Annotated in this window: 51 protein-coding genes, 2 pseudogenes and 1 riboswitch (1 of these 54 cut by a window edge); of the genes and pseudogenes, 30 read left to right on the top strand and 23 right to left on the bottom strand. The window is 58.9% G+C overall.

The window, feature by feature from the left end; all coding sequences use genetic code 11:
- Together NKH50_RS26540 and NKH50_RS26535 are read right to left on the bottom strand one after the other, a co-directional pair.
- Positions 1–4, bottom strand: the beginning of a protein-coding gene (locus NKH50_RS26540; RefSeq protein WP_352882013.1) for a M24 family metallopeptidase. The gene continues 1244 nt to the left of window position 1, outside the view; only the first 4 of its 1248 coding nucleotides appear in the window; it begins with the start codon at positions 2–4; its stop codon lies beyond the left edge, outside the window.
- 108 nt (positions 5–112) lie between these two features.
- Positions 113–334 (bottom strand): tautomerase family protein, encoded by a 222-nt coding sequence (locus NKH50_RS26535; RefSeq protein ID WP_352882011.1) that lies wholly within the window; start codon positions 332–334, stop codon positions 113–115.
- A gap of 320 nt (positions 335–654) precedes the next feature.
- Here NKH50_RS26535 and NKH50_RS26530 point away from each other — a divergent pair, with 320 nt between their 5' ends.
- From NKH50_RS26530 to NKH50_RS26520, 3 genes are all read left to right on the top strand, one after another.
- Entirely contained in the window at positions 655–1416 is a 762-nt protein-coding gene (locus NKH50_RS26530; RefSeq protein WP_352882009.1) for an SDR family NAD(P)-dependent oxidoreductase, read from the top strand.
- Positions 1417–1425: 9 nt separating this feature from the next.
- Positions 1426–2238: an SDR family NAD(P)-dependent oxidoreductase gene (locus NKH50_RS26525; RefSeq protein WP_352882007.1), complete on the top strand. Its 813-nt coding sequence runs from the start codon at positions 1426–1428 to the stop codon at positions 2236–2238.
- 160 nt (positions 2239–2398) lie between these two features.
- Positions 2399–4441 (top strand): hydantoinase/oxoprolinase N-terminal domain-containing protein, encoded by a 2043-nt coding sequence (locus NKH50_RS26520; RefSeq protein ID WP_352882005.1) that lies wholly within the window; start codon positions 2399–2401, stop codon positions 4439–4441.
- A gap of 211 nt (positions 4442–4652) precedes the next feature.
- Here the strand turns inward: NKH50_RS26520 and NKH50_RS26515 are convergent, their stop codons facing one another.
- The 5 genes from NKH50_RS26515 to NKH50_RS26495 form a co-directional block, all read right to left on the bottom strand.
- Positions 4653–5747 (bottom strand): GlxA family transcriptional regulator, encoded by a 1095-nt coding sequence (locus tag NKH50_RS26515; RefSeq protein WP_352882003.1) that lies wholly within the window; start codon positions 5745–5747, stop codon positions 4653–4655.
- A gap of 163 nt (positions 5748–5910) precedes the next feature.
- Positions 5911–7431 carry a trimethylamine methyltransferase family protein gene (locus NKH50_RS26510; protein ID WP_352882001.1) on the bottom strand — a complete coding sequence of 507 codons (1521 nt, stop codon included), beginning with the start codon at positions 7429–7431 and terminating at the stop codon, positions 5911–5913.
- 111 nt (positions 7432–7542) lie between these two features.
- Positions 7543–8595 (bottom strand): quaternary amine ABC transporter ATP-binding protein, encoded by a 1053-nt coding sequence (locus NKH50_RS26505; RefSeq protein WP_352881999.1) that lies wholly within the window; start codon positions 8593–8595, stop codon positions 7543–7545.
- Between the two features lie 76 nt (positions 8596–8671).
- Positions 8672–9706, bottom strand: coding sequence for a glycine betaine/L-proline ABC transporter substrate-binding protein ProX (proX, locus tag NKH50_RS26500; protein ID WP_352881997.1), 1035 nt, complete (start codon positions 9704–9706; stop codon positions 8672–8674).
- Between the two features lie 18 nt (positions 9707–9724).
- Positions 9725–10717, bottom strand: coding sequence for an ABC transporter permease (locus NKH50_RS26495; RefSeq protein WP_352881995.1), 993 nt, complete (start codon positions 10715–10717; stop codon positions 9725–9727).
- 545 nt (positions 10718–11262) lie between these two features.
- On the opposite strand from NKH50_RS26495, the gene NKH50_RS26490 reads away from it, so the two are divergent.
- On the top strand, positions 11263–11988 hold the full coding sequence (locus tag NKH50_RS26490; protein WP_031250143.1) for an SDR family NAD(P)-dependent oxidoreductase: 726 nt from the start codon (positions 11263–11265) through the stop codon (positions 11986–11988).
- A gap of 171 nt (positions 11989–12159) precedes the next feature.
- Here the strand turns inward: NKH50_RS26490 and NKH50_RS26485 are convergent, their stop codons facing one another.
- The 4 genes from NKH50_RS26485 to NKH50_RS26470 form a co-directional block, all read right to left on the bottom strand.
- Entirely contained in the window at positions 12160–13155 is a 996-nt protein-coding gene (locus NKH50_RS26485; RefSeq protein WP_352881992.1) for a LysR substrate-binding domain-containing protein, read from the bottom strand.
- Between the two features lie 36 nt (positions 13156–13191).
- The gene (locus NKH50_RS26480) at positions 13192–13872 is read right to left on the bottom strand and encodes an SDR family NAD(P)-dependent oxidoreductase (protein WP_352881990.1); all 681 of its coding nucleotides are present in this window, start codon (positions 13870–13872) and stop codon (positions 13192–13194) included.
- Positions 13869–15539: a flavin-containing monooxygenase gene (locus NKH50_RS26475; protein WP_352881987.1), complete on the bottom strand. Its 1671-nt coding sequence runs from the start codon at positions 15537–15539 to the stop codon at positions 13869–13871. Before NKH50_RS26475 ends, NKH50_RS26480 begins: the two co-directional genes overlap by 4 nt.
- Positions 15540–15630: 91 nt before the next feature.
- Complete coding sequence (locus tag NKH50_RS26470; RefSeq protein ID WP_352881984.1) at positions 15631–16662, bottom strand: GlxA family transcriptional regulator; 1032 nt, start codon at positions 16660–16662, stop codon at positions 15631–15633.
- Between the two features lie 109 nt (positions 16663–16771).
- Between NKH50_RS26470 and NKH50_RS26465 the strand changes: the two genes are divergently transcribed.
- The 12 genes and pseudogenes from NKH50_RS26465 to NKH50_RS26410 all read left to right on the top strand — a co-directional run bounded on the left by NKH50_RS26465 (position 16772) and on the right by NKH50_RS26410 (position 28975).
- Positions 16772–17473, top strand: a complete 702-nt coding sequence (locus tag NKH50_RS26465) for a GntR family transcriptional regulator (RefSeq protein WP_352881982.1) — start codon at positions 16772–16774, stop codon at positions 17471–17473.
- 38 nt (positions 17474–17511) lie between these two features.
- Entirely contained in the window at positions 17512–18999 is a 1488-nt protein-coding gene (locus NKH50_RS26460) for an aldehyde dehydrogenase (RefSeq protein ID WP_352881980.1), read from the top strand.
- A 1-nt stretch (position 19000) separates the two neighbouring features.
- Positions 19001–19888, top strand: coding sequence for a dihydrodipicolinate synthase family protein (locus NKH50_RS26455; RefSeq protein WP_352882065.1), 888 nt, complete (start codon positions 19001–19003; stop codon positions 19886–19888).
- On the top strand, positions 19888–21225 hold the full coding sequence (locus NKH50_RS26450; protein ID WP_502906923.1) for an NAD(P)/FAD-dependent oxidoreductase: 1338 nt from the start codon (positions 19888–19890) through the stop codon (positions 21223–21225). Before NKH50_RS26455 ends, NKH50_RS26450 begins: the two co-directional genes overlap by 1 nt.
- Positions 21226–21319: 94 nt before the next feature.
- Positions 21320–22248, top strand: a pseudogene (locus tag NKH50_RS26445) (electron transfer flavoprotein subunit alpha/FixB family protein).
- Positions 22249–22259: 11 nt separating this feature from the next.
- A pseudogene (gene purU, locus NKH50_RS26440) lies at positions 22260–23113 on the top strand (formyltetrahydrofolate deformylase).
- 210 nt (positions 23114–23323) lie between these two features.
- The gene (locus tag NKH50_RS26435; RefSeq protein WP_352881977.1) at positions 23324–25093 is read left to right on the top strand and encodes a ThiF family adenylyltransferase; all 1770 of its coding nucleotides are present in this window, start codon (positions 23324–23326) and stop codon (positions 25091–25093) included.
- Between the two features lie 20 nt (positions 25094–25113).
- Positions 25114–25611, top strand: a complete 498-nt coding sequence (locus tag NKH50_RS26430; protein WP_352881976.1) for a Mov34/MPN/PAD-1 family protein — start codon at positions 25114–25116, stop codon at positions 25609–25611.
- 1075 nt (positions 25612–26686) lie between these two features.
- Positions 26687–27424, top strand: coding sequence for a helix-turn-helix transcriptional regulator (locus tag NKH50_RS26425; protein WP_352699935.1), 738 nt, complete (start codon positions 26687–26689; stop codon positions 27422–27424).
- Positions 27425–27506: 82 nt separating this feature from the next.
- Positions 27507–28139 (top strand): acyl-homoserine-lactone synthase, encoded by a 633-nt coding sequence (locus NKH50_RS26420; RefSeq protein ID WP_352881974.1) that lies wholly within the window; start codon positions 27507–27509, stop codon positions 28137–28139.
- A gap of 28 nt (positions 28140–28167) precedes the next feature.
- Complete coding sequence (locus tag NKH50_RS26415; protein WP_352876321.1) at positions 28168–28407, top strand: transcriptional regulator domain-containing protein; 240 nt, start codon at positions 28168–28170, stop codon at positions 28405–28407.
- 52 nt (positions 28408–28459) lie between these two features.
- A complete protein-coding gene (locus NKH50_RS26410; RefSeq protein WP_352881971.1) occupies positions 28460–28975 on the top strand; it encodes a DUF2285 domain-containing protein in 516 nt (171 codons plus the stop codon).
- Positions 28976–28999: 24 nt separating this feature from the next.
- Here the strand turns inward: NKH50_RS26410 and NKH50_RS26405 are convergent, their stop codons facing one another.
- The gene (locus tag NKH50_RS26405) at positions 29000–29266 is read right to left on the bottom strand and encodes a DNA -binding domain-containing protein (protein ID WP_352881968.1); all 267 of its coding nucleotides are present in this window, start codon (positions 29264–29266) and stop codon (positions 29000–29002) included.
- A gap of 122 nt (positions 29267–29388) precedes the next feature.
- Here NKH50_RS26405 and NKH50_RS26400 point away from each other — a divergent pair, with 122 nt between their 5' ends.
- A complete protein-coding gene (locus tag NKH50_RS26400; RefSeq protein WP_023755980.1) occupies positions 29389–29607 on the top strand; it encodes a helix-turn-helix transcriptional regulator in 219 nt (72 codons plus the stop codon).
- A gap of 424 nt (positions 29608–30031) precedes the next feature.
- Here the strand turns inward: NKH50_RS26400 and NKH50_RS26395 are convergent, their stop codons facing one another.
- Positions 30032–30712: an OmpW/AlkL family protein gene (locus NKH50_RS26395; protein ID WP_031198690.1), complete on the bottom strand. Its 681-nt coding sequence runs from the start codon at positions 30710–30712 to the stop codon at positions 30032–30034.
- A 64-nt stretch (positions 30713–30776) separates the two neighbouring features.
- On the opposite strand from NKH50_RS26395, the gene NKH50_RS26390 reads away from it, so the two are divergent.
- The 5 genes from NKH50_RS26390 (at position 30777) to NKH50_RS26370 (ending at position 37198) form a co-directional block, all read left to right on the top strand.
- Complete coding sequence (locus NKH50_RS26390) at positions 30777–31028, top strand: hypothetical protein (protein ID WP_352881965.1); 252 nt, start codon at positions 30777–30779, stop codon at positions 31026–31028.
- 847 nt (positions 31029–31875) lie between these two features.
- A complete protein-coding gene (locus tag NKH50_RS26385; RefSeq protein ID WP_352881962.1) occupies positions 31876–32019 on the top strand; it encodes an iron-sulfur cluster assembly accessory protein in 144 nt (47 codons plus the stop codon).
- 189 nt (positions 32020–32208) lie between these two features.
- Entirely contained in the window at positions 32209–33573 is a 1365-nt protein-coding gene (locus NKH50_RS26380) for a lysine N(6)-hydroxylase/L-ornithine N(5)-oxygenase family protein (protein WP_352881959.1), read from the top strand.
- Positions 33574–34079: 506 nt separating this feature from the next.
- On the top strand, positions 34080–34859 hold the full coding sequence (locus tag NKH50_RS26375; protein WP_352881957.1) for a phytanoyl-CoA dioxygenase family protein: 780 nt from the start codon (positions 34080–34082) through the stop codon (positions 34857–34859).
- A 287-nt stretch (positions 34860–35146) separates the two neighbouring features.
- Positions 35147–37198: a class I tRNA ligase family protein gene (locus tag NKH50_RS26370; protein WP_352881954.1), complete on the top strand. Its 2052-nt coding sequence runs from the start codon at positions 35147–35149 to the stop codon at positions 37196–37198.
- Positions 37199–37840: 642 nt separating this feature from the next.
- On the opposite strand, the gene NKH50_RS26365 is transcribed toward NKH50_RS26370, so the two are convergent.
- The 3 genes from NKH50_RS26365 to NKH50_RS26355 form a co-directional block, all read right to left on the bottom strand.
- Positions 37841–39298 carry an NAD-dependent succinate-semialdehyde dehydrogenase gene (locus NKH50_RS26365; protein WP_352882063.1) on the bottom strand — a complete coding sequence of 486 codons (1458 nt, stop codon included), beginning with the start codon at positions 39296–39298 and terminating at the stop codon, positions 37841–37843.
- Positions 39299–39808: 510 nt separating this feature from the next.
- Positions 39809–41230 carry a M16 family metallopeptidase gene (locus NKH50_RS26360; RefSeq protein WP_352881952.1) on the bottom strand — a complete coding sequence of 474 codons (1422 nt, stop codon included), beginning with the start codon at positions 41228–41230 and terminating at the stop codon, positions 39809–39811.
- Positions 41231–42192: 962 nt separating this feature from the next.
- Positions 42193–42447: a hypothetical protein gene (locus tag NKH50_RS26355; RefSeq protein ID WP_352881950.1), complete on the bottom strand. Its 255-nt coding sequence runs from the start codon at positions 42445–42447 to the stop codon at positions 42193–42195.
- Positions 42448–42793: 346 nt separating this feature from the next.
- Between NKH50_RS26355 and NKH50_RS26350 the strand changes: the two genes are divergently transcribed.
- A complete protein-coding gene (locus NKH50_RS26350) occupies positions 42794–43006 on the top strand; it encodes a cold-shock protein (RefSeq protein ID WP_023679670.1) in 213 nt (70 codons plus the stop codon).
- A 227-nt stretch (positions 43007–43233) separates the two neighbouring features.
- Here the strand turns inward: NKH50_RS26350 and NKH50_RS26345 are convergent, their stop codons facing one another.
- On the bottom strand, positions 43234–43704 hold the full coding sequence (locus NKH50_RS26345) for a Ros/MucR family transcriptional regulator (protein ID WP_352452644.1): 471 nt from the start codon (positions 43702–43704) through the stop codon (positions 43234–43236).
- A gap of 402 nt (positions 43705–44106) precedes the next feature.
- Here NKH50_RS26345 and NKH50_RS26340 point away from each other — a divergent pair, with 402 nt between their 5' ends.
- Both NKH50_RS26340 and NKH50_RS26335 read left to right on the top strand, forming a co-directional pair.
- Complete coding sequence (locus tag NKH50_RS26340; protein ID WP_352881948.1) at positions 44107–44361, top strand: DUF982 domain-containing protein; 255 nt, start codon at positions 44107–44109, stop codon at positions 44359–44361.
- 798 nt (positions 44362–45159) lie between these two features.
- A complete protein-coding gene (locus NKH50_RS26335; protein WP_352882061.1) occupies positions 45160–46215 on the top strand; it encodes a cytochrome-c peroxidase in 1056 nt (351 codons plus the stop codon).
- Positions 46216–46492: 277 nt separating this feature from the next.
- Here NKH50_RS26335 and NKH50_RS26330 read toward each other — a convergent pair whose 3' ends face one another.
- A complete protein-coding gene (locus NKH50_RS26330; RefSeq protein ID WP_352881946.1) occupies positions 46493–46822 on the bottom strand; it encodes a helix-turn-helix domain-containing protein in 330 nt (109 codons plus the stop codon).
- Between the two features lie 437 nt (positions 46823–47259).
- Positions 47260–47856: a B3/B4 domain-containing protein gene (locus NKH50_RS26325; protein ID WP_352881944.1), complete on the bottom strand. Its 597-nt coding sequence runs from the start codon at positions 47854–47856 to the stop codon at positions 47260–47262.
- 227 nt (positions 47857–48083) lie between these two features.
- On the opposite strand from NKH50_RS26325, the gene NKH50_RS26320 reads away from it, so the two are divergent.
- Positions 48084–48428 carry a hypothetical protein gene (locus tag NKH50_RS26320; RefSeq protein WP_352882067.1) on the top strand — a complete coding sequence of 115 codons (345 nt, stop codon included), beginning with the start codon at positions 48084–48086 and terminating at the stop codon, positions 48426–48428.
- Here the strand turns inward: NKH50_RS26320 and pdxR are convergent.
- On the bottom strand, positions 48425–49921 hold the full coding sequence (gene pdxR / locus NKH50_RS26315) for a MocR-like pyridoxine biosynthesis transcription factor PdxR (protein WP_502906921.1): 1497 nt from the start codon (positions 49919–49921) through the stop codon (positions 48425–48427). The two genes, NKH50_RS26320 and pdxR, sit on opposite strands and share 4 nt — an antisense overlap.
- 82 nt (positions 49922–50003) lie before the next feature.
- Here pdxR and NKH50_RS26310 point away from each other — a divergent pair, with 82 nt between their 5' ends.
- Genes NKH50_RS26310 through NKH50_RS26300 form a run of 3 tightly spaced genes read left to right on the top strand, consistent with a single transcriptional unit; the run spans position 50004 to position 52444 of the window.
- Positions 50004–51236: a trans-sulfuration enzyme family protein gene (locus NKH50_RS26310; RefSeq protein WP_352458256.1), complete on the top strand. Its 1233-nt coding sequence runs from the start codon at positions 50004–50006 to the stop codon at positions 51234–51236.
- 52 nt (positions 51237–51288) lie between these two features.
- Positions 51289–52191, top strand: coding sequence for a dihydrodipicolinate synthase family protein (locus NKH50_RS26305; RefSeq protein WP_352881940.1), 903 nt, complete (start codon positions 51289–51291; stop codon positions 52189–52191).
- Between the two features lie 34 nt (positions 52192–52225).
- The gene (locus NKH50_RS26300; protein ID WP_352452617.1) at positions 52226–52444 is read left to right on the top strand and encodes an FMN-binding negative transcriptional regulator; all 219 of its coding nucleotides are present in this window, start codon (positions 52226–52228) and stop codon (positions 52442–52444) included.
- Between the two features lie 98 nt (positions 52445–52542).
- On the opposite strand, the gene metE is transcribed toward NKH50_RS26300, so the two are convergent.
- Complete coding sequence (metE, locus tag NKH50_RS26295) at positions 52543–54888, bottom strand: 5-methyltetrahydropteroyltriglutamate--homocysteine S-methyltransferase (RefSeq protein WP_352458258.1); 2346 nt, start codon at positions 54886–54888, stop codon at positions 52543–52545.
- A gap of 95 nt (positions 54889–54983) precedes the next feature.
- Positions 54984–55184, bottom strand: a riboswitch (cobalamin riboswitch).
- A 555-nt stretch (positions 55185–55739) separates the two neighbouring features.
- Here metE and NKH50_RS26290 point away from each other — a divergent pair.
- Positions 55740–55994, top strand: coding sequence for a hypothetical protein (locus tag NKH50_RS26290; RefSeq protein ID WP_352468275.1), 255 nt, complete (start codon positions 55740–55742; stop codon positions 55992–55994).
- 317 nt (positions 55995–56311) lie between these two features.
- Here NKH50_RS26290 and NKH50_RS26285 read toward each other — a convergent pair whose 3' ends face one another.
- Together NKH50_RS26285 and NKH50_RS26280 are read right to left on the bottom strand one after the other, a co-directional pair.
- Positions 56312–57145, bottom strand: coding sequence for a helix-turn-helix transcriptional regulator (locus NKH50_RS26285; protein ID WP_352706643.1), 834 nt, complete (start codon positions 57143–57145; stop codon positions 56312–56314).
- Positions 57146–57229: 84 nt separating this feature from the next.
- Positions 57230–57460, bottom strand: a complete 231-nt coding sequence (locus tag NKH50_RS26280) for an MFS transporter (protein ID WP_352706641.1) — start codon at positions 57458–57460, stop codon at positions 57230–57232.
- Positions 57461–57671: the final 211 nt, after the last annotated feature.

The following is a 57671-nucleotide window of genomic DNA, read 5'->3' as shown; positions in this document are numbered from 1 at the left end:
TCATGGATCTCTCTTCGACGTTCCAACCCAGCGTGGCAAATCCCGATATGCAACCATACTCGGATTGCCAACGTTGCGGGCTTTTCATTGGGAGTTGCAGGCGCTGAACAAACTACATCCGCGACCAGAGCTTGCCGCCGGTAGCCCAGTTATTCGGCGCATACTCATCAAAAACCACATGAACCTGTTCTGGTTTCAGGTCGGACCTCTCGCAGAACAACTTGGTGATCTCGGCCGCAATTTCTGCCTTCTTGTCGTCGTCAGCTTTGAACGTTTCGATGTGGATAACCGGCATAGCCCGCTCCTTCATTGGTCTGCGGATAAGCTTGATCATAGCTTGTCAGGGCCACTTTCGCGGATCGCAGCACGAGCCAGGCAGCATGCGCGGCCACGCAGAACGCCGCGATATTGAGCTATAGGCAGCGGCTGACCTTCATTCAAATGAGTATTACTGCGGGGCTGGATAACCAGGGGTCATGACTTCGCCCCAGGTCTGGGATTAGGTCTAGTTGCCGCTGGGAGGCGTCATGACTTCAGCTTGTCCAGCGCATGACTTTTTGGTCGCTTGCGGAGGACCGGTGCGGGGCCCTAGATCACGAAGTCTGCCCGGCGGCGCTGCCCGCCAGGCCTAATCGTTTTACGGGCAATCGGCATATGACGCATTCCAAGAAGATAGTGATTGTCACGGGCGCAACGTCAGGAATAGGCGAAGCGGTCTCAGAGTCCTTCGGCACAGCGGGGGCGTCGCTGGTACTGGTTGGTCGTGATCGGGACCGGGGTCGACGAGCCTTGGAGGCGGTTGAAAATCTGGGTTGCACGGCATTGTTGATGCTGGGTGATGTGGCGGACTCTTCATTTGCCGACCAGGTGATCAGGTCCACTGTCGAGAGGTTCGGAAGGGTAGACGTTTTGGTCAATAGCGCCGGGATTATCCGGCGGGGAAGTGCCGTCGATACCACGGACGACGACTGGCGGCAGACGTTCGACGCGAATGTAACCGGCGTGTTTTATTTCAGCCGCGCCGCCGTGAAATCCATGCGCACGACCGGCGGCGGAAGCATCGTCAACATAGCTTCGAATGTTGGGTTGGTTGGCTGCCCTGGGCTGGTGGCATATTGTGCTTCAAAAGGCGCGGTCGTTCTTATGACACGGGCCATGGCTCTTGATCACGCCAAGGAGCAAATCACCGTTAACGCGGTCTGCCCCGGCGCCGTCGATACACCAATGCTCGTCTCGGCCCATAGCAAGCCTGTTACAGCAGCAGAAATCCTGCAGAGAAACGTCGATTCAATACCCCAGGGCCGGGTGGCGACGCCCAAGGAAATTGCCAGTTTGACGCTTTTCCTCGCGAGCGAGGACGCCAGGCACATCACCGGGGTAGCAATTCCCATAGATGGCGGCTTCACGGCAGGATAGGAGGATATTTTGGTTAATCGGGTATCAGGCAAGGTTGCCATCGTCACGGGCGGCAACCAAGGCATAGGGCGTGCGATAGCGGAGAAGCTTGCCGAGGAAGGCGCCATCGTTGTCGTCGGTGACCTGCGCGACGACCGTTCTTCGGATTCCCATGGCGGCGAGGAGATTACCTCTCTCTACCTCGATGTCACCAAGGAAGTTTCGATCCGCACATTCGTCGATGAGGTCCTTCAGAAGTTCGGCAGGATCGATATTCTGGTCAATAATGCGGGTCTGGTCATGCACAAGTCCATTGATGACCAGACAGCCGAAGAGTGGGACCGGCTCATGGCGGTCAATCTTCGCGGCCCTTTCCTGATGGCAAAATATGTGGTCCCGGAAATGAGGCGTCAGGGCGCCGGTGCCATCGTCAACATTGGGTCGGTCGAAGGGTACATGGTCAACCCATGGCATACCGCCTACGCGGCCTCGAAGGCCGGCGTGCACGGCCTTACGCTCGGGCTGGCCGTTGACCTTGGGCCCGACGGCATCCGTGTCAACACGGTTTGTCCGGGCTGGATCGACACTGATCTTAATCGTGCATACGTAGAGATGCACCCTGATCGAAGCTTGATTGAGCGGGAATTGGGACAGCTTCACCCGGTGGGAAGGATTGGCGCTCCGAAGGAGATAGCTAATGCGGTCCTCTGGCTGGCCAGTGACGATTCCAGTTTTGTGAGCGGTGAAATGATATCCGTCGACGGCGCGCGCACCAAAAAGATTTCCTTGCCAGCGATTTTGGATGAAGAGTATCGGGCCAAGCTGACGAAAGCCCAGGCATAACGGTGCGCCGGCGGCTTGGAACGCGTAGCGGTGGGTTGTTTGGCTCGCTGGAAAAAGCGGGGATGCCCATCGGCCCAATGTGCGCTTTTCAAGGGAGCAAGATTGCCGCGCTGCGGCTGCAGCACGGGCCCATCGAACTCCCGCCGAACGGCTGTCGGCGATGAGGAGAAAGATCAATCCCAAGCCGGTGTTCCTCGGGATTGACACCGGCGGCACCTACACCGAAGCCGTGCTGTGGTCCGAAACGGAAGGCCCGCAGCACGGGCCCAATAAGGGCAAGGTGCTGGCCAAAGCCAAGGCGCTGACCACCAGGCACGACCTCGCTGTCGGTATTTCCGGCGCCGTGGACGCGGTGCTGCAGAAGGCCGGCACCGATCCGGCCGCGATCAAGCTGGTTTCGATGTCGACGACGCTTGCCACCAACGCGCTGGTCGAGGGCCAGGGCGGCCGGGTGGCGCTGGTCATGATCGGCTTCTCAGAGGCCGACCTTGCGCGTGACGGGCTGAAGGCCGCACTAGGCACCGATCCGGTGGTTTTCTGCCCCGGCGGTCATGACGTGCACGGCAACACCGCCGGGCTCGACCTGTCCGGACTGCTAGCCGCATTGCCTGAGCTAAGCGCCTCGGTCTCCGGCTTTGCCGTGTGTTCCTATTTCGCCACCCGCAACCCGGCGCATGAGATTGCCGCCCGCGAGCTGATCCGCGAAAAGACCGGTCTGCCGGTCACATCAAGTCACGAACTGTCGGCCAAGCTCGGCGGCCCGCGCCGGGCGCTGACGACATTGCTCAACGCCCGACTGGTCTCGATGATCGACCGACTGGTGGCGGCCACCGAAGGCTTTCTTAAGCAGCGCCACATCGCGGCACCCCTGATGGTGGTGCGCGGCAATGGCGCGCTGGTGTCGGCGGCGTTTGCCCGCCAGCGGCCGATCGAGACCATCCTGTCCGGCCCGGCCGCCAGCCTGGTCGGCGCCCGCCACATGACCGGGCTCGACAACGCGGTGGTCTCCGACATCGGCGGCACCACCACCGACGTCGCCGTGCTGGACCAGGGCCGGCCCCGGCTCGATCCGGAAGGCGCCACTGTCGGTGGTTTCCGCACCATGGTCGAGGCTGTCGCCATGCGCACCTACGGCCTCGGCGGCGATTCCGAAGTGACGCTGGAGGATGGCGCGCTCAACCCGAAAATCCTGCTGGGGCCGCGCCGCCTGGTGCCGCTGGCGCTGGCCGGCATGGAGCATGGCGCCGCGGTCAGGTCGGAGCTCGAACGGCAGCTGCGCGCGCCCAACCCCGGCCGCATGGACGGCCGCTTCGCGGTGCGCACCGGCGTGCCAGACAGGCTCGCGGCCGGCCTCACCGCTCCGGAGGAGCGGCTATACGAGGCGATCGGGGCCGTGCCGCTCGCCATCGACAAGCTTTTGACCTCCAACGCCCAGAACGCGACGCTCAACCGCCTGGTCTCGCGCGGGCTGGTGCACATTTGCGGCTTCACCCCGTCGGACGCGGCGCATCTGCTGGGTAAGCAGACGAACTGGGATCCGGTGGCTGCCCGGATCGGCGCCGAAGTTTTTGCCAGCAAGCGTGACGGCCGTGGCCATCCCATCGCCGTGTCGCCGGAAGTTATTTCGGAGCGTGTGCTGGTGACACTGACGCGCTGGTCGGCCGAGGTCATCCTTGAGACCGCGTTCACCGAAGACGGACTCGATGGGGCCGCAGCGGTAGCGCACGCACTGGTGCAGCGTGCCGTCGACGCGCATCCTGGCATCGCTCGGCTGAGCGTCGCGCTCGACCGCCCGGTCATCGGCCTAGGCGCCTCGGCGCCGCTGCACTACGCCGGGCTGCGGGCCCTCGTCGGCAATGATTGCCTGGTGCCGGAGGACACTGACGTCGCCAATGCGCTCGGCGCCGTCGTCGGCCAGGTGCGCGTGTCAGCCGAGGCACAAGTCAGCCAACCCAAGGAAGGGCTGTTTCGTCTCGCCTCGGGTGAAACCGTGCGCGATTTCCTCGACGAGGCGGCGGCGATCGCGGCTGCCCAAGCCGATGTCCGCGCTATTGTTGCACACACGGCAATGGATGCAGGCACCGACAGTGCTGAGATCGACGTCACCACCGAATATCGGGTTTCGACCGTGGAAGGCCAGCGCCTCTTCATTGAGGCACAGGTGGTTGCGGTTGCCTCGGGGCGCCCCAGGATTGCGGTGTAGCCTGTTTGTTGCGTACAGCTGCAGGTCCTTTAAGGCTCGAGCGCGCTCTTACAGACCGGCAGCACGCCGACTGCGGTAGTGCAAACGGTAGAGGGACGCCCCGCCGCGCGTTCGTACGCTTTCCCCTGAGTGAAGCTGGGCTGTCACCTATACGCAGTCGACGCCGATTGGACCGACGCGGGCTGCGAGAAACAGGGGCGCCCGTTTTCAATCAGCCGAGGCCCGGCCCGACCCAAGCTGGTAGCGCGATACGGCATTGCTGGGGCGACACACCGTGGAAGGTCCTGAAACACTTTGCAAAGTGCGAAGCAGAAATGAACCCACAGGCCATTGCGATATCAATTATAGGCAAGCTTGTACCTTCGATCAGGCGCTTGGCGTGCTCGACACGGATGCGAAGGTAATGACGCACAGGGGGCATATGCACGTGGTTTGCAAACAAACGCTCCAGCTGACGTCGCGATATTCCGACCCTACGCGCAACCTCGCTCATGCTCAGGGGATATTCCACGTACTCTTCCATGAGCCGCATGGCCATCAGAAGCTTATCGCTTGCACCGGCAAAGGCCAAACCTGAGGGGCCGGTCTGACGGTTCGTACCTGAACGTTGACCTTCAACCGTTGCGTACCGGCAAACCTCCTGGGCGGCCAACCCACCGACATGACCCGCAATCAGATCAACGGCCAAGTCGAAGGCTGCCAGTTCACCAGCACATGTCGAAAATTGACCGTCTTTCACAAATAGTGCATCACGGATCTGAGTTTGGCTGAACATCTCCGAAAATGCGGCTAGTCGCGACCAATGAATCGTGCAGCGCGTGCCTGCAAGCAAGCCTGTCTGCGCCAGAAGCCAGGTGGCCGTTCCAACCGCGGATATTGCAATTCCGCGCCGTGCAAATGTCCGCACGACGTTATTGATCTGGGCCGGTAGCCTCCGCACCACCGGCTCGCCGGCGACGATTGCAAGATGATGGGGTCCCCGGCCGCCGATACATGTGTCCAATTCATCGATCGTGATATCAACGGCCACCGAGATGCCGCTGGCACCCTCGACCGGGCGCGAGTCAAGTCCAGCTATTCGCCAGCGGAACAGCTTTGCCTTCGCAAGCATATTGGCGATGCGAAACGGCTCAAGGAACGCGTGTAGTGCCAGCTGCGAAAACCCTGGCACCACCAGGACAACCAGTTCGACTGGGTGGCCACCGTGCAACTGATCGTCAAGCGTTAACAACGGCTTCATGGCATTCATGTCGGGAGGTGCGTTCATCAGCTTCTTCCATACCTTTGGGAAGGACTCGCCGAGCATTCCCCTGCAAGCCTGGTGCGATTTCGGCTAAGTCTAGAGGAGGCGGTTCATCGGCCGGCGGAGGCAGCCAATCGCCACCTGCGGCGTATGATCGTTCTCGGTGCCTGGAACGCGCCCCTAGGTGTATCTCCGAGCTGCCCCGTCTAAAGGCGAGCTGCCCCGTCTAAAGGACAGCGTCGCCGATCTGAAGTTCCTTGCGTTTCATGAAGTCGAGAAGCTCTTCATCGATGGCTTCGTCAAGCGGCGGGGCCTCGTATTCCCTCAGTGCCTTTTCAGCGGCGTTACGCCCGCGCGTGTCTGCGTCCCTTGAACCTGCAAAGGTCCACTGCTCATAACTGTCGTGGTTCATAAGGTCAGGCACAAAAAACGCCTGCTCGAAATTCTTCAGCGTATGCGCGGTTCCGAGATAATGGCTTCCCGGCTCACTCTGTCGGATCGCATCGAGCGTCTCATCCAGTTCGCTCATCACCAAGCCCTGCCCAAGCTTGTAGAACATCACCATCTGCTCTGCATCAAGCATGAATTTGCTGTAGCTTTGGGTGAGGGCGCCCTCAAGGTAACCGGTGGTGGAAAGAACGAAGTTCGCCCCGGCGATCAGTACGCCGTACATATTGCGGGCTGCCTCATATCCGGCCTGTGCGTCGACCAACTTCGAGCTCGTGCACATCCCGCTGCAACGCCAGGGGAGCTTGTAGTGTCTCGCGAGCTGGCCAACCAACATGTTCATGTGGTCGATTTCCGGCGTTCCTGCCATCGGTGCTCCGCTCTTCATTGAAACGGTCGCCAACCACTGGCCATAGATGGCAGGGGCTCCAGCCCGGACGAGCTGCGCGAAGGCTACGCCGGCCAAGGCCTCGGCATTGAGCTGCGCGACGGCCGCCAGAGTGCTGGCCGGTGTGCTGGCGCCTGCCAACACGAAGGGCGTAAACAGGATCGCCTGATTACTCGCGGCATAGACCTTGACCGCATCGAGCATCGTGGAGTCCCACACCAACGGCGAATTGCAGTTCGCAATCGACACGGTGACAGTGTTGTTGTGGATAAACTCGTCACCGAAGACGATTTTGGCCATCGATACGGTATCTTCCGCGCGCTCGCGCGACGTCACGGCGCCCATGAATGCTTTGTCAGAGTATTTGATTAGGCTGTAGTTCATATGCAGATGGCGCTTGGGGACTGCAATGTCCATCGGCTCGCATAGGACACCGCCCGTCATATGCATTGCAGGCGCTTGATAAGCGAGCTTTGCAAAATTCACGAAATCGGCGATAGTCGAGTTGCGCCGCTTGCCTTCGAGGTCTAGCACGTTCGGAGATCCGTATGCTGGCGTAAAGATGGTTCTCCGACCGCCGAGAGAGACCGTCTTGGCAGGGTTTCGCGCGTGGACTGTGATGGTTTCTGGAGCCTTTGCGACCAGTTCCAGTAGAAGATTTCGATCGATCCTAACGCGCTGGCCTGTCACGTCGGCCCCAGCCGCTTGCCAGAGCGCAATGGCCTCGTCATCGCGGAATTCGATCCCAATCTCTTCAAGTATCTGCATCGAATAATCATGCAGCCGCTGCAATTCATCCGCGCTGAGCAAATCCATATACGGAATACCCCGGTCCATTGGGGGCATATATGTTATAGCTCTCTCTGAACGCATCTTCTGACGAGCGTCTCGGCCACCTGATCGTGCAGACATACTTTTGATTCCCTATTTAACGTAGAATGTAGTGCACAAACTAGCTGATCACTAACAATAAAAAATCATCTTGGTTATGAACTGAGGTTATGCGCATAGGCGCCTGACAGCCTAAAGTCTTTCCTGGATTCCACGCAATAGGGAGGATGCGGTCACAATTCCAACGTCAACTCCGGCCTCATCGACAACAACAAGCGGCATGTTTTGATTTCGGTTTGACAACTCGACCAGTTCCTTGATGGGAACGTTCAGCTCGATCCTTGGAGCGTCTGCCAGCGCGATGCCATCGCCGGAATTCTCATAGTCGCTAATGGGGAGAATGACCGACTCGGCTTTCAGGAGCTTCAAGCGGCTACTGCCTTGGACAAATTTCTCGACATACGGATCTTTCGGGTTGCCGAGGATGTCTTCAGCAGACCCGATTTGAAGCATTTTTCCGTCTTTCATGACCCCGATATGGTGGCCGAGCCGCACTGCTTCATCCAAATCATGCGTGATGAAGAGCGTCGTTTTGTTCAGCTTCGTTGACAGTTCCCTGAACTGATCCTGGAGCTCACGCCGGATAAGGGGGTCGAGCGCTGAAAATGGCTCATCCATCAACAATATGGCAGGATCGGCTGCCAGTGCCCGGGCCAGTCCTATACGCTGCTTCATTCCTCCCGAGAGCTCATCAGGATACCTGTCGCCCCATCCGGACAACTGCACCAGCTCAAGCTTTTCCTCAGCTATTTCGTGGCGCTGCCGAGCATTGATCTTCCGAAGCTCCAGACTCAGGGCAACATTGTCGCGGACGGTGCGATGAGGGAGCAGAGCGACATTTTGAAAAACCATTCCCATTGAACGGGCACGGAGTTGTCGCATCTCGTCTTCTGACTTCAGATTGATGTCTTCTCCGCTGACAATAACCTGCCCGGCACTGGGTTTGATCAGTCGGTTGACATGCCGAACCAAGGTCGACTTGCCGCTTCCGGATAGACCCATCACACAGAAGATCTCGCCAGCCTCGACCTTGAACGAGACTCCGGCCACGGCGACCACGCAACCATGTTTCTCAAGCAGCTCAGCCTTCGAAAGATTGTCGCCTTGGACGCTCGCAAGGTTGAATTTCGGGCTTGTCCCGAAGACCTTCCATACGTCTTTGAATTCTATTGCATGCGCTTTCAAGTTAAGCTCCAAGGTTGAGAGGTGTCGCCCGGTACCGCATAGGATCCCGGGCGACTATAAATCCTCGCAGTTCAGCTTACTTGGCGGCTGCCTGTTTCGCCTGCGCTATCCAGGCATTCCACTGGTCGAGATGCGCCTTCTTCCAGGCCTCGGCATGACCATGGATCGCCTCGTTGGTCTTTTCACCTTTGTGGATAAGCAGGTTCTCATCATCTATGTCCTGAATCGGTATCGTGACCTGTTCGAACCACTTGTTTGCGGCTGGATTTTTCTCCAGAAAAGCCGTGTTCGCAAAGACATGATGGCTGTTCACGGAGAAACCCATGTTTCCGATGCCCGGGACTACCGTGTCGGCCCCAGTCTGCTCATCCGGCAACGCCGTAAACGGTACCGTCAGCCAGACCACTTCCTCGCCATGCCGAAGAACCCCGTTTACCCACATTGGGACCCAGCCATAGTACAACGTTGGTTTACCAGACTGAATTCTCTGGATGACATCCGCCAGGAGCGCGAAATATTCGCCCTGCTTGTGCGTCACCGTATCCCGCAGGCCGTATGCATCAAGGTGGTGTTCGATGATACGTTCGCAGCCCCAGCCCGGATCACACCCATAAAGGTCGGCTTTGCCATCCCCATCGACATCGAACAGTTTGGCGAGTTTGGGGTCTTTGAGCTGATCGATCGTCTTGATGCCGTATTTGTCGGCAGTGGCCTTGTCGATCGAGTATCCTTGGATTGAGTTCTTCGCCAGAGTCCCAACCCGATGAGCCTTGGCGTCCCCGCCGGCCTTTTCAGCGAACGTTATGTGTAGAGGATACCAGTGCGGCGTGTAGTAATCGGCATCACCGCTAGCTACGGCCAGGTGGGCGAGAGGAATCTGCGCCGATGATGGCTCCTGGACGGTATAGCCCAGATCTTCAAGGCCGATTTTGACGATGTATGCCTCGAACATTTCCTCGGCAATGCCATTGACCAGAGGCTTTACTGTAACGCCTTTGCCCGGGAGATCCTCAGCAGAAGCGTACCCCGTAGATAAGGCGAGAGTGCCCAGCAGCGTCAAGGCTGCGGTAAATCCCCGAAAACGCTTCTCAATTGTAAGCCGATTGCTCATAAGTCGCTCCCATTGTTGTCAGTCGTTGTTCATCGCTAATTTCTGCCGGCCGTTGTTTAATCCCCCATATCCCGCCGGCGAGGTTTGGAAGTTCCTGAAGAAGGGGGTGAAGAGCGCGGCTGGGCCCCGCCTGTGCCACGCAACGCCCGCAAAGCTTCGCCGCCGTGACATCGCAGCTTGGGCCAAGCGATCTAGAATAACCGCGAGGAAGACAATGCCGATCCCACCGGTTGCGGCCAAACCAATGTCCAGGCGTCCAATGCCGCGGAGGACCATCTGCCCAAGGCCGCCCACGGCGATCATGGAAGCTACGACAACCATCGAAAGCGACATCATCAATGTCTGGTTCACACCCGCGACGATGCTCGGAAGAGCCAGAGGCAATTGGGCTTTGAAAAGAAGCTGCCGGTTGGTTGCTCCGAAAGCACGCATAGCTTCGACCACTTCCTCAGACACCTGCTGGATGCCCAGTGTTGTCAGCCTGATAACGGGCGGAAGCGCGAAGATGATCGTCACGATGACACCGGGAACGTTGCCGATACCGAACAACATGACCACTGGCACCAGGTAGACGAACGAGGGGATCGTTTGCATTGTGTCGAGGATCGGTCGGCAGATCGCAGCTGCGCGGTCACTTCGAGCGGCGAGCACGCCTAGCGGTATGCCGATGACCGTGCATACGAGCACCGCCGTGAAAACCAGCGACAATGTTGTCATTGTTTCACCCCAGATGCCGAGGAAACCGATAATCACCAGCAAGCCTACGATCTGGGCAGCAAGCCGCCATCCAGCCAGTTGCCACGCGACCAGACCGAAGCAAACAATCGTGACCCCGGGTGGAATGCCATTGAGTGCAAGATCAAATGCGGTCAGAAGCTTGTCGATGGGCCACTTCAAGGTTTGAAAGAACGGACGGTACTCTTGGACAATCCACCCCAGGCCGGAATCTACCCATTCACCAAACGGGATGTGCCACTTCTTGAACGGGTCTAGTACATCTTCAGCGTTCACAAATCGTCCTTTCAGCCAAGATCCGAAGCTGCGGTGGTGCAAGCGCTCAGGATTCCGGTAGCCAGCCTGCGGCCGCCCTAAACCACGTCAACTTTACGGCTGGGAGCGCTTAAAGCTGAGCTAGCGCGGCATACCCGGACTTGGGGTATGGGTGTCCTGGCCCTGCACCGTCAGCCCGGTCGGTACCGGAGCTTCAGCAGGGCTTGAAGGCGTTCCGTCTGACTGTTCTAAGGACGCTACCGACGCGGTGGCTACAAAACAACCGTATAAAAAGTTATGCCGCTGAGGAATAAATGTTATCAGGATGATAGCCGTGGATGGGGGCTGGGCCGAGAGCCAGGGGCAGGTAAGCTTCGTTTCGGATTGCGTCACCGTACGTTTGATAAGCTACCTATCGCCATGACCCTTGGTTATTCCTCCCTGCATGAAAACTCATTTGAAGCGAGGTGAGTGGCTGTTTATAGATCGGTCATGAGAGCCTCGCGCTAGGCTGGGCTGCCATTAATAGAACGGCTCTGGGGAAACATTTGCCCAACAACAGCCTATTGGATCAGGTTGTCATCGTAACAGGCGCCGCCGGTGGCATTGGGAGCGCAATTGCTTGGGTGTTTAACCAGTCAGGGGCACGCATGGTGCTGGCCGATTACGATCATCACAGCGTTTCCAGGTTAGCCACATCGCTGGACCCGTCAGCGGAGCGCGTGATCGCTATCAGATATGACGCTAGCAACCCGTCTGATGCTGATGCGGTCGTCTCGGCTTGCCTGGCTCAATTTCAATGTATTGATCACGTCGTACCCGCAGCTGGGATTTACGACGAACAGCCCGTGTCGACCTTGACGGATGCAGATTGGCGCCGAACCATATCGATCAACCTTGACGGAGTGTTCTATATCTGTCGACGGGCCATTCCCCATATGAGGGCAGGCGGGACAATTGTGACCATCGCATCAGGCGCCGCACATCAAGGCTGCTCGCCCGGCGGCCATTACGCTGCATCAAAAGGAGCGGTCCTTGCGCTCAGCAGATCTCTAGCCAAGGAACTTGCTCCGGCAATAAGGGTCAATACGGTTTCTCCGGGCACCATTAACACCCCCATGATCGAGGATTTGCTCCGCCAGAACGGGGATAAGTTCCTGGACGCGACGCCTGCCGGCCGTGTCGGATCCGCCGAGGAAGTTGCTAATGTCGTAGCTTTTCTGTGCAGCAGCGCGTCTAGCTATATCGTAGGCGAAGCCATCCACGTGAATGGCGGATATTACATGGGCTAAATTAGCTCAGGACGGCCTTGCTCCTGCTAAGCGACGGTGGCGTTTTCTCAATTCGCAGGCATGTGCCCGAGGCCGCCAGAAGCAGATGGAGAAGGTGATTGCTGCACCTTGTTGAGAATTCACCCTCACCGTTCGGTAGGTACCGCATTGCCGCATTTGCTCAGACGATGGCTAATCCTGCGGCGGAAGGCCTTGTTGGGTTGAAGTTGCCTCGGTCTGAAAAGTCACCATCGAGTCTGCAGCCGCTGCCGGCGGATTAAGGTCTTCGACCTGTGCAATCAACCAGTTGCGGAATATCTGAACATCTTCCCGCTCGATGGCTGTGTCTGGGATGACGAGATGATGTTTTCGCCCGGTGAGGCAGCTTTCAGTCAAAGGTCGGATCAGCGTCCCTTCTTTGAGGAAATCGTTGACCAGATGACGCCAGCCTAACCCGATACCATGGCCTCGAAGGACAGCCTGCATCATCGTAGGATAGTTATTGAACGTAATAACGCGTTTGAAGTCCGACGAGACGCCGAACTGCCCGAGCCAATGCACCCAGTCAAAGGGGGACCATGGATAAGCGGCCCAATGCTGGTCGTCCATAACCAGGAGCACCTCGTTGACGAGATCCTCGGGCTTCAAAATACGTGAATGTGACTGATAGGAATTGCTGCAGACCGGGAAGACTTCCTCGCTGAAAAGCTCTGTGGCCGTGAACCCGGGACGGGCCAGATATCCCATGACGACCGACACGTCAAAACCATCTGTCGCGGGGGCGGGGCTCCGTTCAAGCGAAACCAAGTGCAGGTCTACCTCCGGGTTGTTCGCTACGAAATCACCAATTCGTTGGCTCATGAACAGGGTCGCGAACGACATCGGCATGCCGACCGTCAAGCGCCGGGCCTTCTCGCGTCGCTTCACACTGTCGAAGGCTGCTGCAATATGGGCGAGGCTCAAGGTCGCCGCTTCAAATAGCTCCTCGCCAGCCGGCGACAACGACACCTTTTGGTTACCGCGGTTAAACAGCTGGATGTCGAGATGGTCCTCCAACGTCAGAATATGGCGACTGACCGCCGCTTGAGTAACCGAAAGCTCGTTAGCAGCCTTGGTAAAACTCATATGCCGTGCGGCAGCTTCAAATGCGCGTAGTGCGCTTAACGGAAGCCGTCGGTAATTGGACATAGATAACTGTTACTCCAGGGCTACATGGAAGTAAATTCAGGCCTCAGTTTTTGCCGCGCCAGGCGTCGCATGCGGCCGCTGGCGCTGAGTGCCGAATGGGCCTTGGCAGTCTCTTCGCTCTTGACGTGGGACTTCCGGGTCGCCGCTCCATGGAATCCAGTTGAAGGCTGTCCACCCGCCATCAGGTACGATGACTTGCCCGGTCACGTAACTGGACCGGGCAGACGCAAGGAAGAGAACAGCTTCAGCAACATCACGGGGCTGGCCAAATCGGCGCATTGGCAACTGGTCCATGTAGGCATCGACATCCATATCGCCGTCATCGATAGCCTTCCTGAGCATCTCTGTTTCAATCATGCCTGGGGCCACTGCGTTGACCCGGATCGCGTAGCCGGCCCATTCGATGGCTAGCACCTTGGTCATTGAGATGACGGCGGCCTTGGCCGCGTTATAAGCGAGCCGCATTGGGACCGCATTGTTGACAAGGATGTCTACGCCGCCGTGATCGCGGGCGATCATTTGTGCGACAGCTACGACTTCCTGTTCACTCGTCACATCAACACGACAGAATGGAATGCCGGCTTCAATTGCTGGCGGATCGAGATCGAGGTTGATTACCTTACCGCCGTGGTCGGCAAAGAGCGCACAGATCGCGGCACCGATCCCTCGGCTGCCTCCGGTAACGACGCAAACCTTCCCTGCGACCTCGCCGCTCATCCGACCGCCTGGCGCGCACGCAGGCTTTCCGAGCGCCCTTCGATAACAAAGCCCCTGTAGCCGTCGGTCGCTACTTCCTCGCAGATCTTCTGGTAGGTCGGCACCCCGCCGACATAAGGCATAAACACGGCGGGTTTCCCGGGCACGTTAACGCCGAGGTACCAGGACTTCGCCTTGGTGTACAACGTGCCTTCAGCCGCCTGCCCGACATGCTCCATCCAACCTTCTTCGGCCGAGGCCGTTGCTTCGATAGTCTCTGCGCCTCGCGTTTTGAGGTAGGCCAGGCAATCAGCGATCCATTTGACATTATCTTCGATGGCTACGATGACATTAGTCAACACCGACGGGCTTCCCGGCCCGGTGACGATGAACAGGTTGGGAAATCCCGATGTCATCAGGCCCAGGTATGTGTTCGGGCCGTCCCGCCATTTCTCTTTTAGCGTAAGGGCTTGGCGGCCGACCATATCGATCTTGCTCAGCGCGCCGGTAATGGCGTCGAACCCTGTAGCGAGCACCAACGTATCGAGCTCATAGAATTGGGAGCCCGCGGTCAGGCCGTTTTCCGAGACCTCCTGTAGAGGATTAGAGCGCAGGTCAACCAGGGTCACGTTTTGCCGGTTGAACGTTGCAAAGTAGTTTGTATCAGCGCAGATGCGCTTGCTACCGATCGGATGATCGACCGGCGCCAGCAGGTTAGCGACAGCGGGATCTGTGACAACCTCGCGAATTTTTTTCCGGACGAACTCAGCAGCTGTGCTGTTGGCGTCCTCATTCTTGAGCAAATCGGAATATGCGCCGGTGAATCCGGTGCCCCCTGCAGCCCAACGTCTTTCATATTCTTGCAGGCGGTCTTCCGGAGATACGGCCAGCGCAGATTTGGTACCTATGTCAGACAAAATCCCTGCCGGCATCGTGCGGGCCGCCATGCGCCGTTCCGCATAGCTTTGCTTCCACTCGGCTTCGTAGGCGCTATCCATGGGCTGATTGCGCGCCGGGATACTGAAATTCGGGGTCCGTTGGAAAACGTAAAGGTGTTTTGCCAGTTTCGCGAGTTCCGGAACCACCTGGATCCCCGACGATCCGGTACCAATGGCGCCGATTTTCCGGCTGGCCAGATCTACCGGCTCTTGGGGCCAATTTCCCGTGTGATAAATTTCGCCTTTGAATGTACCCAAGCCTGGGATGTTCGGGCGCTGGGCAGCGGACAAACAGCCGGTCGCCATAACGCACCATTTCGCACGATAATGCTCTCCACCAGCGGTGGAAACCTGCCAAACATCCTCCCCTTCGTGGAAAATTGCGCTTGCTACTCGGGAGTTGAATCTGATGTCACGGAGAAGATCGAATTTGTTCGCGACATGGTTTGCATACTTCAAAATCTCAGGCTGCGATGAGTATCGTTCGCTCCAGCGCCACTCTTGCTGCAGCTCCTCGCAGAACGAGTAGGAGTATTGCATGCTCTCGACGTCACACCGCGCCCCGGGATATCGGTTCCAGAACCAGGTCCCACCCACGCCCGGCGCAGTTTCCAGAATAGTGGCTGTGAGGCCAAGTTCCCTCGCGAGATGAAGCATGTACATTCCGGCAAAGCCGGCACCCACAATGATCACGTCAAATGAAGGGGCCTCTATCGAGGAGCGCTGTTCCAAACTGTCAGTATTCTGCATGAGATGCTCCTAATTCTTGTGAGACGGTATGACGGACAACTGCCCCACCGAGTTGCACAGCGGGTCGGCTCCAGTCATGCTGTTCCAACGCTCACGGTCCAACACTCTCAGACGTAAGTTCCGACCGCCTCCAGACGCTGGGTGGTTGGCCGTAGGCCCTTCGGAAGACCCTGGAGAAATGAGAGGCATTCTCAAAACCTGCCCCCAGAGCGACCTCGATCAAAGGAGTATCGATCCTCCTAAGAAGTTGCTTTGCGCGCTCCAGCCGCAAGCGTCGGTAGATAAGCGCAGGAGAGCTGTTCACCTCTTTGAAAAACAGCCGTTCGAGTTGTCGTCGAGAAATTCCCAATGTTATAGCGAGCTTGGAAACAGACATGGTGTTCTCGATGTTTTGCTCCATCAAAAACAGAGCAGCTCGAAGCCTCGGGTCATCTGTCTCTATTGCCAGAGGCCGACGCGATTGCAGGCTCTCCGCATTCCGAACTTTGTCGATCTGCAGCACTTCCAGAGCGTTTCGCTCGGCCGCATAGCCAATGTGCTGTCGCACCAACTCTGCCGCTAGATCGGCTGCGCTGCTGCCGCCTGCGCATGACCCGCGGGTCGGGTCCAGGTTATAAATTCTGTCTGCTCGAACCTTTAACCCCGGAAAGCGCTCTCGAAAGTCGACGTAATGAAGCCAACTCACACAGGTCTCATGGGCGGCCATAAGACCTGACTCGGCCAGAATGAACGTCCCGGTGCAGATTCCGATCAGTCGCGCGCCTTTGGACCCAGCATCACGAAGATATTGCAAGGTTTCCTTGTCAACCGCCACCCCGTCGGTCAACCGTCCCCCGACGACGACAATGTAATCAAACTCGATTGAATCAAGGAATGGCGAGGTTGGCGAGACCTGAACGCCGCAGCTCGACATCACAGGCTGCCGGGTGTTGGACAGGACCTCCCAATCGGCGTTGATGCGGCCCGATTTATCTGTTTCATCGCTAGCGAGTCTAAGCGTGTCGATAAACATGGCGAAGGCGGTCAACGTGAAGGAGCGGGCCAGGACAAACCCGACCTTCAGTCGGACAGACGTTGTCTGTCTGCGCCGGGGTGAGGATTGAAACACCGTGTCTGGCTCCATCCGTTGGAAGACCCTGGGTAATGCCTCAGGCGTCAACGCTTATGGGGTTCCTATCTTGACTCATGATGCTTGTCTACAATATGTCTATTATGAAAATTGAGGAGCCGCAATGAGCTTGGTTGAACCTGCCGCCTCGGACCGAAAGGGCATTCTTGCCGAAACGCTGGTGCATCGTATCCTGACGATGCAGCTCGAGCCGGGGGCGGTTCTCGACGAAGTCGCTCTCAGCGAGGAATTCGGCCTGTCCCGTCCGCCGGTCCGCGAACTCATGCGGCAGATGGCGGGCGAGGGTTACGTCGATCTTGAGGCAAACCGCGCTGCGCGCGTATCCGTAATGTCTTACCAGACGCTTCGGGATTTTCTGATTGTTGCTCCGATGATCTACGTCGGAACGACGAAGCTCGCCGCTGTCAACCACAAGCCTGGTGACCTCGAAGTCCTCAAGCACACCCAGCAGAAATTCCGGCAGTCCATTGCCGATGGCCACGTCGAGAACAGGGTGATCTTCAATCACCAGTTCCATCTCAACATCGGAAAGATGGCACACAACCCTTATCTGCTTCCCAGCCTCAAGAAGCTTCTCATCGATCACGCCCGGATCGGAAAGATCTTTTATCGCCAAAACGGCGGCCCGCGGATCCAGGCGGACCAGGAAACCGCTGCGCGGCAACATGACCAGATGATCGAGGCCATCGAAGCCAGGGACGCAGAGCGGGCCGGCGAACTGGTGCGCGCCCATCTTGAAGTTTTCCGAAACGACGTAGCGCTCTACGCCGTGCCCAACGGCATGCAGGGCGAACTCGAGGAATAATCATTGCTAGTGTCAGTGGGACACGTGGGAAAACAGAAATGCTGAACAAAGTCGACTACAAGACGCAGGCGGCCGCTCTCAAATTGCCGAACAGGATGATCGTGGACGGAGAGCAAACGGCCGCCCTGTCTGGCAAAACATTTCCGACGATAAACCCGGCGACGGGCAAGGTCCTGGCGGAGCTTCCGGCGGCTTCGGCGGCGGATGTCGACAAGGCGGTCGCTGCCGCCCGGCTAGCGTTTGAGGACGGCCGTTGGTCTAAGTTGCCTCCGGCGACCAGGAAAAAGGTGCTTCTTAAGCTGGCGTCCGTTATCGAGGATAACACGCTCGATCTGGCACTGATGGAAAGCCTGGATAGCGGCAAAACCATTAGCGACTGCATCAACATTGATGTGCCCGAGGCGATCAATAGCCTAAGATGGCATGCCGAGGCCGTGGACAAGATATACGATCAGGTTTCGCCAGCGAATGATGCGTCGCTCGGCCTTATTGTGCGCGAGCCGATCGGTGTCGTTGGCCTCGTTCTTCCATGGAATTTTCCTCTTCTCATGCTCGCATGGAAGATTGGGCCAGCACTTGCCGCGGGGTGCACGATTGTGGTCAAGCCGGCTGAGGAGACCTCGCTTACCACATTGCGCGTCGCTGAACTCGCTCTGGACGCGGGCCTGCCGGCTGGCGTGTTTAACGTCCTGACGGGTGACGGCCCGGACGTTGGTGAACCGATTGGCCGGCATCCCGATATCGACGCTGTTTCATTCACCGGCTCCACCGAGACCGGTCGCCGCTTCCTCAAGTATTCCTCCGAGAGCAATTTGAAGGAAGTCGTACTAGAAATGGGCGGTAAGAATCCTTGCATTGTCATGGAAGATGTTCCCGATCTCGACGCGGTGGCCGCTCATATCGGCAACGGCGCATTCTGGAACATGGGCCAGAATTGCTCGGCCATCTCGCGAGTCTTCGTCCACAATGACGTGAAGGACCGCCTCATCGAAAAACTGGCGGAAGTCGCCAGATCCTGGACTGTAGGCGACCCGCTTGATCCCGACACGCGCATCGGCCCGCTGATCTCTGCCACCCATTTCGGGAAAGTTAGTGGCTATCTGGGAGGCGAGGGAAAGGTTGTGGCTGGCGGCAAGGTCTTCAATGGGACCACGGTCGAACCCACGATCATTGAATTCGACCGCCACCGTAGCAAGCACGTCCGGGAAGAGATCTTTGGGCCAATCGTCTCTGTGATTGGGGTGCAGTCCCTCTCGGAAGCGGTCTCCCTCGCCAATGAAACTGAATATGGCCTCGCAGCGTCAGTTTTTACGGCTGACGGAACACGAGCGCTCCGGGCCGCACGGGCGATCAAAGCCGGGACCGTCACCGTGAACTGCTACGGGGAGGGGGACGCTGCAACCCCATTTGGCGGCTACAAGCAGTCGGGCTTCGGCGGCCGCGACAAGTCCCTGCACGCTCATGATCAGTATACCCAGACCAAAACGCTCTGGATCGACCTGAGCAGCTCAAATGAAGGTTTCTGAAATGTCATCATTTGCTTTCTCCGGTCTCAATCTCGCGATCACGGCTCCGTTCGACTCGAACGGGCGCATCGACTTCGACCGCTTCCAGGAACTCATCGAGCGGTATTTGGCCGCGGGCGTCGACGGAATCGTATTCAGCTCCGGCACAGGCATGCATGTTTACCTGTCGCCAGATGAATCGAGGTCCCTCATCGAACGTGGCGCGCGCATCGTTGCCGGAAGGGCCAAGGTGATTGCCCAGGCCTCGGCATTGCTCACGGCCGACGTCATCGAAAGGACGCGGTTTGCAAAGGATTCCGGTGCGAACGGCGTCATGATCCTCCCGCCCTTCTTCGAAGGTCCGTCGGACGACAACAGCGTCTTCGACTTCTACGCCGAAGTTGCCAAGGTCGGATTGCCCATCATTGGATACAATGTGCCCCAGGCGGTCGGTGTACGCATAACGCCGGACCTGCTCCGCAGACTCTGCGAACTGCCCGAATTCCGCGCCGTCAAGGACAGCAGCGGAGACTTGGTCGCGCAGATCAGGCTGATCGGCACCGGCCTGGATGTCATCAACGGCGCCGATCCGCTCGTCCCGTTCTCCCTATTCGCCGGTTGCTCTGGTCTGATCTGGGGCGGCGCGAACATTGCGCCACGCACCAGCGTGGCGATCGTCAGGGCCGCTCGGGAAAAGAGATGGGACGATGTGCAGTCGCTCTGGCTGCTGCTGGAGCCAATCATGTCCCTCCTTTGGGACGGCGAGTATGTTCCAAGCGTGTATGCAGCCGCTGGACTCACAGGATATGGCTGCGGCAACGCGAGAAAACCGTTCCGTCCCCTTTCGACGGACCGCATTGCGGCGCTTCGGACGGCGCTAGGCGCACTGGTTGAACAAGAAGCGGTATGATGACCAGTAAGACCTTTCGTGCGCGTCGCCTTCCCGCCCATGGCGTGGAGTCCGGCTGGGCGGCGTTGCTCCCTTCGAGGACGCCAACGCCCGAGCTGGATCAGGCCATCACCGTCGATGTCGTCGTCATCGGCGCGGGCTTCGCAGGGTTGGCCGCCGCTGTTCGGCTGGCCGATCTCGACCGGAACCTTTCCGTCGCCGTCATTGATGCCGACGTGGTCGGAAACGGGGCCAGTGGTCGGAACTCCGGCTTCCTCATTGATTTGCCCCATGACATCTCGTCGGGCAATTTCGGGGGGAACGCTGTTGCCAAAAGCCACAACGATATCCTGGTAGCGCGGACGGCCATCCAACATTACGCCCGCCTGGCGGAAGAGCATGGCTGGGACGAGGACGTCTTCGATCCGAGCGGCAAATACAGCGTGGCCATGACCGATGCCGGCACCGAGCACCTTGCAGCATACTCCTTGACGCTCAAGTCGTTGGGCGAACCGAACCAGGTTCTAGGTGCTACGGACATCGCGGAAGTCACGGGCACGCGATGCTTCAAGTCCGGGCTCTTCACGCCCGGTGCGGTCATAGTGCAACCTACAGCGCTGGTGAGGGCCATTGCAGATTTGTTTCAGGAGCCCGTCAGGCTGTTTGAGCGGACGGCCGCGCTGTCCATACAAGCCTCGTCAAGCGGCTGCACTGTGAAGACTCCCAAGGGGGAAGTCAGGGCAGGGCGGGTGATCCTGGCGACAAACGGCCACGCGGAGAGCTTCGGGTTTGGAAGCGGTGAACTTCTCCACGTCTTCACTTACGCGTCGCTCACCGAGCCGTTCACTTCCTCCGCGCTGGGCGGATACCGCAAATGGGGAGCGACACCGGCGGCGCCGATGGGCACGACTGTACGGCGTATCAATGGGGCCGATGGTGACCGAATTCTTATACGCTCCCGCTACACCTACCACCCGAAGATCGAAGTCGGCGCCGCCTCGATCAAGAGTGCGGGCGACCTCCATGACCGCAAGTTCGCGGACCGCTTTCCTGATCATCGTCACTTGAAGATGCAGTATCGCTGGGCCGGCGCAATGGCGCTCACGCGGAATTCGGTGCCGCTGTTCGGCCAGGTGGCAGACGGCATCTTCGCGGCATGCGCGTGCAACGGCATAGGCGGGACCAAGTCCACCGCCGCGGGCATCGCGACGGCCGAACTCTTGGTTGGGCATCGGTCCAAACTCGGCGAAATATTCCGCTCGTTTGAGAAGCCCCAAGCATTGCCCCCGCGACCGTTCACCGACGTGGGCGCACGATTGAACCTAAAATTCAGAGAATGGCGCGCGGGACGCGAATAGGTCCTCTGAAGCTTCGCTTCGCGACCCCATGAGTGGGCCGTATCTCAACGGGAGAACAGCCGGCGTGCTGGAAAATGGGAACGGAGACAAGAACATGGCTATTCTTCTGATTGCCGAACACGATAACGCGACGCTTTCCGACCAGACCGCCAAGGCGCTTTCGGCGGCGCTGCAGATCGGTTCGGACGTGCATGCGCTGGTTGCCGGCAAGGGCGCCAAGGGAGCTGCCTATGCCGCCGCCATGCCCAAGGGCGTCAGCAAGGTGCTGCTCGCCGAAGCCGACGAACTGACCGAACGCCTTGCCGAACCACTGGCGACGCTAGTCGTCAGCATAGCCGGCGCCTATGACACATCATTGCGCCGGCGACCTCGTCGGGCAAGAATGTCGCGCCGCGCGTGGCCGCACTACTCGATGTCGCGCAGGTCTCCGAGATCATCGAAGTCATCTCTCCCGACACCTTCGAGCGGCCGAACTATGCCGGTAACGCCATCCAGACGGTGCAGTCGACCGACGCCAAGAAGGTGATCACCGTGCGCACCGCTTCGTTTCCAAGCGCCTCCCAAGGCAATGCGGCTGCCGTCGAGAATATCTCGGCGGCAGCCGACCCGCGTCTATTCATTTTCATTGAAAATGAGCTCTCCGAAACTGACCCTCCGGAGTTGACCTCGGCCAAGATCATCATCTCCGGTGGACGCGCGCTGGGCTCCTCGGAGAAATTCCAGGAGGTCATCCAGCCCGTCGCCGACAAGCTCGGTGCCCCCGTCGGCGCTTCCTGTGCAGCGTTCGATGCCGGCTATGCGCCGAACGACTGGCAGGTCGGCCAGACCGGCAAGGTCGTGGCCCCTGATCTCTACATTGCCCTCGGCATCTCCGGCGCCATCCAGCACCTCGCCGGCATGAAGGATTCGAAGGTCATTGTCGCCATCAACAAGGATGAGGAAGCGCCGATCTTCCTGGTTGCCGACTACGGCCTGGTCGGCGATCGTTTCGTTATCCTGCCCGAGCTCTCCAGATCGATTTGACCCGAAGTACAATGTCTCAACTTCAGATTCTCACTCTAACCTGCGAAGACCGTCCCGGCATCGTCGCGGCCGTCGCAACCGAACTGGCTGTGCTCGGTGCCAACCTTGCTGAGAGCAGCCAATTCTGGGACCGCACCAGCAATCGCTTCTTCATGCGTCTGGCCTTGAAGGAGACGATTCGCTTTCGACCGCATCAATCGAGCGTGCGCTCAAACGGGCAATCGACCGCTTCGGTTTGTGTGTTCACACCGTCGATGCGCGCCGTAGGCCGAAGATCATCATAATGGTATCGAAATTCGACCATGCAATGCTTCATCTGCTTTACCAAATCAGGGTCGGTTGGCTGAACGCGGACGTGGTCGCGATCGTCTCTAACCACGAAGACAGCCGTGGGGTCGCCGAGCGGGAGGGCCTCGCCTATCATTACTGGCCGGTATGCAAGGACAACAAGACCGAGCAGGAACAAAGGCTGCTAGGTCTCGTACATGAAACTGGCCCGGATCTCGTAATCCTGGCCCGATACATGCAAGTCCTGTCTGATGACCTGTCAACTCGCCTCTTCGGCAAGATGATCAACATTCATCATTCCTTTCTGCCCTCCTTCAAGGGCGCAAAGCCCTATCATCAGGCGTATGAGCGCGGAGTGAAACTTATCGGAGCGACCGCGCATTACGTGACGCCCGACCTCGACGAAGGTCCAATCATAGATCAGGAGACTGAGCGCGTAACGCATGCGATGAGCGCGGAGGATTTCGTGGCGACCGGCCGCGACATCGAAAGCCGGGTCCTTGCACGGGCCGTCAAGCTGCATCTGGAGAGGCGGATTATGCTCAACGGGAATAAAGCAATCGTATTCTCGGCTTAGCTGAGAACGCCGCGATGTGAAAATCTATATCTTCGACCAATCACAAAGGAGAATCGACATGGCACGGCCCCCAATCCCCGGCAATCCAGGCCATACCCCGCCGGGCCCCCCCGACTGGGTCCCAGGCCCGCCAGATGGCGTTCCGGGTCGTCCGCCCGGCGTTCCGCCTGGCCCAAAGGACCCACCTCAGCCGCCGGATCGTCCAGTAGGATGACCTGGATAGGCTACGGCGATCTGAAAACAGGTATGCTCCCCCACTGGGAGCATACCTGCGTCGGACGGCTGGATTTCGAACTCCGTGACCTGGCATTCTTCGCCCGAGACTCGCTGCGAATCGACGAAGACCGGCTGAAACAGGGGGTGCTCAGCATCGAGTTCGAATGGCCGCTGGCATCCGGAGTCTGCCAGCTTCGCGCAGTTTTCCCCGACAGCTATCCCTTCGTGCGCCCGCAAGTCGCCCTTCGAGGAAACCCGGAAACTTTTCCGCACAAGCATTGCTCACCGACCGACGGCAACCTTTGCCTGTTGGGCCGTGACACAGGACTGTGGTCCATCGAGTGGACATTGGCGAAACTTCTGGAGAAGCAACTCGCCAACGCTCTGAATGGTACGGGCATGGAAGATCCACAGGGCGAACCGATGGAATTCTGGTGGAACGCCTTCGCCCCGGCATTCGATGGCTATGTCGATGGCAGCTATATGTTGATCGACACTGCCTGGAATGTAGGAGCTGAAACAGAGGGCACGTTGCGGTCGTCTTACTCCGTTCAAAAGATAGACGACAAAATTAGATTCCAGGGTGTGGTCGAGGAAATCAAGGCGAAGGACGGGTCCGTTCTAGCTGCCCGGAAATTTCCGCTTCCTCCCGGACTTCAATTGAAGAAGGTCACGGGCATATTTCCGTGGAGGCGCGTAGGTCGTTTCGCGCCGCCATCGCCCGAGGGTTGGCGGAAGGCGCAGGGCCAGCTTACCTTTGGAGGCGACGTGATCAATAGTGGCTCGCCCGCTATTTCGATGTCCGTCACGGTCCAATCGACGGAACTCAGCCACCGTGTTGACGGCGACACCTGGCTATTTCCACTGCGTTACGGACCAGCAAAGTCGTTCCGGGCTGTGAAGCAAGGACAGAGAGGGACCAGCCCCTCCATGATCATAGTTCCCACGCTCCGCGCCGGGGCCACAGACATCGGCGCCCGAGTTCCATCGGTCGGCGTCTTGAAGGATAAGGTGATTGCCATCTTCGGGATGGGAGCTATTGGTGCCCCAGTTGCGATTGAGCTTGCCCGCAACGGCTGTTCCCATCTCACCGTCATCGACCATGACATCGTCGAACCAGGAAACTCGATCCGATGGCCGCTTGGTGCGACGGCCTGGGGAATGCGAAAGACGACCGCCGTCAAGCACCACGTGGAATCCGAATACCCGAGCGTCGAGGTCGAGGCGATCCATCACACCGTAGGCATAGCCACGGCGGCCGACGGGAACGGAGGAGACCATTCAGTTCTACCCCCGATTTTTGGGAAGGCGGACGTCGTCATCGATGCAACGGCCTCTTCCGGAATCTCACGTTTGCTGGCCGATCACTGCAAGTCCGCCGGCAAACCGATGATCTCTCTTTTCGGGACGCTCTCTTTGAAGGGGGGCGTCGTTGCGGCCTATCAGCCGAAATCCGGCTGTCCAACCTGCCGCGAATTTGCCTATGCGAAAGGTTTGATCGAGAAAGCTCCTGGGTCAGGAGAAATCTCCGCGCTAAATCAGCCGGCTGGATGCGCCGAGTTGACCTTCACTGGGGCTTCATTCGATCTTCATGAATTATCGCTGGAAGCTGTCCGGTTGACCGTGGACATTCTCTCGCAGCCAGCCGAGTTCAAGGAATCCTTGGTTCACACCCTCACATTGCATGACGGCATCAAGCGGGTGCCGCCGTCTTGGCGGGTGGATGGGTTGCCTCCCATGAAGGAATGCGGATGCAACCCATAGTGTGGGTGCCTCGGGCGATCATGCAGGACATGCAGATGGATGCCGACCTCTGGTATGATCGGGAAACGGGTGGGACCTTCATGGGGTACTGGGCCGAAAGCAACGTTGCCGTCATAACAGCAATGATCCCGGCCGGGCCCCGAGCATCTCACGAGCGAAGCAGCTTTCTCCCTGATCAAAGCTGGCAACAGGCAGAGATTGCGAAGCACTATGAGCGTTCCGGGAGGTTGGACACGTATCTCGGGGACTGGCACACCCACCCCGATGCCGTTTCGAACCGCCTGAGCTGGACGGATCGAGTATGCCTGAAAACGATCATAAAAACCCCGACGGCGCGAAATCAAAGGCCCGTCATGATGCTCATGTGCGGCAAACCGGGTGAGTGGTCTTTGCACTCTTGGTTCTGCCAACTGCGGACCAAGTTATTTCTCTTTGAATTCCTGGATGAGAGAGAAGCGACTATCGAGGCCTACACGAGTCCCTTTTCTGAAACAGGCGAGGAGATCGTAAGAGCTTAATCAAAATTCTGGCCGACACGGGATGAGGGGAGATGAATTTTACGCATTGCGATTTGGGGCAGTGTTCTCGCGGTCAGAGGGGCGAGATCACGTTCACGTCGGGAACCAATCTAAGGTTGCTGTTTGACGAGCTGCAGCAATTACGGGCGCGGAGAACGACCTCAGTATATTGGCCGGCTTGCGAAGCAGCCAGTCCGTTCCCAAGTCGGTGCATTGGCATGTAGCCGTCGATATGCAGGGGCTTGAAGGCAGCACTTGTCCAGCATCAGGAAATTGCTCGGGCCTCTACCCGAATGCGCGAAGCTCTGTGTTCTGTTCCGTCCCTGGTCAGGGATAGTTCGCCGCCGGGAACATCCACAGACGGGAATCGCCAGTACGAGGTGTTCATCTCCATGCTTCCGAAAGATAAGGATGATGTCGTCCGTGCTGAATGATGGACTCGCAGTCTGGTCTGACGGATTCGAGCTTCGGATCGGCAACAGCCTCAGGCGGATCGATCAGGGATTAGCGAACAGCCATTTCGGCGTGGTCGCTTTGTCAGAGCCGTTCGAAAGGCTGGACGAACTGCGAACTCGACGGAATCGCCGCTCGGTCTGTCAAACGGGAGCAACAGCTTCTACCCACCTGGCATAAGTCGCCCAAAGCACTGCTACCAACACGCCTGACGATTTCCGACCTGATCACGTCGGTTATAGCTGCATAGGAATACAATGGTCGCGTTACCGATCACCGGTCGAAATTGTCAAAGACGAACACTCGCACGGCCCGTTTTTGTTGGGTTCGACTCAATTTCGGCCCGCCCGCTGCTCTCCACCAATGCGCTTCGCACTCTCAAACTGCTCCATCAGCACCTTCTTGTGTTGGGAGGCTGCCGTAGCATTTCGGACAAAAACGTCCGAGATCGCCGCGTAGCTACCGCCGGCGAGCTATTAATATGCGCGACCGTCGCGGCATTTGTAAAGAAGGTCGGCCCGGGCAGTTTGAGAGGTCGGCTTACGATGGGGTCTACAGTGGCGCACAGCAGAGAGATGAAGGGAGTGAGTCAGGACAATGAGGAAGAACAATGAGGAAGGACATGCGAATTGTCTTCGAGACATTCCTGGAAAAGTTGTCGGTAAGTGTCGATGAGGGTGATTTTCGCGGAGCCTTGGCCGATGTCGCCTCAGGTCTGGATCTATTCACCTTTGCCTACTTCTCCTTACCGCCGTGGTCTAATGGCAAGCCCATGCTGATCTCGAATTATCCGGCGCTCTGGACAGCGCGCTATCTTGAGAACCGGTATCAGAATGTCGACCCGGTCATTTTACGTGCAAGCTATGGCGAATCCACATTTCGATGGGGATTTGACCTAAAGAGTTTTGATCTGTCCGCGCCTCAGCTTAGGTTTTTCGAGGAAGCAGCGCAGTTCGGCATCCGCTGCGGCGTGACGATCCCGATCATTGATGGCCGCGACAATTTTGCGGCTATGACCTTTGCCGCTGACAAGCCCGATCCTGCATACTTCCGCGTGGCCGATCGCTACGAGCAAGGTCTTCCGTTTTTCGCGAGCTGTTTTCATACGTTCGTCCGCTGCAGACTGTCGGGCGACCGAAGAGTTGGCGGTGTGTTGTTGACGCCGCGTGAATACGAGTGCCTGCAGTGGGCGGCGCGCGGCAAGTCCGCCCGAGATACAGGCGGCATCCTGGAGATCTCGCGGTACACGGCTGAGTTCCATCTGGCAAACGTCCGCAAGAAGCTTGGCGTGACAACCACCCGACAGGCGATTACGCGTCTGGCGGCTTCAGGCTTTTCGCTTCCTGATAAGTCGGCTTGACCTCCGGAACTGCACAGGCTGCGCTTTCGCGAAGGATCGTCTCCAATGGCGAGGAAATGTTTCCCGCCATTGGAGGCCTTTGATGATCCAGCTTATTGCGCCTGAGTGCTACGACGACTTTGCTGACGGACTGCATGCAATGCATCGGCTTCGATTTCGCGTCTTCAAGGAACGCCTAGGCTGGGACGTGCAGGATAATGGCGGCTATGAAATCGATTCCTTTGAGGCGCTCAGACCGCACTACCTGTTGTTGCGCGGTTTCGAGGGCCGGGTGGAGGGTTGCGTTCGCCTTCTGCCCTCAACGGGCCCGACCATGATTCGCGATACCTTTCCGATGCTGTTGGAAGGAAGGGCTGCACCTGAGGATCCGAGCGTGTGGGAAAGCAGCCGTTTTGCGCTCGACATAGCTTCATCTGGGCAAAAGGGGGCGGGCGGTATCGCTCTCGGCACATATGAGCTCCTCGCCGGCATGATCGAGTTCGGCCTCTCACGCCTGCTCAGCCACGTTGTCACGGTCACTGACTTGCGCATGGAGCGCATTCTTCGTCGCGCCGGCTGGCCCCTCGAGCGGATCGGCAACCCGCACACGATCGGCGCGACACGCGCACTGGCGGGCTACCTCGAAGTGTCGAAAACGACACTTCATGCGGTGCGACAAAACAGCGGTATCGACAGTCCGGTGCTATGGGCGCCGGTGCTTCGCCGGGCGACGTGAATGTGACGCCCGGCAGGAGAGCACAGTCATGTCCACGTCTCTTGCGACGGACGCCGATCTGCCCGACTGGTGGAATGATAGGTCATACGACTATGCCGCTCAGCTGACGCTGCGTGGCTGGGCTTGGGAGTTTTTGCGGCGCAATCCGGTATTTCAGCATGATGTGCTTGCTGCGCGCCGGCAGGCCAACAGTTTGCCGCATGGAACCACCGTCGAGGTGATCGCGTCGGCCGGCAACCTGTCGCGCTGGGGTGTTTCGTTTCGCTGAATCTTACGGGCGCAGTGCGACTGTGTTTTGGTGTCCCCGCCGGTGTCCAAGCGTGTTGCCTGTCATTGCCGAACGGCGATTTGCGTCATCGACGACATCGTCGTTCGAGCTGGCGGCATTGCCATGTCGTGCTGCAGTCCTGCTGATGCCCGACAAGAGCCAGGAGGTTCTTCTTCGCGATGCGGAGCGCAGCCTCCAGCTTGCTGTTTCGGGAGCGGATGTCCTGCATCCTGTTTACCTCCGCACCGAGGCGATCTGGCCGGCAGCACTTTCGAAGCATCGTCTGTTAGCGCTGGAGTGCCTCAATGCCCTTTGTGCCTACGGAAAACTGCCCGCGCGCTTGTTTCCGCCAGAAAGACGCGGGCCCCGATTGAACTTCGTCCTCCGCGCGCTCGATGGCGCGCTTGCCGGAGCATCACATCGCGAAATCGCCGCAGCGCTGGTCGGCCAAGCGCGCGTCCGGTCCGACTGGAAGGATCCTCAAGATCACCTGCGCGATCGTATCCGGCGCGCCGTCTCACGTGGCCGTGCGCTAATGAACGGCGAATATCTGAATTTCCTTCTTTGAAGAGCATGAGATCCGCGCTGTGCGTCAGCCGGCGAACAGTTCCTTGTAGCCGGTCGTCACCATCCAATTAGCACGGTCGATATGGCTGCGGAGGGCCTTTTTGGCGCGGACCGGTTCAATGGACGGGTCAATGCCGAGAATGCGATTGGCCATCTCCGCCTCGCTGGCATTGTCGGCACAGGCATCCAGGATACGCAGATAGATCGTGAAATGCTCCCTGTCGTAGCTCGTAAGGCTCTCCGACCATGGGACTTCGTCGGCAATCGGCGTGATCGATTTGGGCTGTAACATCGCTGATTATACCTCCGCAAAACGGCCTCCGCGAAGCCCTCCGCCAGCGGATTGGGATACTCAATGTGGATTACATATTTTAGTTGATAAACTCAAGCTGCCTAATCCGCTGGCAATCGTGCATGGATATGCGCAGATTGGTCGGACGGAATGTACAGAGGATCAGGCTAAGGAAGCGTCTGACGCAGGAGCAGCTTGCCGAGATTTCCGGGTTCAGCCAGCAGTACATCAGCGGCTTGGAGAAAGGACGAAGAAATCCGACGATCATCACGATCTATGAACTGGCATTGGCCCTCGACGTCAGCCACACGGATCTGGTTCGGCCCGACAAACAGGCCTGACCCACCCGATTTCCAAGTAATTGCTACGGGCCCGCGCGCCCCCCCGCGCGCGCCGGCTGCTCGTGAACCCCCGGTCTTCTTCGGCAGGCTTCAGCGATCTTGCCCCGTTCGGCTTCGCGCTCCCGGCGCGGGGCAGCCTGTCGGACTGGTAAGTACTTGGTCGGGCGCAGGCGGGGACGCCCACTCTTAACAACGGCTTCTTCAAGTACCCCCCGACAATCGGCTGCTGTGCGTTGGATGGTCATCGCATAAAGTTGATCAGAACGTTCCTCCGATTCGGACACCTCCCGCCCAGCCCCGCCTGGGGTCACAAGGCCCCACCCCTCTAATGATCCGGGTCGACTCGCCCGTGCAGCGTGGAAAGGGCGCACGAGGCGCCCTTCATCTCAGATCGGCTGTCAACAGGCCGCCTTCGCGTTGCGTATCAGAAGCGGTAGGTGACACCTGCGCCTATCAACCAGGGATCGAGCTCCGCCTTTCCCGTCAGCTTCGCGCCGTCGACCGTGACGTCAAAGTCTGGCTTGAGGAAAAGCTTCTTCACGTCGAAGTTGACGCCCCAGTGCTGATCCACCATGTAGTCGAATCCGACTTGCAGCGCGGTGCCGAACGTATTCTTAACCTTGAGAGCATCGGCACTGCTGGCACCCTGGTTATAGAAGATCGTGTAGTTCACGCCGGCGCCTACATAGGGCTTGAACGCGCCTAAATCGGTAAAATGATACTGCAATGTGAGCGTGGGCGGCAGCAGCCAAACCTTGCCGATATTGCCCAGCCCTCCGATCGTACCTTGGCCCCCGATGTTAGCATAGGTGGTGCCGAGTATGAGCTCGGCGGCGATGTTGTCCGTGAAGAAATAGGAGATATCGAGTTCCGGCGTCACGGTCTTCGAATACGAAAGATCGGAGCCGGGCACTGCATTGACGTAGCCCGAATCCTCAGTGACGACCCCCAACGCACGCAGGCGGATCTGCCAAGGGCTTGGCGCTTCCGTGACCGAGGCTCCCGCCTGCGGGACGCTCGCCGCTTGCGCAAGGTCCGCCGCGACGGCCTGCTGTCCCATCACAATGAGGACAACGGCCGCTGTTACTCCCCGCGCCGCGCGCATTTGGTTTCTCGCCATGATATTCTCTCCTTGCTCTTCAGAAATGTGGACTGAATTACGAAAAATCTTGCTCGAATTGCTTGATATTGGCGGAGCGCTCATGCCCAGTTTGCTTCGCGGCTGCGACCGCATGTTCGGGGCGCATGATCATGGGATGATTTCTCCTCTTTCCGTGCCGCAGCGCGTTTTGCGGAGTGCGCTGCAGGTGTCGTGCCAAATGAGAAAATCATTTCATAACAATGCGATCACCCTGATGGCGCTGTGTCTCATGTCCGACATCGTCGAAGATGCGACAACGAAAGCAGCCGTAACCGCCTGATAGAACCTCCTGTGCCACTCGGTGGGCACTGCGGAATAAGCAGTGAAGCTCACCGCGAAACTGCCCGAGCTTCGGATCGACATCGGGGACGGGGCCATCGACGACCACTACGTCGCCGGTGTCGGGCGCGGCACAGCCTGAAGACTCCGCGGCGGCGATCATCGAATAACTGCGTTTACGACGGGTCCATCCTGGCCCACCGGTGGGCGCGCAAAAGCTCTTTGCGGCCTCATCCCTCCGCCTGGATTGAGTCGCATGGACCGAATGGCGCACGTGGTTGTGGAACCGGCAGAGTGGTCATAACGCGATTGTCTTCCAACTCTCTTTACAGAGATTCGACAATCCAGTTGGCGAAGGTCCCATATCGCGCAATTATTGATGCGCTTAGGTCTGGGCATGCGCCCATCCGCAACCATCTGATCAAGAGCATCGATCCGACACCAACATAGAGAATTGCTTCCCCATGAGAGAGGCCTCGCTGCGTCGGGATCGAGCCAGTGCAACGGCACTTTAGGGCGAAGGATCTGGTAGCTCTTGCAACTGCCGACCTCGATGGGTGAGGCATATCGCGATCCGTCCGGCAGAGACACACGGTTCTGCACTGTCCGTTCTTGAAGACTTCGTGCTGGTCTCCATAAGAGAAGTATTTTTGGTGCAGAAGGTGCCCGATTAGCTATTCGGAAAAAGGGGACATCGACGTGCAAATCGGGCGCCGCCGTGAGGCGTCCCCCTCAATGTCGGATTTCCGACAGGATCGCAAATCCCACAACCCATTGTTTAATAAGTTTTTCCTTCTCTGGCACGGCCCATGCATGGGACTCTGCGAACGCATCAGTGAGACGTCTCCATGATCATGCGCACCGAAAATGCCATCGCCGCAGTGAAAACCGCGCTCTCGCCTTCCATCAAGCCGCCGAAAGGCCGGCGCGTCACGGTTGAGGCGGACGATTGCGCCGGCTTCAAACACCTCGATGGGCTGCGTCTCCCGTGACGGCGACGCGGGCATCCAGACGGGCGGATAGGACATGCGTCGTTGCCCCACGTCGCCGGCCTGACCCCTCGATTGTCACCGCGCTGGAATGCTCGGGTCTACATTCGACGACGCGAACGCGCTGGACAAATTCTCGCAAACCCGGTCGGGACCGGGGCTCCGAAAACGTCCGCGAGGGGCCCAATGGTTATGGCCGATATTCGCCGAGAACAAGCCACCCAGTGGGAAGACTCTATAGGAGGAAAGCAAGTGGAGTTGTCTTGCGTTGGGGTCGGTGCTGGGCCGTCTAATTTGAGCCTTGCGTGTCAGATACACGAGCAAGTTGGGCAAGGGGCACTGTTCCTGGATCGGCAGATCGACTTCCGCTGGCATCCGGGCATCGCGTTCGATTCCTCGGAGCTCCAGGTCAGCCACTTCAAGGATCTGGTCACGTTGGTGAATCCGCGATCAGCCTACACTTTCGTAAACTTCCTGCACGAGAACGGGCGTCTGTATCACTTCCTGAACGCACAGTTCGAAGCCGTGCTCAGAGTTGAGTTCGAGCAATACCTGAACTGGGCCTTCCACAGGAACCCACTTGTGCGTCGCGGCGAGACGGTGCGCGAAATCCGCTTTGACGGCGAGTTTCGGGTGCGGACGGATAAGGCGGTTCTCGGCGCCAGAAACGTCGTGGTCGGCATTGGCAAGCAGGCGCAAATTCCGCCTCAGTTTCAGGGTTGGACTGGACGCAACCTGTTCCACTCATCTGTTTTACTGCACATCCATCCTGAGGTGCGGAGAAAGCATGTCTGCGTGGTTGGCGGAGGCCAGTCGGGAGCCGAGGTGATGTTGCACCTTGTCGGGCTGCCGAAAGAACGGCGACCTGCCTCGATCACTTGGGTCTCGCAGCGTGAGAACTACCTGCCTCTCGACAACAGCCCGTTCACAAACGAGTTGTTCATGCCCTGCTTCTCGGATCGTTTCGCGGCGATGAGCGAGTCGCAGCGTAAGCTGCTCCTGCGGCGTTTCGTGCTTGCCTCGGACGGCATTTCGGAAAGCACGTTGCGCGCGATCTATCAGGCGCTGTACCGCCACGCATTTTTCGAGCCAAACCGATCCGACATCACACTGCGGCCGGGCTGCACCGTCTCGCACTCCGTCAACGCCGGCGCGGGTCACAGGCTGACCCTGCAGCACGGCATGGTCGAGGTCGAAGAAGTCACGGCTGACATCGTCATCCTGGCCACCGGTTACGAGAACGCGGTGCCAGACTTCTTGGAACCCATCGCAAACCGGCTGGAGCAGATCGACAATGAATTAGCTATTCGCGAAGATTTTTCGGTGAGCTGGGACGGACCGAGTGACAGACGCATCTTCGTACAAAACGCGAGCCTCGGGCAGCGCGGCCTGGCCGATCCGAACCTAAGCCTGCTGGCCTGGCGCGCGCGCCGTATCCTCGATAGCCTTCTTGGGCGCGCGCCATGCGCGAACCTCGAGCATCCTGGCTTCATCAGCCATACCTCGATCGAGAGCTGGCCCGACCCCCTAGCCGAAGAAATGGGCAGCGGGATATGACTCGTAGACTTTTGGTCATCGGCGGTGGCATCCTAGGAATGATGTCCGCCTCCGCTGCGGCGAAGGCCGGAGGCTTCTCCGAAATCATCGCGACCGAACAAGCCCTTGGACCAAGCGGCGCATCGCATTATTCTGGGGGCGTGCATTTCCCCTACGGTTGTCAAGACCGTACCAGGTCGCTCACTCGAAAGAGCGCCGTGGTCTTGCCGGCCATGGCTGGGTCGGCGGTCAGCGGATGGTGCCGGCCTTTAGCAATGCGTGTCGTGGCTGGACCGGGTGAAGCGATTGATCCGGCCCAGTTTACGGAACCCTTGGACCCGGCTGAGCCTGACATAGGCAGTCTCGCGCCGAGCTTCTGCGGGCAATATCCGCCGGAGCGGAACGCACTTAGCATCGCCGTCCCACATGACGTGGGTCCGTCTCTGTGGACCCGCAACTTGACCAGCGCCCGACTGCCCTAATTGGGATGTCCGACCAACCAGTCTTTCCAACAGGAGGCTTTTCGTATGTTGACTGATGCACAAAGAGAAAAGTGGCAGAAAGACGGATACGTCAGGCTCGAAAGGTTCTTCGCTCCAGCGGCTCAGGAAGATATCTCTACTTTTGTCGAAGATATCTCACGCTGGGATGTCAGCGATGATAAATGGCTCATGTGGTTCGAGAAGACGACGGACAATCGAAAGATCATCTCCAAGATCGAGAATTTTCTCGACTTCCATGATCCATTGCGTCGTTTGCTCTTAGAAGATCAGCGCATAAAGTCAGCGGTCGAGGATTTGCTTGGCGAAGATTCGCGCAGGCTCAAGGAGTTGCTGATTTTCCACTACCCCGACAGCGGCGGCTATCTCCCGCATCAGGACATTTATCACATTCCACACAAACTCCCCGACCGGATGGTCCATGCGGTGGTTGCCATAGGCATCGACGACTCCGACCCGGAAAACGGCGGGCTTTTCTTCAGCCCCGGCAACCACAAGAAGGGGGTGTTTCCCATGGATGCCGGTGGGGTGATCGATCCTCAAGTCGCCGAAATGTTCTCCTGGGAACCCGTAGTATGGAAGGCTGGCGACATCTTCATCTTCGACGATTACGCACCGCACTACTCACGACCGAACAAAAGCAATCGTTCGCGGCGGACACTCTACTTGGTGTTCCAGCGTGCTTCAACCGGTGGACCGACCCGCGCTGAATATAACGTGCTGAAGCGCGCCCTTAACCCGCCCGAGGGCAAAGTGGCCGATCTCGACAAACTCAAGCCCCCAAATGGCATTTTCTATCGCGATTGAGCTCACGCAGCCAGGCGGAGGCATGCACACCAAACTGATCGACCGCTCAAAAATGCGCGGAGAGTATGGCGTTCTGATTTGCGGGCTCGCGGAGCATCGACCGCAGCCCGTTACGACGCTTCGGCACGTGGATTGTGGAGGTGGTCGCAGGGCGGTCTTCTATGACGCCTACAGCCCGACCGGCGCCCCCCTCGTCGCCCCCCTGGCGGCCCAGAGCTGCATTATCCTGGCCGGGGCCGCCAACGGGTCAGGCTACCGTTTCTCTCCACAAATTGCACGGGAGGCTGTTGCGTTGGCAGCCGAAGATCCCACTGCTTCAACAGCTTAGGTTCGTCATGCGCAAATACAGGTTTTCTCGAACGGAGCTGTCGCGGGCGTTCGGTATCGACATGGCCACCCTTGGAACGGGAAGCGCTCGCACGGGGTTTTCATTCGGAAAGGTTGGACCCGGCGTCACATCCGAGCCCCATCGGCACGACGAAATTGAGGCCTTCGTGGTCCTGTCTGGCGCGGGCAAGGTCAGGACCGACCTTGGGGAAATCTCGGTCGAGGCGGGCGATGTCGTTCTGTTCCACCCATTTGAAGCGCATGTGCTGCGCAACGACGGAAACGAAGACCTAGATTTCGTCGATGTCTACTGGCGAGACGGCGAGGCCGCCCTTGATGCCGCTGCAAAGACCACGGCTCCACGCGGGCCGATCTTCGTCTTCTCCACGCCGCCAACGCCAAATGGCGATCTGCATCTGGGGCATCTTTCTGGCCCCTATTTCGGCGCCGACGTCTATACTCGTTTCCTGCGCATGAAAGGAGTCGAAGCATATCACCTCACTGGAAGCGATGACAACCAGAGCTATGTCACGACACGCGCCGATGCCGATCAATCGACGCCTGCAAACGTGGCGCGCTACTACGCCGACGAGATTCGCGCCACGCTTGCACTTCTCGATTGTGACGTCCACAGCTTCCAACCCACAATGGGCGATGACGGTTACGGCGAGTTTCAAGCCGCGTGTTTCCGCAGTCTTCTGAGCAGCACGGCGGTAGATCTGCGCCAGAGCCCTGCGCTTTTCGATGCTGTGACAGGCCACTATCTTTACGAGCCGGATGTTAGCGGCCTCTGCCCCGATTGCGGCGGCTCCGCCGGTGGCAATATCTGCGAGGAATGCGGCGCCCCAAACCTTTGCCACGACTTGGGTGCAGCCCGGTCACGGCAGTCTGCCGAGGCGCCGCTGGTCGGCTCCGTCCGCCGCCCGGAACTTGCCTTGGACCGATGCTACGACAAGATCGACCGGCATCTAAGGGCGTCGGGCGTCCCGCTACGGATCTTGGATCTCTTCGCGCGCCTACGCCGACGCGGCAACTTTTCAGTGCCCATTACCCACCCCTCGGACTGGGGCCTGCCGGCCGAAGGGTTCCCGGGACAAGTGATCTGGGTCTGGCCGGAAATGGCCTTCGGTTTTCTTTACAACATCCAGGCGCTCGGCCGCTTGCTGGGTCGCGACTGGAAGGCGGAGATGCCCGGCAACGACTGGCAGATTGTCCATTTCTTCGGCTTCGACAATTCGTTCTACCACGCGCTACTCTACCCCGCTCTTTACGCCGAGGTCTTCTCCCACTGGACGCCACGCATCCACTATCACGTCAACGAGTTCTACCTGCTCGACGGCAAGAAGTTCTCAACCAGCTGCCGCCATGCGGTCTGGGGCAAGGAGGTTCTGAGCCCAAAGACAGTCGACGTCGTGCGCCTCCATTTGGGCCTGACACGCCCGGAAGGTGAGCGAACGGATTTCACGCTGGACGCGCTGCGCCGCACCGAGAACGAGGTGTTCCAAGGGATTTGGCTGAACTGGCTTGATGCATTGAACCAGGAAATCAAGCAGAATTTTGGCGGCCGTGTACCCGATGCAGGCGACTGGAGCCCGGCCGACCGCGCCTTCTTTGCTCGGATAGAGATCTATCGCGCGGCGATGGAACGCGCCTATTCGGACGAAGGCTTCTCGGTCCGGCGCGCGGCCGCTCAGGTCTGCGATTTCGTGCGCGATTGCGTGATCTACCGTCGGGCGCAAGACTATGCGGCGGCGCGACGTTTCTATCCCGCCCGCAATCGGACTTCACTAGCCCTTCAGACGACGGCCGCTGCGATCCTGGCACCGACACTCGCTCCGCTGATGCCCCGATTCGCCAGAACGCTGGCGCGAGGCATCGATGGCGTCTCAACCGAAACATGGCCCCGGTCCGTCCAGCGCCTTGCGCCCGGGACGCGCTTTGATCTCGGACCCGTGTTGGTGTTCTACGCCAAATCCGGCAATCCTCATCTCGATGAGGAGGAAGCACTATGAGCCCAAAGGTGCACCAGTGAGCTATCCCAATCTCGACCAGATCTGCGCGGCAATCAAAGCCGATGATGCCAAATATCTTTACTCGCTGTCACTGGCGACCGAAGCCGCTATCAGACGGTAGAGACCAGATTGGCGGACCTGAACCAACGCATCGTCGACACCCTGGCCCGCGCCTTCGAGGACCGCTCGGCCGATCGCTTCCCAGCCCTTGCTGTTTCGTGCCGCAAATGCCGTGTGGGCTCGACTGCGCTGACCAACCTCTTCGGCATCGCGGGATTTCAGTCCTCCAGCCGGTCAAGACTGTCATGCGGTTCGAGGCGCTTCGTCAACCTGGCGCGCCCTGGATCGTGCGCCGATCACCGGAAATGTCGAATGCGAATGCCTGCCTGATGGTATCTTCGATTCTGTCCGAGCCTGTACTGGCGCGGCAGTCGGCCGAAGAACAACTGAGCTACTGACAATCGGAATGCAGACGCTTGTCTCGTCGAGAGATAAGTCCAGCCAGGGTGCTCCTTCAGGATTGCGTGTTTGCTCGGGTACGGAGCCGCCCCTCAGTTCCCAATCGAGGAGCGATCCTACAATTCACATACTTGGAGATCGCTCGCTAGGTTACCCGGTTTGTGAACCCTGCAAGCCGAAAATTCAGATGCCGCCCATGCAGAGATATTTCATTTCGAGATAGTCCTCGAGGCCATGGCGGGATCCCTCCCGCCCGATGCCGGACTGTTTTATCCCACCGAACGGCGCCGCTTCTGAAGACATCCGGCCGGTATTTACCCCGACCATTCCATATTCCAAAGCCTCGGCCACACGCCAGATATGCTTCAGGTTGGAGGCATAAAAGTAGGCCGCGAGGCCGTAGATCGTGTCGTTGGCCTCACGCACGACCTGATCCGCATCTTTGAAGCGAATAATCGGTGCCAGCGGCCCGAATGTCTCTTCTTGCGCGACGGTCATCTCGCTGGAGACACCGGCCAGGACTGTCGGTTGGAAAAACGTGCCATTCGTGCCGATGCGTTTGCCCCCGCATCTAATTGCGCCGCCTTTGGCGACGGCATCGGCAATATGGGATTCGATCTTGGCCAAAGCGTGCTTGTCGATGAGCGGTCCGATGTCCACTCCGGGAGCGAAACCGTCACCAACTTGAAGTTGGCGAGCCCGTTGCACGAATTTCTCGACGAACTCGTCGTGAACACCCGACTGGACGTAAAGGCGGTTCGCCGAAACGCAGGTCTGGCCGGCATTGCGGAACTTCGCCTGGATCGCACCGTCAACCGCGGCATCGATATCGGCATCATCGAAGACGATGAAAGGTGCATTGCCGCCGAGCTCAAGGCTGACTTTTTTGATCTGGTCCGAGCACTGGCGCATGAGAAGGCGCCCGATCTCAGTCGACCCGGTGAAGCTGATCTTGCGGACCTTGGGATTGGTACAAAGTTCGCGACCGACCGCGTCACCTTCGGACGCATAGATCAGGTTGACGACGCCTTCGGGAAAGCCAGCCTGATGGGCGAGGGCGAACATTGCTCCCGCCACGAGGGGCGTCTGTTCAGCGGGCTTGAGGACGATCGTGCAGCCCGCCGCCAGGGCTGGCGAGATTTTGCGCGCCACCATCGAGGCCGGGAAATTCCATGGCGTTATCGTGCCAACAACTCCGATGGGCTGCTTGATTACCAGCATTCGGCGGTCCATCGATGGTGCTGAGATCGTCTCGCCATAGACGCGATTGGCCTCCTCGGCGTACCATTGCAGATACGCCGCAGCATGCGATATCTCCGACTTGGCTTCGGCAAGCGGCTTGCCCATCTCCGCGGTGAGAATCGCGGCGAGATCGTCGGCGTGGTCGATGATCAACTGATGCCATCGCCATAGAACGTCGCTGCGCTCACGTGCGGTCAGCCCTGCCCATCCAGGCTGCGCGACATAGGCCTTGTCGATCGCAGCGCATGTCTCCTCGACACCCATGTCGGGTAGTTCTGCCAGCACTTCGCCAGTCGACGGGTTGAGGACCTCGAATGTCCGCTCGCTAGTCCGCGTGCCAAGTGCCGGCAGGCGATCAATGGGTCCAAACAGGTCGGGGGATCTCAGGTGACGGATCATCGGCAGGCACAGGGGCAATACCGGATTCCTCCTCAACGCAGCAGGTATATATAGCAGGTGCGGTGTGTACTCCGCGACGTCCGGGTCCCTTATAGGGCCTCGGCCAGACAGCTGGTAGACCACGGTACCCGACTGGAAAGGGAGAATACCTGAATACGCTAGAAGATGCCTCGCGGTTCTACTAGTCGAACGATTGAACAACGGACATCGGCTTCGCCAGCCGCGCGGAGTGGATGCTGGTGGACTGCGCCTACAATCTGCGGACCACGAATCGGCGACTCTATCCACTCGAAGAGAGGCTGGCCTGAGGAGGAGCGCACCCCAAATAATGACGCCTCAACCGGCAAATGCCTGGCAAGGCCCGCGAAAACCGCTCCTCGCGGCTTTAAACAGATCCCGTTTACCGGGCGAGCGCCCGCAAGATGAGAAAGAGGATGGAGAGGAACAGGGTGGCGAAGGCGCGCCGAGGGAAGATCGGCCGGCGCGTTTGCATGGGGATGGAGCTCATGATCAATTCCCCGCCTGTTGCTGCGGCAAAAGATAGCCTGTGGTCGAATGGTCGAGCACCAGATAACGCGCGGCGACCGCCTTGACCTCGTCGGTGGTGACCTTGCGGATGCGGTCCGGCCTCTCGAGCACGTCCTTCACATTGCCACCGGTGGTGAGCGTCTTGCCATAAATGTTGGCGATGTGGCCCAGCTCGTCGTGCGCAAAAATCACCGAGCGGATATAGCGGTCTTTGGCCTTGTCCAGCTCGTCGCTGGTGACGCCATCCTTGGCGATCCGGGCGACTTCGGCAACGGCCGCCGCTTCGAGATCGACTAGCTTTGCATCGCCGCGCGGCGAGCCGGAGATGGTGAAATTGGTGTCGTCTAGCATGGTGCCCTGGAAGGAGGCGCCGACCGCCGAGGCTATGCCTTGCTTGACGACAAGCTCCTGATATAGCCGGCTGCGGTTACCGCCGCCGAGGATCTCGGCCAGCAGGTCGAGCGCCTCGGCCTCGCCGGGCTCTGCCGTATGATAGGACGGCACCACCCATTGAGTGGAAAAGCTCGGCACCGAAACGCGCGCATCGGTCAGCGTCACTGTGCGCCTGGTGTTCTGCTCCGGCTCGACCGAACGGTTGCGCGGGGGCAGGTCCGGCCCGCGCACAACCTTGCCATAGGTCTTCTCGGCCAGCGCCTTCACCGTCTCAGGCTCTACGTCGCCGGCCACCACCAGCACGGCGTTGTTCGGTCGGTAGTATTTGTTGTAGATGGTGAATGCGTCGGTGCCGTTCAGCTTCTCCATCTCTTGCATCCAGCCGATGACCGGAATGCGGTAGGGCTGGTTCTGCCGCAACGTCGCGTTGACCTCCTCGTCCAGCAGAGCCTGCGCGTTCGTCTCTCTGTGCCAACGGCGCTCCTCCAGGATCACGTCGCGCTCGGTCTTGATATCATCGTCGTTGAGGATGAGGTTGAACATGCGATCGGCCTCGAAGTCCATCATCTCACCCAACGCCGAGGGCGCCACCGTCTCGAGGAAGGTGGTGTAGTCATAGGCGGTGAAGGCGTTATTGTAGCCGCCAATGGCTGAGACGGCTCGGTCGAACTCGCCGGCGGCGTGGTTGATCGTCGCCTTGAACATCAGATGCTTGAGGAAATGGGCAAGGCCGGATTTGCCGGGTGGTTCGTCGGCACTGCCGATCTTGTACCAGACCATATGAGTGACGATCGGGGCGCGGTGATCGGGGATGACGACCACTTCCATGCCGTTTTCGAGCAGGAAATCCGTCACCTTGCCGCCGTCGGTGGCGGCCAGAGCCGGAGAGGTCGTCACCAGGGCCAGCGCGGTGGCAATGAACGCCTTGCACAGCCAGGAGGACGATCGATGGCTTCGGTTGTGGTGGCTGGTCGAAAGGCAAGGTTCGAGGCAAAGTGATTTGTTCCTCATATTGATGAAGGCGCTGCGTCCCCGTCTCCCCGCGTGGGAGGATCGGCGGGCAGCGCCGAGCCAGATGAATAAGCTCTTCATGGGGCCAGGCCTTACTCGAGCCTCATCTTTGGATGGAACCAGGAGACTTGCGGCGGTATTTCTTGGTGAGGTGATCATGGGACGGATTCTCCTTGGTCCGCGACGCCTTGCGGATGACCAAGCATGCACTGTGCCAGATCAGAAAACCGTTCGAGGCAGTGGACAAATCGGGCTCTGCCATGTTGCGCATCCGACATTGTCGGACATCAGACAGGGCCGAACGCGACGCGCGCGCGGCTGAGAATATGTTCTTCGTTCGGAAGACGATTAGGCGCGCTGCCGGGGAGGGGTATAGGATGCGCTTCGAATGGCCGCTGCACTGACGGTGAGAATGGAGATGTTGGTCGCCCCAGCGGAACCCTGTCCTCGACAGCCAGACCGGGTCGATGCTGAAGGGCAGAGGCGTGAGCAGCCCAGCCAACTCGAGCGCGAAGCCTGCTCGCGCGCTAGGACGGATCTGATCCAAAAATCGGCGAGTTGGGCGATATCCGCGAGGCGTCGGAAAACGAAGATCGTAAGAGTCGGGCGGGAAAAAACGATGCGGTTGCGCGCTTCTGGCGTAATGCGCCTGCCGCGAGGCCGTTGAGCCTGATGAGTTGCTGCGGGAAAGGGGAGTGTTTGCGCGGGACCTTGGTCAAACGTGAGAAACAACCGTCGAGCTCGCCGTGGATAGGGGGCATGCAGGCACGTTTGTCGCTGGAGGACAGCAGCACGGAAGCTGTCCGCCCTTGCCGTCGTCGCTGGGTACCAAACAGAAGAATTTGGCGGTCGCGATCGAATTCATCTGCGTAAATACCGCCTGGCTGTGCTCGGTTTAACGGCGAACAGATTTTGCCTTCTTTGCGGCTGCAAACGCATCCCTGGCGGCGTGGTCCCTAAGGTCAAGAGCATCGGGTGAGTAACAGCCTGATCCTGCTCAATCTGATGCGCGCCAACCGCCTCGCCGGATTGTGGAACCGCTCGCGGTTAGCTTCTACCAGAAACAGCAAGGTCATGAAATCAAGTAGGAAGTCGTCGATCGCTTGGGCGATTGTTTCTGACTTGCCCTTGAACTGGTCCAGCAAAACGCGCGCGTTATCGATCGCTTCCACGCTGGTGCCATCGATTAACTCCTCGACCCTCTTGAAACAATCCAATTCGAAACTCCTTCAAACGCTTGCCAAGCCGTTATGCACGAAGGTAGCTCCGTGAACTACCCGGCCTTTGACCTGGCGGCACGAGCAGCGGTCGGCCTTACGTCCCGTGCCTCCAAGCACCAGCCCTAGACGTGGCGCTGAGGAGCGTTGGAAGGATCGGGCGCTTCCGGCCATGCTCGAGCGGTAGTGTAGGACAGTGCTTGCTGGCGACTACGGCCAAAATGGAGTGCGCCAGCTGATCGGGGCTTAACAATTTTTCGCTTTTTGCTGCGCCCAAGTCTCGGCTATGAGTCAGGCAGGCCTAATGGCCGGCCCGACGTTGCAATTGTTAAGGAGGAACACGTATATGCCTACTGGAACGGTAAAGTGGTTCAACAGCACCAAGGGATTTGGATTTATCCAGCCCGACAATGGCGGTCCGGATGTTTTCGTCCACATTTCCGCTGTCGAACGCGCGGGCCTCTCGACCCTCGCTGACGGCCAGAAGATCAACTATGAGATCGAGCAGGATCGCCGCACCGGCAAATCCTCCGCTGGCAGCCTCAGCAAAGCTGGTTGAAATTTTCTCCTGCGTCCTGGCAAGAGTGGGCGCGTAGGTCCGGAGGTCCTCACGGCCGCTCGATAGGAGCGAGCAAAAACTGAGGGCAGCAGATTGCTGCAGGCGTCGCGAAGTCCTCATGAAACAAAAAAGCAAGGCGGGGTTGGCCCCGCCTTTTTATATGACGATATGACGCGCAGATTAAGCCGATGGCTGCAACGCTCCAGAACGAATCTCCATTGCCGAAATCAAGCCGCGACCTTCTTGCGGGTTCGCTTCGTCGGCGCCGGCTCCGGCGCTTCCGGCGCTTTCGGTTTGCGGCCGAGCCCCATTGTCTTGGCCAATGACGAGCGCGCCGCGGCGTAGTTCGGCGCGACCATGGGATAATCCGCCGACAGGCCCCATTTGGCCCGATATCCATCCGGCGTCAGCCCATAGTGGGTCGACAGATGGCGCTTTAGCGATTTGAATTTCTTCCCGTCCTCAAGGGAGATGATGTAGTCCGGTGTCACCGACTTCCTGATCGGGACTGCAGGCGTAAGGGCAACCGGCTCTTTTGCAGAGACACCTTCCGCCGTCCCTTTCAGAGCCGCGTGCACTTGGCCGATGAGGGCAGGGAGATCCCCCACCGGGATCGGATTGTTGGAGACATAGGCTGAGACGACATCGGCCGTGAGCTCGATGAGGGTGTTGATGTTTTTTTCGGCTTCTTCTGTCATGAAACTCTCCAGGCGGCGTGAAACACAGTCGGCGAAGCGTCGCTTCATAGTGGCGGTCTCCGCTGAAAGCAACCAAGGTCTCGACAGGATTATTGCGATGCTCGTCCAGCGAGATCTATGGCGCAGTATCGCGCCGTCATGTCCGTTGATGCGTTCCGTTGTTGGCGACCTGCCGCGGTGCTTGCGCATTTTCAGGCGCGTCTCGGCCGTAAGCTTTGCGCCAAAATGACCAGTAATCTCGAAACGAAGCGGGCTATTCCTATTTCGCCATTCTCTTTTTGGCTGTGAAATCGATGGCAGAGCAGTGGCCGCTTCCTGGTGGCGCGTGGAGGAACTATCAAGCGTTGATTCGCAATGGTCGAAACGATCTAGATTCATCCGGTGAGCCGCTCTTGCAGCAGGATGTTAGGGATTGACCCGCTGGCAAACCGAGGACATCACGCCGCTGCTTTGCTATTGAACCGCTATCGCTGTGACAACACATTCCGCCCCGCCCTCAGGGCGTGCTTTGATGCATACAACGGACGAAAACCTGAGAGCGCAGCGCGCAAGGCTGTTTTCCGCTTTGCGAAACAGGTCGCCATATTGGAAGATGCAACCTCGGCGATGCAATGGCTCGCTGCCTGCATGTCGGGCAGTGGAAAAGCGCAAGTATAGGCGCCGCAGTCGTGTGTGAGGCTGGAGCGGGTACGCCGACGAGGTTATTGTGTCGAGATTTCGCCGGCATCTGGAGCGTAGTGTAGCGAACAAACAATATTTTGCGGCGCTATGGCGATGTTAATCATCTTGTTGTATTTGTAAATCAGCTTCTCGCGATAGGATTGCAACGCCTCCGGTGTGAAAATCACTGCGTGGGACTTGGTTCTCAAATTCATGATGGTAAATTACCGTGTAATGATTGCAAAGCAGTTGTCCCATCGAAGCAAGATGATAAACGAAGCCAAAATTGTGCTCCGTCGTCTGCCAATATTCGCGCTATGGAGGCCTACAAGCCAATTAAAACAGCTACTCGGGCGCCTCTGAAAGTGTTAATTCTGCTCACCCCAAACGGCCCTCTACAGTCGAAATAAGATCGTCCCGCAAAGGTGCTACAAGACACTATCGCGGATCGATTTGGGCCAAGGTCGATCTGGCGAAGGCAGGCGGAAGTCGAGCAGGACCTGCTGCGGAACAGATAACCGGCCCCAAACCGAATCCGACACGGTGGCCCCGATTTCTTCATAGTTGAAGGCGCAGAGAGAACCGGAGCACGGCTCCGGCGCCGCCGCTCGCCGAGCAGCGATCCTCCGCCTCCCAAAATCCAATCGAGAAGAGCGTTCAATTCCGGGACGGTCCAAGCTCTGCCGCAAAAACAGGTGTCAGACCCCCGGTCCTCTCCCGCAACTGATCTAGCGCAGGGCGTTCATGAGCCGCATATCCCAGAGTGGCTGCGTGCACGACGCAGCGAGATCATTTATGAAAATCCTATTCAGTACGATGGCTGTCCCCTTGCTGACGGCCACCGCCTTTGCTGCGGATTCGATCCCCGCAGACCTCAGAGAAACGGCAATGGCCACTTTCAAGGCTTTGCCACCCACCACGCCGGCAGTCGCCAACAACCCGATCACCCCGGAAAAGATCGCTCTCGGCAAGGCACTGTTCTTCGATCCACGCGTCTCTGCGTCAGGCGTCTTGTCGTGCAACTCGTGCCACAACCTGGCCACCGGCGGCGACGACAATCACGAAACCTCGATCGGCCATGGTTGGCAGAAGGGACAGCGCAACGCGCCGACTGTACTGAACGCTGTCTTCAACATCGCCCAGTTCTGGGATGGTCGTGCCGAAGACCTGAAGGCTCAGGCGAAGGGACCGGTCCAAGCCGGGATCGAAATGGCCAATACACCGGGCCAAGTCATCACCACGCTCAAGTCCATGCCGCAATATGTCGAGTGGTTCGATGCAGCTTTTCCGGCTGAAGCCGATCGGGTCACCTTCGACAACCTCGCCAAGGCAATCGAAGCCTTCGAGGCGACACTGGTCACGCCGGCCCCCTTCGACAGTTTCCTGAATGGCGATGACGCCGCCATGACTTCCGAACAGAAACAGGGCCTGGCGCTTTTCATGGACAAAGGCTGCTCGTCCTGCCATGGCGGTATCAACGTTGGTGGGCAAGCCTATTACCCATTCGGCCTCGTGGAACAGCCCAGCGCCGAGGTCCTGCCGGAAAAAGACAAGGGCCGATTTGCGGTCACCAATGCAGCCGACGATTCCTATGTTTTCCGCGTGGCGCCGCTGCGCAACGTTGCACTCACCGCGCCATACTTTCATTCGGGCAAGGTTTGGGATCTGAAACAGGCCGTTGCCATCATGGGAACCACCCAGCTTGGCGTGGTACTGGCGGACGAAGAAGTCGACCTGCTTGTTGCCTTCCTCAACTCGCTGACCGGAAAGGCACCCGAGGTCGCCTATCCCATCTTACCCGCCGAAACGGCGACAACACCCCGGCCTACAACGCAGATCTTAGGAAAATAAACGGCCAGCTGACTGCGGAACATCGCAATTGGCAATGATTGCGACTTTTACTGGACGAGACGAGTCGCGACGTCCATGAGAACGCAAATGGCTCGTTTCCAAAGTGCAGACACTGCTTCCGTCACCAGCTCGTTGCGATGGAATCATGTTTGGGATCTGGCGTGCGACATGCCAAGGAAGGCGTCTGACGCATGAGGCTCGCGCGCTGTCGATACCGCGCGGCGGCCGGCCATCGCGCTGGCGGCCGAATTGCCGCGCGCCGAAGTGATCGGCCCCCTTAGGGCGAAGGGGCAGCCACTCCGTCCTCCATGTCCAGCGATTCTTCGACTGCTTCCGGATTCCGGGCGATGGTCCAAAGGAGAGTATTCGCCGCTGCATCCGGTTTCGAGCGACCTTGCTCCCAGTTTCGAAGCGTTGCCAGATCGAGGCCATACCTCACGGAGAACGCCTCCTGGGACAGCTTCGTGCGATCCCGGACTTCGCGAACACTTGTCGGCCGCGGCGCATGAACCTTCGCGATCACGCCTGCGGACGACAGTTCATTCTTCAGTGCCAATAGGTCGTCGACGCAAGGAACCGTCACGAACGCCTTGCCGTGATCGACCATGTCCGTGAGTATCGCGTGGGCCGTCCTGAGCGGCAGCTGTCTCTTAACGAGAATCCGGGCGGCCTCAGGAGTATTCGCGCCGTGAAGAAAACTGAGGCTCAGTCGGACGGGAGAGCCTGACGACACCGGGACGACGTCCCGGGTTCGCACCCGTTGTCCGAACCGCTCCATGAATTTCGATTTAGTCGACATTAAGCTTCTCCGCGATCACTCGACCGAGCTTGCGCAATTTGGACCATCCCCACTGGAGCATCGCGATAAAAGTACGCCAAACAACGCTAAGGGAGAACAAGCAGTGATCTGATTTCGTTCGACGCTCGTTTTCGAGAGCCGTTCTGGGTCGTTCGCAATCAACTGTGTAGGCCAGCGGAGCGAGCAAGGAGCGCCAGATCCGGACAGGGCTGAGTGGGGTGTTTCTCCGAAAGGTGGGCCATGCCCTAAGGGACACGAGATGTAGTGGACTCGTCGATCCGCGCGGTTTCGATTCGCGCACCCGGGCACAACGCTTGGATAAGTCCCATCAAATGCTCTCCGGTGCCCGTCATCTGTTTAGCTGACATTGGGCCGAGGGCTTCCAGCACGAGCCACATGGCGCGGGTATCGGCCGTGACCATGGTGCGCCGCCCCTGCCGCCAGTTCCAGCGGCGGCACGTGACACCGGCATCATCGCACCAGATGACTTCGCCCGGTTCGGGATGCTCGGTGACCATTTCACCTTGCTCGATCGTGTCGAATGGCTCCGCTCCCTTCGCAACTAGAAGTCTCGGGACCCCCTGGTAAAGATCGAGATCTTCCCCGCCAATCGGAACGCCATACAGCACGCTGACGGCATTGTAGGCATCAACCAGTGGGGATATCCGCGGGAGAGAGCCATCTTTCCGCACCCGCTTGAGAAGCGCGGCGGCCGAGCACGGCGTTCGATTGGCCTTTGTGCCGAAAGCCTCGTAGGCAACGGCCCACGCCGCAAGATGCGCGTCCCTTTGGGCGTCATCGCGAAGCGCCGCCTGTTCCGCCGCCGCAATCGTGTCGTTCAACGCCTGTGCATCCGGCACGTCGATTTCAGCGTTCCGCACCACAATGCTGATCAGATGAAAATCCGGGTAGCGGGCCTTGATCTCGGGGGCAATCTATGGCGTGAAAGACATGGGATGCTCTTTTCTCATGGGGAGGCTTTGCGCTGCGGGTCGTTCGGGAAATGTTTGAAGAAAGGTGCTTGTCGAGCGTCCAGATCTTCTGGCATCGGCATGGTGCATGCCGCACCATGCGCTGGATAATTCCATCATTCGGCCGTGGACAAGGCCTGGTAGAGATCGTCGATTATCTCTTGCGGGTGCTCGAGCCCGCCTCGGCCGGCAACAAGCTACGCCTCCGCCAGATCCTCCATTTCATAAAAGGCAGCGGGCGCGATATGGATGTGAAGCAGCTTTCCTTGCCGGTTATGCATCGCTCTCGGAAATTCGTCTCGCACGAAAATCTGCCGCCAAACTGGCCTGATCAACAGCACCAGTTGCATAGCGTTTTCCCAGTCCAGTTGACTTTGCAACGAAATGCGGTTCAGCCCAAGGGTCGGTTTCCTCGCCAGCACGCCACGTCCCCGCCGTTTTAGCCACCGTGTCCCGGCAACGCGTCTTGCACCTGCTTGACAACCGCTCGCAGGATCTCAACGCCCTTCTCGATTTGCCGAATGCTCAAGGCGGCATAGCCCATGACAAGCCCCACGCGATCGATGTGGCCTTCGTCCGATTGCCGCTCGTAGAGGGGCGAGATCAGGTGCAGCCCCAGGCCCGCGCCTCGGGCGGCTTCGACCAGGGTCGTTTCCCGCGATCGCGGCAGTTCGTCGAACCAAACGACGACGTGCAGACCGGCCTCTGCTCCCTGGACAGCGATGCGATCTCCGAAGCTGCGCCGCAAGGCGCCCAACAACGCCTCCCGACGCTCGCCGTTCAGCCTGCGCACACGCCGCACATGGCTTTCGTAGCCGCCACTCTCGATCAAAGAGGCCAGAGCCTCCTGTTCAGCGACCGGCGAATGTCGGTCCGCGAATTGTTTGGCGGTAGCGAAGACCTCCTGCAATTCCGTCGGGACGACGAGGTAGCCGATACGCAGCATCGGCGAGAGCGTTTTGGAGATCGTGCCGAGGTAGATGACAGCCCCGTGGTCCTCAAGACTGTGCAGCGGAGGGACCGGATTGATGTCGTAGCGATATTCGCTGTCGTAGTCGTCCTCGATCACATAGGCGTTGTTGTGCCGCGCCCATTCCAGAAGCTGATGGCGGCGCGCGATCGGCATGACGCCGCCCAGCGGAAACTGATGCGATGGCGTGACATAGGCCAGTCGTGCCCCGATCCCCGCCAGCAACTCCGTCTTCATCCCGTCCTCGTCGACGGTGACCGGGACGGGCGAGGCACCCGTACTGGCAAAGACCTGACGCGCCATCCTATAGCACGGGTCCTCGATGACGAAGCGGTCGGCGGGATCGAGAAGCAGGCGAGCGCACAGATCTAGGCCCTGCTGCGAACCGTTGACGATGATGATCTGCTCGAGCTCGCAGCTCAGAGTTCGGGCGCGCCAGAGATAGCCCTGGAGCGCCTGGCGCAGCCCACGCCAGCCGCGAGGATCGTCATAGGCAAGACGCAACGGGCGCTGCCCCATCGCCTCGTTCATCGCACGTTTCCAGACCAATGCGGGGAAGTCTGACGGCGCCAGGTCGCCATAGCGGAAATCGACCTTCAGTCCAGTCGGCAGATAATCCGGCCAGGGCGGCGTAACGCGCAGTCGTCCCCCATAGGCGGACAGAAGAACCTGGCCGACCCGTTTCGCGGAAATGCGGCTTGTCTCAGGGCCGATCAACGAAGACACAACGCGAGGTCGTGCGCCTTGACGGACTTCGATGAAACCTTCCGCGGTCAGTTGGTCATAGGCGACCGTCACCGTCGTTCGCGAAACCCCAAGGTCATTTGCCAGGCCGCGGGAGGACGGCAGCTGACTGCCGGTTTCATAGACGCCGCCGAGGATTTGCTCGCGAAGAGCCTCGTAGATCTGGCGTGCACCCATCGCGTGCGAGCGACCTGCAGAACCGGCACTTGAAGACTGGACCATTTCATTCATTGCTAACTGGATATTTCACATTGGCCAGTTTGCCGTCAATCTTTCGGAAACCCAAGAAAGATCTAGAGGCCGAATGACCCGTTCCTATCAATCCGAAACCGATGCTCTCACGCGGTCGCCCAACGACACCGGTCCCGGATTCGCCACTCGGGCGATCCATCATGGCTACGATCCGGCCCGCTTTTCCAATGCCGTTCAGCCGCCAGTCTTCTTGACCTCGACCTATGGATTCGAAAGCGTGGCAGCGAACGAGGCCGCCGCCACCCTTGGCGGAAGGCTCTATGCGCGCGAATACAATCCGACGACGGAGATCCTCGAGCAACGGCTCGCCAATCTGGAAGGAGCCGAGGCAGGTTTGATCGTTGCCTCGGGGATGGCGGCTTTCGGCACACTGATCTTGTCGCTCCTGTCCCAAGGCGATGAACTCATCGTCCACAAGACGCTTTATGCGAACACGCTTGCCATGGTCGAACAGGCGGTCCCCCGCTTCGGCATCAAGGTCGTCGCGGTCGACCTGTCCGATCCTCACAATCTCGATGCCGCGATCACCGAGCGGACCCGGCTTGTTTTCTTCGAGACGCCGGTGAATCCGCTGAGCCGCATCCTCGACATCGCTGCCATTGCCGAGCGCGCCCACGCGCGCGGTGTAAAGGTTGCAGTCGACAGCACCTTCGCCTCGCCCGCGCTCCAGCGGCCGCTCGAACATGGGGCCGACCTCGTGCTCCACTCCCTGACCAAATACATCAATGGGCACGGCGATGCCCTTGGCGGGGCGATTCTCGGCGACGCGCAAACGCTCCGCACGCTGCACGAAACGGGCCTGCGCTACATCACCGGCGCAGCGCTCTCGCCCATGTCAGCCTTCCTGATCCTGCGCGGTCTGAAGACGCTCACGCTGCGCATGGAACGCCACAGCGCCACGGCCCTTGCGGTGGCTCAGGCGCTCGAGGCGCACCCGGCGGTGGCATGGGTGAGTTATCCCTTCCTCGACTCGCACCCTGATCAGGTGACGGCGCGAAAGCAGATGTCCCAAGGGTCGGGCATGTTGGCCTTTGGCCTCCACGCTGGGTTCGAGGGCGCGCGGCGGATGATGGACCGGCTCAACCTGATCACCCGGGCTGTCAGCCTCGGTGATGCCGACAGCCTCATCTATCATCCGGCAAGCCTGACCCGTGCTCGTCAGCCGATCCGCAAGGATGCGCATCTGGCCGATGGAGTCGGCGAGGACCTCATGCGTCTCTCGGTGGGTCTTGAAGACGCCGATGACCTAATCGCCGACCTGCGGCGGGCTCTGGACGCCCTGTGATGACCTGTGGTCCGGCCAGTCCTGCGCTCGCGTACAAACCCGGAGCCTTGCCATGGCATTCCTGAGCGGCCTTTCCGCGTTTCCCATCACGCCGACCGATCGGGACGGCCGCGTCGATACCGTTGCTCTGCGCAAGCTGATTGCCAGGCTTTGCGCCGCTCAGGTCGATTCCATCGGTCTTCTCGGCAGCACCGGCACATACATGTATCTGACGCGCGAGGAACGGCGACGGGCGCTCGCCGAGACCTTGGACGAAACCGGGGGACAAATGCCGGTCGTGGTGGGTGTGGGCGCGCTGCGCACCGACGAAGCAGTGAGGCTCGCGCAGGACGCTAAGGCCCTTGGGGCTGCCGCGGGGTTGCTTGCCGCCGCCTCTTACACCCCGCTCACTGATGACGAGGTGTTCGAACATTTCTCCACGGTGGCGCGCGAAAGTGGCCTTCCGATCGTCATCTACGACAATCCAGGAACGACGCATTTCCGTTTCACCCCAGCACTCGTCAGCCGCCTGGCAAACGTGCGGGGGATCGTCGCTATCAAGAATCCGACAGACAAGGGCGATGCGATCAAGAGCCATCTGGCCGACCAGAGGCGCACTGTGCCGGAAGGGTTCTCGATCGGCTACAGCGGCGACTGGAACGCTGCAGAGGCCATGATCGCTGGCGCTGACACATGGTACAGCGTCCTCGCGGGCATCCTGCCCGAGGTCTGCACAAAGATCGTCACAGCGGCGCAGCAGGGCGATGCGGCCGAAGCGCGACGGATCGATGCCGCGCTTGCGCCGCTCTGGAGCCTCTTCAAGGAGTTCTCGAGCCTTCGCGTCGTCTATGCACTTGCCGAATTGCTCGACATTTGCCGTGCCGACCCCCCGCGTCCCATCCTGCCTCTGCCCTCAGCAGCGAAGCGCCAGATCGCCGCCGCGTTGGAAGGCTTGCCATCGGATGTCAACCGGTGAACAGCGAACCCGGCGGCCAGTGAAGGAACCTGTCATGTATGTACCCGCGCATTTCGATGAACCGAGCCGAGAAGTCCTTTACGAACTGATCGAGAACAGCGCACTTGGCATGCTGATAACCCATGGCCGGAGCGGTCTCGACGCCAATCACATCCCCTTCGAACTCGACACGTCACAGGGAGAAAACGGTTCCCTTTATTCCTGCGCGATTAGTACACGTGCCGAAGGAAAGTGCACTTTCTCGCTCGAGTGACTTATTTCAAAGGATGTGATCGCGTTTTGGCACATTCACGGCCCACATGCGGCAGCCGCTAACTCACCACATGGTGAGCAACCAGGAAACCTTCCGGCCTACACTTTCTCCCGGAGCGCGCGTGCTGCAGCAACCATGTTCATGAGGGCAGGGCGGACCTCCTCCCACTTGCGGGTTTTGAGGCCACAGTCCGGGTTTACCCACAGTTGGGCATCGGACAGTCGCTCGCGGGCAAGCATGACGAGATCCGAAATCTCGCCGACTTCCGGGACCCGTGGTGAGTGAATGTCGTAGACTCCGGGCCCGATTTCATTCGGATATTTGGAGCTCGTGAAGGCGTCCAGCAGTTCCATTTTCGAGCGCGACGTCTCAATCGAAATGACATCCGCATCCATTTCAGCGATCGCGTCGATGATCTCGTTGAACTCCGAATAGCACATGTGGGTATGGATTTGAGTCGCGTCCTTTACACCCGTTGAAGCGATCCGGAAGCATTCGACAGCCCAGTCGAGATAGTCGTTCCAATCAGACTGGCGCAGTGGCAATCCTTCGCGAAACGCGGCCTCATCGATCTGGATCATCCTTGCGCCGGACCATTCGAGATCCGTCACTTCGTCGCGGATGGCGAGCGCGATCTGGCGGCATGCTTCGGAGCGGGGTACGTCGTCGCGAACAAATGACCAGTTGAGAATGGTCACTGGGCCTGTGAGCATTCCCTTCACAGGGTTTTCCGTAAGCGACTGGGCGAACTGCCACCAGCGCAGCGTCATCGGATTGGGCCTCGATACGTCGCCGAAGATGATGGGGGGGCGCACGTAACGCGACCCATAGCTCTGCACCCAGGCATGCTGGGTGAAGGCGAAGCCGGACAGCTGCTCGCCGAAATGCTGTACCATGTCGTTTCGTTCGAACTCACCGTGCACCAGCACGTCCAGCCCGATCTCTTCCTGCCAGCGAATTGCAGCCTCGATCTCCTTCTTCAGGAAGGTCTCGTAGTCGACATAGCTCAGCTGGTCCTTCGCATGAGCGGCCCGCGCCCTGCGTACCTGCGGCGTCTGCGGGAAGGACCCGATGGTCGTCGTCGGGAACGGCGGCAGCCCGAGCGTGCCGGCCTGGACTCTGGAGCGCTCGGCAAAAGCGCTCTCTCGTCGCTTCATGCTGTCGTCAATGCTGGCGATCCGCCCCTCAACCAGCGGGTCATGGATCTTCGTGGATGTCACGCGAGTGGCGGCAGCCTCGGCAGACGCTTTCAACGCGCCTGCCACCGCATCCCTGCCTTGGGACAGGGCCCGGGCAAGCAACACCAACTCGTCGGTCTTCTGGGCCGCGAAGGCGAGCCACGACCTGATGTCCGCGTCGAGTTCCGTCTCCATGCGCAGGTCGATCGGCACATGCAGCATCGAGCAAGAAGGCGCGATCTCGACGCGGTCCAAGGGCCAGCCGGCGACGATCGGTTTGATGCGGTCGAGAATGGCGGGCAGGTTCGCACGCCAGACGTTGCGGCCATCGATCAAGCCAAGCGAGAGCACCAGATCCTTCGGTGCGAGCCGACCCACCGTTTCCAGCTGCTCGGGAGCGCGCACGAGATCAATATGCAGCCCGGCCAGGGGCAGAGAAACCGCGGTTTCGAGATTGTCTCCCAGCGGCCCGAAATAGGTAGCCAGCATGATCTTCAGCTCGGGCGCGGCTTTCGACAGCTGGCCATAGGCGAATTCGAACGCAGCTCGTTCGTTCGGGTTCAGATCGAGGACAAGCGCTGGCTCATCGATCTGCACCCAGTCGGCTCCAGACAGCTTCAGCCTCTGCAGGAGTTGCTCGTAGACGGGCAGCAGCCGCGGCAGGAGCGCGATGGGATCGAATCCTTCGGCAGGCGATTTCGCCAGCTTGAGGAAGGTGATCGGTCCAAGGATGACTGGGCGTGTGTGAACGCCGAGAGCTTTAGCCTCGATGAAGTAATCGACCGGTTTCGTCGACGAGAGGGCGAACGTCTGATCATCGTTGAGTTCCGGCACAATGTAGTGATAGTTGGTGTCAAACCACTTGGTCATTTCCATCGCGGTTACATCAGACCGATGAGCCGCCTGCTGGTGACCAGCGTGTCGACAATCCTCCGTCTGACCTTGGTTGCCCCGCGCCATTGCGAAGTAGATGTCAAGTGGAACCTCGCCGCTATTCCAGCCGTAACGGGATGGAACGGCGCCGACCATGGCTGCGGTGTCGAGCACATGGTCGTAGAGCGAGAAGTCGTTCGACGGGATTTTCGACACGCCGCGATCGTGCTGCTCCTCCCAGCTAGCGGCACGGAGCGCCTTCGCGGTCGTGAGAAGGTCGGCAGCGGACGATTTTCCGGACCAGTAGCTTTCAAGCGCGAATTTCAGTTCTCGCCGACGACCGAAACGGGGCACGCCGAGCGTTGCTACAGGAATTTGCTGAGAGACAGTCATGCCAGACCCCGATGGTTGGGGCGTCGGTGACAAGGAAGGCGCTAGCAGGCCGGCACGAACGCCAGGCTGCAGCGGCCACCGAGACACCCCGCCCGTGGACGTAATTCGCCGTGGCAGGTCTCCTGGCTCGCGGGGTCATAGCCTCTACCCGTCTTCCCAAGGCTATTCGCCTCAGTGACATGAGTGGGGTTGGCTCGCCGCTAACAGTTGCGGGGGCAGCGCCGGCATCGCACCGGCTTCCCTCTTAGCTCCGCTGCGGCAGCGCCGTACGGAGAACCACGACGCGGGAGACAATTACAGCAGTTCGCTTCTTTGTCAACGCCGCATAAAGAAATGTTTATGTCGTTATGTTAAATTTCCGTTGGCATGTTCCAAAGGTCGCCTCGAAAGCGAAAACTGTGGAAGCCTTGAGCGGCCGGTAAATCAAAGCAATGACGCACGGCGCCCTTGTCCAGGAGGATAGGAGTTCGTCGGCTGCCGGCAGCAAACATACCGGCAAGCGCCGTGGTGCTGCTTAGCGCATCATGCGAACCACCTCGGCGTCGAACTTCGGCTCCGAGGTTCCGACCGCTTCGTTGGTGATCTGCTCGCGACCATATTCGGCTCAATGGCGAGGCTGTTGCCCATGTGGAAGCTGTTGGCCGTGATGCCCTCGGTGATATGACACAACGATTTCGGGGGGAGCACACCGAGGCCAGGCGCAGCGGCGTGTTGCGAAGTGATCGAGGCCAATGTCTCGAACTGCTTGTTCGCAGCCCACCGGCTCAAGGTAACCCGGCTCAAACCACCGGGCCAGCTCAAGTCCTGTCCAAATGAGGCCTGAGCGGCAAATCGTCGTGCACGCGCACGGTTTGGCGTTCGATCTTGTGATGCGTCTTGGGCGGACAATCGCCACGGTGCAGCGCGCAGAAGCGGTCCCCAATTGGGAAGCCGAGGGCGGTGAGGGCAAGCCAGCGCCACAGGCGGAAGGGGACTTGGACCTGTTTGCCCTGCTGGACCACAAGTTCGCGACACAGGGCCTCAAGGAGAAGACCAAGAGTGATTATGCGCGGGACCTCGCCAAATTCATCAAAAGCAGCGGGCAGTCAAAGTTCGGCGCCGATTGACATGGAGATAGCCATCGCGGCCGACCGCCCAGGCGGACCGCAAGCCGGAATACAACCGGGTGCAGGCGGCCAAGCTCGTCCACAAGATGGCGTCGGGCACACACCGGCGATGGGAGAGCGGACCGTGGAGTGCAGGAACTTCACGCCTATCCACGCTCCCGTGGACGTGTCCTGCGGCACATCGGCAGCGATATTGAGGAGGCAGTTGAGCTTCTGGTCGAGCACTCTTACCTGCCATTACCTACGCTTAACGTCATCTCGTACTGAAAACGCACCACGCAAGGTCGAGATGTAACATGCGCCCTTCGTGGATGGTTCTAAGCTTCCTCGGGCGCGGTCAATCTGTGATAACGGTCGCTTGGAACCTCCATCACCGCGACGCGATCAAGGTTGGCATATCGCGCTCGGTAGTAACCTTCTTCCTCCACTTCGGCGAAACTACACTGGGGAACGTCAAAGGTCGCAGCTTCCAATCCGAAGAAAGTCGTAGCGGTTTCTTCATCCAAGAAGTTCCACTCATCTTCTCCGTCGTCATATGTGACGCGAACATAGGAGGCCATGCGCGCGGCTTCCTGATCACCCATCTCTGCGATGATGGCATCGCATTCTTTCTTCAGCTTTCCTGAAACCTCACCCTTATCCCAGTCATCCAAAGCCCGATAGATTTCTGGATGATAATACTCTGGCATCTCCTCTACATCGTCACCGATAAGCTCAATGGTGCGGACATATTGCGGATTTATCAAGAGTATTTTGTTGTCAAGGCTCCAACAATACAGCCATGGCCTGCTTGTGTTATTTCTACGCAGATTATGAAGTTCCTTCAACTGACGTAAAATCGATTCACGCGCCTTTTCATCGATAGGATATTGGCGGCTGCCAACAGTCGTCTTGATTCTGAGCGTGCCGTATCGCGTTTCGGCATCGGCAATTGCAAACGGGCTCGTGCGCCACTCCTCGACATCAATCTTCCAGCCCAGCAGCTCCTCGACCGTGCATTTCAACGTGAGACAAAGGTCCTTGATCTGCTCGACGTTCAACTGCGTTTTGCCTGTTTCCCAACGGGCCACAGTCTGTTGCGTCGTTGCCATCTGCTCTGCCAAATCTTTTTGAGTCATGCCCAGTCGAACCCTAAGCTCTTTCATGTTCATAACTCACCTCGCGTGTTCAACACACGCATTGTGGATGAATTAATCTAACACGTCAAGCGTGTTCAAAAATCGCAGCATGTGTTTTTAGGGCGTCTTCGAGGCTCCGGCAGCCGTTCGTGACCACTTGCGCAAGACACAGGGCTGGTACACAGCACGAATGGGGCGATCAAAAATTACTGCTGCGATGCTCGTCATCAGCCAAGCTGCCGCCGCACCTTCCACTAGGGTGCCAAGGTTCGAAATGAGTGCAGACGACCATAGCGAACGGAAGGTCTTGTGCTCAAAAGGAACGAGTGAAGATGTTCTCTTCGCCATTGTGGGAAGCTTCGGGATCGACCGCGGGGCTGGATTTGTTTCGCCTCACTCAACCATGGCCTCGCCGTACAAGCCAAGCTGCCACAGTGGCGCGCCTGCTAACCCAGAAAACTTGGCGGCCTTACAGGCATGCGCAGGACGCGCGAAGCCGCTCAAATCCCCCCAGATGGGTCAGCCATCGAAGACCGGCATCACTTGCCCGTTGAGCGGC

Source organism: Mesorhizobium sp. M1027 (genome assembly GCF_040318745.1).
GTDB lineage: Bacteria > Pseudomonadota > Alphaproteobacteria > Rhizobiales > Rhizobiaceae > Mesorhizobium.
Note: the sequence above shows the minus strand (reverse complement) of the source record. Positions and strands in the feature narration are given on the sequence as shown.

Excerpts from the sequence above, each read along its gene's own strand:
- NKH50_RS26420 (WP_352881974.1), top strand. The coding sequence starts at position 27,507 with ATGATCCAGCTTATTGCGCCTGAGTGCTACGACGACTTTGCTGACGGA.
- NKH50_RS26400 (WP_023755980.1), top strand. The coding sequence starts at position 29,389 with ATGGATATGCGCAGATTGGTCGGACGGAATGTACAGAGGATCAGGCTA.
- NKH50_RS26485 (WP_352881992.1), bottom strand. The coding sequence starts at position 13,155 with ATGTCCAATTACCGACGGCTTCCGTTAAGCGCACTACGCGCATTTGAA.
- NKH50_RS26430 (WP_352881976.1), top strand. The coding sequence starts at position 25,114 with ATGCAGGACATGCAGATGGATGCCGACCTCTGGTATGATCGGGAAACG.
- proX (WP_352881997.1), bottom strand. The coding sequence starts at position 9,706 with ATGAGCAATCGGCTTACAATTGAGAAGCGTTTTCGGGGATTTACCGCA.
- NKH50_RS26365 (WP_352882063.1), bottom strand. The coding sequence starts at position 39,298 with ATGATCCGTCACCTGAGATCCCCCGACCTGTTTGGACCCATTGATCGC.
- NKH50_RS26375 (WP_352881957.1), top strand. The coding sequence starts at position 34,080 with ATGTTGACTGATGCACAAAGAGAAAAGTGGCAGAAAGACGGATACGTC.
- NKH50_RS26520 (WP_352882005.1), top strand. The coding sequence starts at position 2,399 with ATGAGGAGAAAGATCAATCCCAAGCCGGTGTTCCTCGGGATTGACACC.
- NKH50_RS26305 (WP_352881940.1), top strand. The coding sequence starts at position 51,289 with ATGGCATTCCTGAGCGGCCTTTCCGCGTTTCCCATCACGCCGACCGAT.
- metE (WP_352458258.1), bottom strand. The coding sequence starts at position 54,888 with ATGACTGTCTCTCAGCAAATTCCTGTAGCAACGCTCGGCGTGCCCCGT.
- NKH50_RS26350 (WP_023679670.1), top strand. The coding sequence starts at position 42,794 with ATGCCTACTGGAACGGTAAAGTGGTTCAACAGCACCAAGGGATTTGGA.
- NKH50_RS26535 (WP_352882011.1), bottom strand. The coding sequence starts at position 334 with ATGATCAAGCTTATCCGCAGACCAATGAAGGAGCGGGCTATGCCGGTT.
- NKH50_RS26285 (WP_352706643.1), bottom strand. The coding sequence starts at position 57,145 with ATGAACATGAAAGAGCTTAGGGTTCGACTGGGCATGACTCAAAAAGAT.
- NKH50_RS26320 (WP_352882067.1), top strand. The coding sequence starts at position 48,084 with ATGCGCTGGATAATTCCATCATTCGGCCGTGGACAAGGCCTGGTAGAG.
- NKH50_RS26530 (WP_352882009.1), top strand. The coding sequence starts at position 655 with ATGACGCATTCCAAGAAGATAGTGATTGTCACGGGCGCAACGTCAGGA.
- NKH50_RS26515 (WP_352882003.1), bottom strand. The coding sequence starts at position 5,747 with ATGCTCGGCGAGTCCTTCCCAAAGGTATGGAAGAAGCTGATGAACGCA.
- NKH50_RS26480 (WP_352881990.1), bottom strand. The coding sequence starts at position 13,872 with ATGAGCGGCGAGGTCGCAGGGAAGGTTTGCGTCGTTACCGGAGGCAGC.
- NKH50_RS26405 (WP_352881968.1), bottom strand. The coding sequence starts at position 29,266 with ATGTTACAGCCCAAATCGATCACGCCGATTGCCGACGAAGTCCCATGG.
- NKH50_RS26345 (WP_352452644.1), bottom strand. The coding sequence starts at position 43,704 with ATGACAGAAGAAGCCGAAAAAAACATCAACACCCTCATCGAGCTCACG.
- NKH50_RS26300 (WP_352452617.1), top strand. The coding sequence starts at position 52,226 with ATGTATGTACCCGCGCATTTCGATGAACCGAGCCGAGAAGTCCTTTAC.
- NKH50_RS26340 (WP_352881948.1), top strand. The coding sequence starts at position 44,107 with ATGTTAGGGATTGACCCGCTGGCAAACCGAGGACATCACGCCGCTGCT.
- NKH50_RS26450 (WP_502906923.1), top strand. The coding sequence starts at position 19,888 with ATGACCAGTAAGACCTTTCGTGCGCGTCGCCTTCCCGCCCATGGCGTG.
- NKH50_RS26475 (WP_352881987.1), bottom strand. The coding sequence starts at position 15,539 with ATGCAGAATACTGACAGTTTGGAACAGCGCTCCTCGATAGAGGCCCCT.
- NKH50_RS26385 (WP_352881962.1), top strand. The coding sequence starts at position 31,876 with ATGATCATGCGCACCGAAAATGCCATCGCCGCAGTGAAAACCGCGCTC.
- NKH50_RS26470 (WP_352881984.1), bottom strand. The coding sequence starts at position 16,662 with ATGGAGCCAGACACGGTGTTTCAATCCTCACCCCGGCGCAGACAGACA.
- NKH50_RS26465 (WP_352881982.1), top strand. The coding sequence starts at position 16,772 with ATGAGCTTGGTTGAACCTGCCGCCTCGGACCGAAAGGGCATTCTTGCC.
- NKH50_RS26335 (WP_352882061.1), top strand. The coding sequence starts at position 45,160 with ATGAAAATCCTATTCAGTACGATGGCTGTCCCCTTGCTGACGGCCACC.
- NKH50_RS26455 (WP_352882065.1), top strand. The coding sequence starts at position 19,001 with ATGTCATCATTTGCTTTCTCCGGTCTCAATCTCGCGATCACGGCTCCG.
- NKH50_RS26435 (WP_352881977.1), top strand. The coding sequence starts at position 23,324 with ATGACCTGGATAGGCTACGGCGATCTGAAAACAGGTATGCTCCCCCAC.
- NKH50_RS26425 (WP_352699935.1), top strand. The coding sequence starts at position 26,687 with ATGCGAATTGTCTTCGAGACATTCCTGGAAAAGTTGTCGGTAAGTGTC.
- NKH50_RS26415 (WP_352876321.1), top strand. The coding sequence starts at position 28,168 with ATGTCCACGTCTCTTGCGACGGACGCCGATCTGCCCGACTGGTGGAAT.
- NKH50_RS26310 (WP_352458256.1), top strand. The coding sequence starts at position 50,004 with ATGACCCGTTCCTATCAATCCGAAACCGATGCTCTCACGCGGTCGCCC.
- NKH50_RS26360 (WP_352881952.1), bottom strand. The coding sequence starts at position 41,230 with ATGAGGAACAAATCACTTTGCCTCGAACCTTGCCTTTCGACCAGCCAC.
- NKH50_RS26460 (WP_352881980.1), top strand. The coding sequence starts at position 17,512 with ATGCTGAACAAAGTCGACTACAAGACGCAGGCGGCCGCTCTCAAATTG.
- NKH50_RS26330 (WP_352881946.1), bottom strand. The coding sequence starts at position 46,822 with ATGGTCGATCACGGCAAGGCGTTCGTGACGGTTCCTTGCGTCGACGAC.
- NKH50_RS26510 (WP_352882001.1), bottom strand. The coding sequence starts at position 7,431 with ATGTCTGCACGATCAGGTGGCCGAGACGCTCGTCAGAAGATGCGTTCA.
- NKH50_RS26380 (WP_352881959.1), top strand. The coding sequence starts at position 32,209 with ATGGCCGATATTCGCCGAGAACAAGCCACCCAGTGGGAAGACTCTATA.
- pdxR (WP_502906921.1), bottom strand. The coding sequence starts at position 49,921 with ATGGTCCAGTCTTCAAGTGCCGGTTCTGCAGGTCGCTCGCACGCGATG.
- NKH50_RS26395 (WP_031198690.1), bottom strand. The coding sequence starts at position 30,712 with ATGCGCGCGGCGCGGGGAGTAACAGCGGCCGTTGTCCTCATTGTGATG.
- NKH50_RS26280 (WP_352706641.1), bottom strand. The coding sequence starts at position 57,460 with ATGGCGAAGAGAACATCTTCACTCGTTCCTTTTGAGCACAAGACCTTC.